Below are 56,485 nucleotides of genomic sequence, written 5' to 3' on the forward strand. Positions count from 1 at the left end.
GGTGGCGAAGCGCGGGTCGGTCGCCAGCTCGGGGCGGCCGCCGCTTTCCACGAACTTCTGGTACTGGCCGTCGTTACCGGCGGCGACGATCATGTGCCCGTCCGAACAGGCGAAGGTCTGGTAGGGAACGATGTTCGCGTGGGCATTGCCCCAGCGCTTGGGCGGCCTGCCGCTGTTGAGGTAATTGCTGCCGACATTGGCCAGCATCGCCACTTGCGTGTCCAGCAGGGCCATGTCGATGTACTGGCCGAGTCCCGTGCGGTCGCGGTGGGTCAGCGCGGCCAGCACGGCAATCGTCGCGTACATGCCGGTCATCAGGTCGGTCAACGCCACGCCGGCCTTTTGCGGGCCGCCGCCGGGCAGCTCGTCGCGTTCGCCGGTCACCGACATCAGCCCGCCCATGCCCTGGATGAGAAAATCGTAGCCGGCGCGATGCGCGTACGGCCCATCCTGGCCGAAACCCGTGATGGAGCAGTAGACCAGGTCCGGCTTGATGGCCTTGAGCGAGGCGTAATCCAGCCCATAGCGCTTCAGGTGCCCGACCTTGAAGTTTTCCAGCACCACATCCGACTGGCTCGCCAGTTCGCGGATCAGCGCCTGGCCCTCGGAGCTGGCGATATCGACCGTCACCGAACGCTTGCCGCGGTTGGCCGAGAGATAGTAGGCCGCCTCGCCGGTATCCTTGCCGGAAGCGTCCTTGGCGTACGGAGGGCCCCAGGCGCGTGTATCGTCGCCGCTGCCGGGACGCTCGATCTTGATGACGTCGGCGCCGAGGTCGGCGAGGTTTTGCGAGCACCAGGGGCCTGCCAGGACACGCGACAGGTCGAGGACGCGGATATGCCCGAGCGCCTTGCTGGCGCCGGGATTGGAACCGGATTGGGTCATTCTGATCTCTTTGGCAAGTCGAACGAAGCGCGATTATAGCTGGCCGCGCTCGACCGTCCTGACTGTGCGCGATGCGGGTTGCAGGCTCGCTTCGATCAGCGCGAGGGCCAGCTGCGGCTGGGCGGCGCCGCACATGAAGATGTCGGCGGCGGCGAAGCCGACTTCCGGCCACGTATGGATCGAAATATGCGATTCGGCCAGCAGCAGTACGCCCGTCACGCCCATGCCGGGGCCGAAGGTATGGAAGTGGCTGTGCAGGACGCGCGCGCCGGCCGCCAGCGCCGCTTCGCGCAGCAGGGCGTCGATACGGTCCGCGTCGACCAGCAGGCTTGGCGTAATGCCGTGCAGGTCGGCCAGCAGGTGCAGGCCAGCCGGACGGTGAAGGGCGGTCGCCGTCACTTGTGGCCGCCGCCGGAATAGGAACCGCCGCCCGAATACGAGCCGCTCGAATACGAGCCGCCGCGCGAGTACCAGCGGCCCCCGGAGCTGCTGCTGGCCCCGAACATCGACAGCCAGCTGAGGAGCGTGATCACCACGATGACGGCAACGGCGTAGAGCATGTAGTACTTTTTCATGGGTCAGTCGCTGCCTGGAGCAAGCATGGCCGGCAGCGCCAGCGCCAGGGCGCCGAGCAGCAGCAGGAAGAACACGCCGGAAAAATTGAAGAGCAGCGGGACGACGTTCAGCCCCAGCAGCCAAAGCAGGCAGCGGCCGACCTTGCCGAACATGTCGGGCGATGCGGAAGGCTGGGCCTGCGCCAGCTTGGGCGCACTCGTACCGAACCAGGCACGCAGCTGGTCGAGCGCCACCGGCGTCGAGCGCGTCCAGGTCAGTTCGTCCGTGTTCCATTCGGCGGCCAGGCGCGCCGTGCCGCGTTCGAATTCGCTTACGCGCACAGTGTCACCGCGCGCCACGCGCCAATCAAAGGCGCCCACCACATGCTCGACCCGTGCTTCGTAGTCGTAGAGTTTGCGGTAGGCGATGCCCTCGAGGCTGACCGAAAGGGACGCGGGTTCGGCCGGCACCGGCCATGCGTCGAGTACCTGGGCACGCGACCAGCCTTCGTTGGTCTCGACCAGCCAGAAAAACGCGCCGGTCGGGCTGAACATCAGGTACTCCGACCATTCGCTGCCTTCTTCGTCAACCCGCACCATGGCGCCGAGCACGCGGTAGCTCCCGTTGCCGATCTTCGCGACAGCGCCCAGCGGCAGCGACATGTTGCGGCGCTCGGCCCGTTCGCCCTGTTCCAGCACCTGTACCTGCGGCGTGGTCGCGTCCAGGCGTGCCGTGCACGACGGGCAGACGAGGTTGGTCGCCATGCCCGGCAGGTAGCCGATCGCGCTGCCGCAGGACGGGCAGAGCAGGGACTCGACGCGGCCGCGGTATTTGCCGGCGCTCGTCTTGATCTGTTCCTCGTCGCGCAGCAGCTGGGCTTTCAGCTCCGGCAGGGGTGACCGCGTAGCCCTTGTAGAGCAGGGGCGCCTCGCCATCGGAGTAGTCGAGGGTCAGGAAGTCGCGCTCGCGGCGGAAGTCGGCCACGCGCGCCTGCCAGCCGGCGCCGACGCGAAACGGCAGCTCGCCCTGGCCGCCGATGCAGTCGGCCTCGCGCACGTCGGAGGCGGTGACGCGGGCGTCGCCGACCAGGTAGTTCTGGCCGGGGCGGAGCTCCGCGAATGCGGGCCAGCGTGTCCAGCCGTTCGGCTGCGGGATCGTCAGCATGAACTGGCCGGACGCATCGCCCAGCCAGCCGGCCTGCCCATCGTCGAACAGCAGATACCACTCGTTCCAGATGCCGGCCCGGTAGCGCAGCTGGATGCGGCCGACGACGGTAAAGGCGCGGCCCGCATGGCTGCCGGCGGTGCCGACCTGGATTGGCGAATAGTCTTCCAGCACCTCGGACATCTTGCCGAGGTCGCGTACCGCATCGGCGTCTTTCACGACGCTCGCGCGGCAATATTCGCACACCGCCATGACGGAGGCGTGCGAACGGAATTGGACCGGGGCGCCGCAGGAAGGGCAGGCTACGTTCTGCATCGAGGCCGGCTTAGCCGATCAGCTTTTTCAGGAGTTCGGCCTTGGTGCTGTCGTAGTCGGCGGCGGAAATCAAACCCTTGTCGAGCAGGCCCTTCAGCTTGGCCAGGCGCGTCTCGATGGAGTCATCGGCCGCGGCGGGAACCGCCGGCGCGCCGGGAGCTGCCGTGCCCGGCTGGGCAAAGGCGCCGCCAAGTCCCTGCGCCATCGCCTGGCCGACCGCCATGCCGGCACCGACGCCGGCGCCGATGCCGGCCAGCCCGCCCTCGTTCTGGGCCGCCAGCGGGATGCTGCTGGCCACCCGGAACTGGGTGAAGCCGGCCATTTTCGCGCCCGACAATCCGCCCTTCATGCCGGCCGAGATGCGCTCGTCCAGCGCGGCCTGCAGTTCTTCCGGCAGGCTGACGCTGGCGACGTTGAATTCGTCCAGGCCGATGCCGTAGCGCGCGAACGCGGTGGCAAGGTCGCTGCGTACCTGCTGCGCCATCAGGGCCTGGTTGGCCGCCATGTCCAGGAAGGCGACGTTGGCGCTGCCGAGCGACGAAGCCATCGTCGCCATCAGGATGCCGCGCAGCTGGTCCTCGACCTCGTCGCGCGTATAGGCCGCGCGGGTGCCGCTGATCTCGGTGAAAAAGGCGCGCGGATCGCTGATGCGGTAGGAGTACATGCCGAAGGCGCGCACCCGGATCATGTCGAAGTCCTTATCGCGGATCGTGATCGGCTGCGGCGTGCCCCACTTGCGGCCGGTCTGCAGGCGCGTGCTGAAGAAGTAGACGTCCGACTTGAACGGCGAATCGAACAGTTTGTCCCAGTTCTTCAGGTTGGTCAGCAGGGGCAGGGTGCGCGTGGTGAGCGTATGTGTGCCCGGGCCGAACACGTCGGCGATGCGGCCCTCGTCGACGAACACGGCCATCTGCGACTCGCGCACGTTGAGCACGGCGCCGTTCTGGATTTCGAAGTCCTGCATTGGGAAGCGCCAGGCCAGCACGCCGTCCGTGTCTTCGTTCCACTGCAGGACGTCGATAAACTGCTTCTTGATGAATGAACCGAGGGACATGATGGACTCCGTGTGGCGAATGGGGAAAATCAGGAGATGCTGCCGGCGTTGATCAGGCCGATGGACAGCGAAATGGCGCCCAGCAGGCCGCCGAAGGCACTGTTGCCGGACTCGATCTGGTCCTTCGACATGCGCAGGAGGCGCGTCGCGACCAGGAAGACCAGCAGCTGCACCAGCATGCCGACCGCGCCCCAGCCGAGGAACTGATAGTAGTTGCCGGTATAGGTCAGCGCCGAGGCGAGGGTGACGGAAAAGCCGAGCAGGGTACCGCCCAGCGACAGGGCTGCCGCGCAATTGCCTTCGCGGATGAGGTGCACCTCGTCATAGGGCGTGACCCGGGTGTACACCACAAAAAATGCCATGACCATCGCGATTGCCGTCGCGAGATGCAGCAGATAGTTTAGGATGGCGGGCACAAATTTCTCCAGAGAAGTGTCTTTCTGTCTAGGCAGAGCGATCTTAAGGCAAAACTTGTTTCATGACCAAAAGAATTCTAATACTGTCGGTTTTCGTTGTCGCCTCCTGCGGACTGGCCTATGAACTCATTGCCGGTGCCCTGTCGAGCTACTTGCTGGGCGACTCGGTCCTCCAGTTTTCGACCATCATCGGCTGCTATCTGTTCGCCATGGGCGTCGGTGCCCACTTTTCGAAGTATGTGAAGGACGAGGACGTACTGGCGCGCTTCATCGACATCGAACTGGCGGTCGGCCTGATCGGAGGCGTCTCGGCGGCCCTGCTGTTCATGGCCTTCACCTGGATGGCGGCGCCATTTCGCACGCTGCTCTACACGCTGGTGTTCCTGATCGGGATGTTCGTCGGGATGGAGGTGCCGCTGGTGATGCGCGCGCTCAACGAGCGGCGCACCGAATTCGCCGAACTGGTGAGCCGGGTGCTGACCTTCGATTACCTCGGCGCGCTGGCCGTGTCGCTGCTGTTCCCGCTGGTACTGGCGCCGCACCTGGGGCTGGTGCGCACCGGCTTCCTGTTCGGCATGCTCAATGTCGGCGTGGCGCTGTGGACGCTGTATGCCTTCCGTCTCGAACTGACAGGCCTCGGCGGACGGGTGCTGCGCGCCTGCGCCGTGCTGCTGGCGCTGGCGCTCGGGTTCACGCTGTCTGACCGCATGGTCGGCTGGGGCGAGCGCGGCCTGTTCGGCGACGACATCGTGTATTCCACCACCACGCCCTACCAGCGCCTGGTGATCACACGCTGGAAGGACGACCTGCGCCTCTACATCAACGGCAACCTGCAGTTCTCCTCGCGCGACGAATACCGCTACCACGAGGCGCTGGTCCATCCGGCGCTGCAGCAGCTGCCCTGGGCGCGGCGCGTGCTGATCCTCGGCGGCGGCGACGGACTGGCGCTACGCGAAGTGCTGCGCTACAGGCACATCGAATCGGTAACCCTGGTCGACCTCGATCCGGCCATGACGGGAGCGTTTACGACCCGCCCCGAGCTGGTGAAGCTGAACCGGGGTGCCTTCGCCGACCCGCGCGTGAAAGTGGTGAACACCGATGCCGCGGTCTGGCTGCAGGAAAGCCGCGACATGTTCGACGCCGTCATCGTCGACTTCCCCGACCCGTCGAGCTTCTCGCTCGGTAAACTGTATTCGGTCCCTTTCTACGGCATCCTGAAAAAACACATGGCCGCGAACGGCCTGGTGGTGGTGCAGTCGACCTCGCCGTATTTCGCGCCGAACGCCTACTGGACAGTGGACGCCACGCTGCGCGAAGTAGGCATGCGCACCTGGCCGTACCACCTGTACGTGCCCTCGTTCGGCGAATGGGGCTTCATCATGGCGTCGCCCCAGGCCGATTTCGCGCCGCCGTCGCAGTACACGCTGCCGATGCGCTACCTGAATGGGGAGACCACGCGCGAGATGTTCGCCTTCCCGCCCGACATGGCGCGGCGTGCGATGCCGCCCAACCGGCTCAACACCCAGTCGCTGGTGCACGAGTTCGAAAACGACTGGCGCCAGGTGATCCGCTGATGGACCGCCGCTCCTTCCTGGCAGGTGCCGGCGCAGGTCTTGCGGCCCTGGGCAGCGCGGCCGGCTTCAGCCACTTCCAGGAAATCACGCCGAACGTGCATTATCCGGGCCGTGCCGAAGGCCACTTCCTGCGCGACCTGCGCCACCCGCCGCCGCCGGCATCGCGCATCGACACCGACGTGCTGGTGCTGGGCTCCGGCGTGGCCGGCTTGACGGCAGCCTGGAAGCTGGGGAAGGAGGGGGCGCGCGCGCGCTTGTCGTCGACGGCCCCCAGGCGTTCGGGAACGCGGCTGGCGCGCGCTACGGCGAGCTCGAAAGCCCGACGGGGCGCACTACCTGCCGCTGCCCTCGATGGAGTCGACGCATGTGCGTGCCATCCTTTCCGATCTCGGCGTCATCGAGCGTGACCCGTATGGAGCGCGTCCGACCTATGACGAGCGGCGCCTGGTGCATGCTCCCGAGGAGCGGCTGCTGGTGAACGGGCGCTGGCAGGAGGGGCTGCTGCCGACCGTCGGCGTGGGCCCGGCGGAGCTGGCCGAGCAGCGCCGCTTCTTCGCCCACATGGCACGCCTGCGCGGCGAGCACGGGCTGGATGGTCGGCGCATGTTCGTGTTCCCGTCGGCGCTGTCGTCGAACGACCCCGCACATGCGGCGCTCGACCGCATCAGCTTTGCCGACTGGCTGACGCACGAAGGCTACCGTGCGCCCAGCCTGCGCTGGTACCTGGACTACTGCTGCCGCGACGATTACGGCGCCACGCTCGACCGCGTCTCGGCCTGGGCGGGCCTGCATTATTTCGCCGGCAGGAGCGGCCAGGCCGCGAACGCCGAGGATGCGGCCGTGCTGACCTGGCCCGGCGGACTGGCGCCGCTGGTGGCCGGCATGGCGGACAGCGCTGCGCGCGCAGGCGTCGCGCGGCGGCCGGGTACAGCGGTCTCCCTTGCGGCGCGTTGGTGGCGGCGTCGAGGCGCTGTGCTTCCGCTTTGAAGCTGGCGTGCCGACCAGCTTCCTGGTGCGCGCGCGCCGGGCGATCTGCGCGATGCCGCTGTTCGTGGCGGCGCGCGTGGTCGAGGACATGGCGGCGCATGGGTTCGATGCGCGGCGCCACCTGCCGGAGTACGCGCCCTGGCTGGTGGCGAACTTCGTGCTGCGCGAGCCGCCGCGCGAGCGCGAGCAGGGTGGCGAGGCGGTTCCGCTCTCCGGGACAACGTGGTGCAGGGTGCGCAGGGTGCGCAGGGCGCGCACGGGCTGGGCTATGTGGTCTCGACCCACCAGGATATCCGCGTCACGCCCGCCGAGCGCAGCGTGTACACGGCCTATGTGGCGCTGGCGGACCGCAGGCCCCAGGACGCACGCACATGGATGCAGTCGGCGTCGAAGGAAGAGTTGATCGCGCTGGCGGCGGCCGACCTGAAGGCGGCCTATGGCTGGACGCTGGCGCCTTGCGTGGAGCGGGTCGACATCACGCTGCGGGCGCATGCGATGGCCATTCCGGGGCCGGGATTTCGCAGCAATGCGGGGCTGGCGGCGCTGCGCGAGGCGGACGGGCCGATCCTGTTCGCGCATGCGGATCTGTCGGGGTTTTCGGTGTTCGAGGAGGCGTCGTGGTGGGGTTGGAGGGCGGCGGAGCGGGCCTTGGGGTGATGGCGGCTCGTTACCGCCGCGGGAACGCGGCGGTTCCATACCGCGTGGGCTCAAGAGCCCACCCTACGGTGTGCTGCTGCCCGTAGGGTGGGCACCGTCACCGAGGCCCCCAGTACCGTAGGGTGGGCACTCCGTGCCCACGCTGTCGTGCCCATGCATGCCACAGTGCGTCACCTTGCGGTCGCCATCGAACGGGCTACGGCCGATGCGTCCCCACCTCTCGCAGTCCCGCATCGTCCAGCTGCGCCGCAAACAGATCCCGCTCGCGGTCGACGATGCCATCGACCGTACGTTCGTCCAGCCCCATCGCCTCCAGCACGAAGGCCGACAGCTGCAGGCTCGCTTCCAGCGTTTCCGGCACGATCACCGTCGCACCGGCGCGGCGCAGCGAGCGTGCATGCTTCTCGTCGCGCGAGCGCACGAACAGGGGTACCTGGGCGAATTCGCGGCGGATGCCGCGTACCGCCTGCAGTGCCGACGCCGGATGGTCCATCGTCAGCACGATGGCGGGCGCCTCGTCGGCGTTCACGAGGCGCAGCAGTTCGGGCCGCGCGGCATTGCCGAAGTAGACCGGCGCGCCTTCGGCGTGCAGCTTCGACACCAGGCGCGCATCGTTTTCGAAGGCGACGTAGGCGATGCCCCGGGCGTCGAGCAGCTTGGCCAGCTGCTGGCCGACGCGACCGAAGCCGGCGATGATGATCTTGCCGCGCGCACCGGCATAGCCCTGCGCCTGTTCCTGCACTGCGCGCTCGCGGTGGGCACGATCGTCGCGCTCGCCGATGGTCCTGCCGATGCGCGCCAGCAGCGGCGTGATGAACATCGACAAGCCGACCGCGAGCATCACGCGTGCGCCCAGCGCCGGGTCGAGCAGCTTGCTGTTGATGGCGTAACCGAGCACGATAAAGGCGAATTCGCCGCCCGGGCCAGCAGCAGGCCGCCCTCGAGCGCGCGGCTCCAGGGCAGGCGGCCGGCGCGAAACAGCAGCGTGACCACCAGCGCCTTGATCGCCACCAGGCCAAGGACGGCGCCGGCCAGCCACAGCGGCGCCTCGTCCAGCTGGCGCGTGTCCATGCCCATCCCCACGGTCATGAAGAACAGGCCCATGAGCAGGCCTTTGAAAGGCTCGACCATCAGTTCGACTTCGTGGCGGAACTCGGTCTCGGCCAGCAGCAAGCCAGCCACCAGGGCACCGAGCGCCATCGACAGCCCGGCGGCGGCGGACAAGCCGGCAATGCCGAAGGTCGAAAGCAGGATCAGCGCCATGAAGACGTCCGGCTGGCGATGGCGGGCAAACGCCTTGAACAGCGGCGGAATGATGCGCCGCCCGACCAGGTAGATGAGGGCGATGGCGCCGCCTGCTTTGAGCATCGTCATCATGGCCAGGGCCGCCGCGCCGTCGCCGCTGCCGCGCGCCAGTACGCCGAGCAGCACCGGGATCGGCACCACGGCCAGGTCCTGCAGCATCAGCACGGCAAACGCCGCCTGGCCGAGCGGGCTGCCGGTGGTTTGCTGCTCGCTCATGAGGGCCATCACGACGGCGGTGGAAGAGAGCGACAGCACCACGCCGAGGATCGCGGCCGTCGCCGGCGCCTGCCCCAGCATCCAGGCGGCGCCGCCGATCAGCAGCGCGCTGGCCAGCACCTGGACGGTGCCGGCCCCGAATACCCAGGCGCGCATCGCCCACAGGCGCGCGGCCGAGAGCTCGAGGCCGATCATGAACATCAGGAACAGCACGCCCAGCTCCGCCAGCATGGCCACGCCCTGGCCGCTGGGGAAGGTCAGCCAGCCGAGCCAGGGGATCTCGTGGGTCAGCAGGCCCAGGCCATAGGGACCGACCAATGTACCTACTGCCAGGAAACCGAGCACCTGGTTGATGCGCAGGCGCTGCAGGGTCGGAATCAGGACGCCGGCCAGGATCAGGAACAGGAGGATTTCGCGCAGAAAGGGGAAGGCGTGTTGCTCTTGCACGGGGCTAAGCCTTGGCGGTTGGGGAAGGGCATTGGCATTTTATAACGGCCGGGAGGAGAGGAAGCGGCCGCCATCTGCAGGGTGGGCACCCCGCGTCCACGCGGATGGGCCGGTTCGCGGACGCGGCGATTGCGCCCTCATTCCCCGTATTGTGGACGATTGATCGCCCATGAGCGAAGCGGGATTGCGCGTGGGGTCATTGAGGCCAATGGCCTCAATGACGGCTTCACCACGGGGCGCCCACCCTACAGGACGCGCCGCTTACTCAAAAACTCCCCGCCACCGCCTCCGCCGGCGTCTCTTCCTGCTGGCGATGGCCGCTCGCCACCGGCTGGCGCGATTCGGCGGTCTTGACCAGTTCTTCGTACTCCGGATCGTCGACGCCGCGCAGTTCGATGAAGCGCTCCAGCGCGTTTTCCAACCTTGGCAGCAGGATCGCGCGTTCGCTGTGCAGCACGCTGTAGGCCGGGCGTGCCGCGGCCATGCCAATTTCGCTCGCTGTCTGCGCCACCAGCTTGGCGGCATCGATGCCGGCCTTCTCGGCGGCCATGCGCGCCAGTTCGTACCAGGTGACCGAGCCCACGTTGTTCAGGTGCCAGACCCCGCATTCGCGGTCGATCGCGAGGTCCAGGCAGGTGTGCACCAGGTCGGGCACGTAGGTCGGCGACACCGTCATGTCGTTCGCGGCCGCAAACCGCTCGCCGCGTTCGAGCGCATCGAGCGCCAGCTTGACGAAGTTGTGGCGGTCCCAGGGACCGAAGAAGGCGCTGGTGCGCACGACCAGGGCGCCGGGGTGGGCGGCCAGCACCGCCGTTTCCGACTCGGCCTTGCTGCGCCCATACACGTTCAGCGGCGTGACCGGATCGCTCTCGACATACGGGCTGCCCTTGCTGCCGTCGAAGACCAGGTCGCTGGAGAACGTGGTGAGGTGCACGCCATGGCGCGCGCAGGCCTCGGCCAGGGGGTGGCGGCGCCCACGGTGTTGTCGCGCATGCAGCGCTCGACCTCGCCCTCGGCGTCGTCCACGCGCACATAGCCCGAGGTGTTGATCACGGCCCGGGGTTTGTGGTGGGCCAGCGCGCGCTCGACCGAGCGGGGTCGGCGATGTCCATCTCCATGCGCGAGAGCAGCTTGTAGTGCAGGCTGCGCTTCTGGCAGATGCGGGCAAAGGCCCGGCCCAGGGTGCCGGTAGCGCCCGTGATCAGGATGGGCGCGGCGCCCGTGCCGACCAGGCGGTGGCCGTCGGCCGAGATCGAGGTGATGGCGGCCGGCGTGGCGATCGGCGTGCACAGGAAGCGCCCCGGGCGTCGCCACCAGCCCCTGGCCGCGCAGCACCGGATGCGAAGGCGTGCGGCCGCTGCCGAGTTCGCGCATCATGGCGGCCAGCGCCGTCGGGCGCGGCATCTTTGATCTCACATCAAAGGGGCCAGGTTCGTAGTAGCCGCGGTTCTGCGTGACGAGGCTATTCCAGTCGAAGGAGCCGAGCAGGGACCAGACAGTGACGGCGCGCACGTCCACGCCCACCTGGCGTGCCGTTTGCGCCGCTTCCCAGATTTCCAGCAGCCAGCGCAGCTGGTCTTCGCGGTTGGCGTCGATATGCGCTTCGGTGACGGCGATCGGCAGGCGGTAGCGCTCCCACACCTCGCCCAGCAGCGGGCCGATGCCGGGCGTCGGCGTGGCCAGCGCGCGCGAGGCTTCGATGTCGGCGCAAGGCACGCCGTCGGCGACGCCGCGGTGGTGCTGCGGATAGCGTTCCGGGCGATGGTCGAGCCAGCGCTCGCTGGTGACGTAGTAATTGACGCCGATGACATCGGGTGGGCAGGGGTTGTCGCGGAACCAGAGGAACTCGGCGGCGTCGATGCCGGTGCCCAGCAAATACTTCCACAGCTTGTGCTCCGGGCCCATCATGCCGCACAGGAGGTCCCAGGCCAGCCAGCGGCGCTCGTTGTAGAACTCGGCCACATGGGCCAGCTCGGGCGTGCTGTAGGTCTTGCCGAGGTCGTCGGTTTGCACCAGCTTGGCGTTCGGGTTGACCTTGCGGATGGCGCGCATGCACAGCACGACGGCGCGGCACTGCACCAGCAGGGCCTGGATGAAGCTCCTGTCGTCGCGCGCATGCGGATACCAGACGCCGTACAGGCCGGCGAAGCGGGCGGTGGTGCAGGGTTCGTTGACGGGCGTGTAGTACTCGAGCCAGGGATAGCGGGCGGCCACCGCGCCGGCATACTCGGCCAGGCGTTCGGGGAAGGCGGGGTCCATCAGGCTGGTGTCGCGCGGGCCGCTACCGTGGTGAATGAGTCCGGCGATCGGGGTGACGCCGGCGTCGCGCAGGGCGGGCAGGCGCTCGTCCGGCCAGCTCCAGTCGGCCTTGTCGAGTCCGTCCGGAGCGGTGCGTTCCCAGAGCACGGGATAGCGGATGGCGCGGATGCCGAGCGAGGCGAAGCGGCCGATGTCGCAGGCGCGCAGTGCGTGGCCATTGCGGTCGAGCTGGCTGAAGTATTCGTCGCGCACGCGGTTGACGGTGCATTCGAGACCGCCCCACAGTTCGAGTGGGCGGTGTTGGCTGTTCGGGCTCGTGTTATGCATGATTTCACCACTTATTAAAATTGTGACAACAAAAAGCTTTTAGACGGCCGCCAGGAAATGAAGTTCGGTCGGACGCTCGTCTGGATGCTGCGTGGACCTTGACGTCCGTTATGTCGGCCAGCCGCCGGGCAGGTTTATCCCAGGACGACGGCGATACCGGGCCTGAAGACCCCTCCGGACCGCTCCCCCCGTCGCGGCCGGTCGTTTGCGGTTGACAGCGCGCCGCCAACCTGCAACCATGCCATCCATGAAATTTCTGAACCCACAATTCTCGTTCTGCACCTGGTGGCGCCGCTGACAGCGCGCGGCCTCCACGAGAAGATGTGACTCAATGAACGCCGCCTCGATTCAGGTGGCGTTTTCGTTGGCGCGGCAGGATCGGGGCACTACCAGGAAACACAAGGAAACCCGATGAGCTCCACCACCCCTGCACCCGTCATCCTCACCGGCGATCGTCCAACCGGCCCGCTGCACCTCGGCCACTTCGTGGGCAGCCTGCGCAACCGCGTTGCCTACCAGGACCAGTACCGCCAGTTCATCATGCTGGCCGACGCCCAGGCGCTGACCGACAACATGGATGACACCGGCAAGGTACACCGTAACGTTGTCGAGGTGGCGCTCGATTATCTGGCTGTCGGCATCGATCCGACACGCTCGACGATCTTCATCCAGTCCCAGGTGCCGGAACTGGCCGAGTTGACATTCTATTATCTTAATCTGGTGACTGTCGCCCGTTTGGAACGCAACCCGACGGTCAAGACGGAAATCGCCCTGCGCAATTTCGAGCGCGACATCCCGGCCGGCTTCCTGACTTACCCGGTCAGCCAGGCCTCGGACATCAGCGCCTTCAAGGCGACCCTGGTGCCGGTGGGCGAAGACCAGATCCCGATGATCGAGCAGTGCAACGAGATCGTGCGCCGCTTCAACCGCCTGGCGAACAAGGACATCCTGGTCGAATGCAAGGCGCTGGTGCCGGAAATCGGCCGCCTGCCCGGCATCGACGGCAAGGCCAAGATGAGCAAGTCGCTCGGCAACACGATCAACCTGGGCGACAGCCCGGACGCGATCCGCGCCGCCGTCAAGCAGGTCTATACCGATCCGCTGCACCTGAAGGTGTCGGACCCCGGCCACCTGGAAGGCAATGTCGCCTTCCTCTACCTGGACGCCTTCGACACGGACAAGGATGCCCTGGCGGAGATGAAGGCGCACTACACCCGTGGCGGCCTGGGCGACAGCGTGGTCAAGAAGCGCCTGGATGTCGTGCTGCAAGAGATGCTGGCGCCGATCCGCGAACGCCGCGAGCACTTTGCCCAGGACAAGGGGCAGGTGCTGGAGATGCTCAGGGAAGGGACGATGAAGGCGCGCGAAGTGGCGGCCAACACGGTCGACGAAGTGCGCCGCGCCCTGGGGTTGTCGTACTTCTGATTGGTTTGCCCATGGCGGCAGGTGGCGTGGCTGTGCGCCTGCCGCTTGAACGCGTGGGCGGCGCAAGCGTTGGCCTTGACGCATCGTTCACGGTGGAGCCGACCCCCCTACCTTGCGCAAGGCCTGTGAGGCTGTTCGCCTGCTGGCTGAACGCGCGGGCGGCGCGGACACTATCCTGAAGCGCCATCCGCGCTGGAGCCGACCACCCTGCAATCGTACGCAGGGTGGTCGGCTCCACCCTGACATCTGCATCCACGCGGCGCGTGCGCCGCCCACGCGTTCAACCCACGTTCGAATGACTGCGGCTGTTCTCCAGCTGGTTGAACGCGAAGCGGCGCGGGCTTTATCTTCACGCCCCATGCACGGCGGGGCCGTCCACCCCAGGTCCTGGCGCGCTGTCTGGCGGTACCCACGGTATCGATATTCGCGTCTCACGCTTCCACACTCGCGTCATGTTTTGCGCCATGTCAAGCTCCCCTTTGCGGCATCGCCGATTATCGGGAATTTTGTGACAGGAGGAAATATGAGCAAGGGATTGCGGCTGACCGAGAAGTGGTTGAACCGGGCACTGTGGCTGGTGGCGCTGGCCTTCGCCGGCTTCCTGATCGGCCTGGGAGGCAAGCTGGTCGAGAACCTGGCCGACGTCGAGGAAGCGCCGACCGTCGAGCAGTTCATGGATCCGGCCCGGCTGGCAGCGCTGCGTGCCGAGCAGAAGGAAGCCGAAGAGAAGCAGGGCGCCGCACGCGAGCGGCGCGACCAGGCCGTCCAGAAGCACGAGGTGGCCCGCTCGAATACGCAGTCGGCGCGCGCCACCTTCGATAACTGGCTGGCCACCCGCAAGGTAACGGCGCGGCCCGAGCAGGACCCCGAACTCATCAGCCGGACGCACGCGCTCGACGCGCTGGAAGCGGAGGAACGCAAGGCGCTGGCGGCGGTCGAGGCCCAGGACCAGGCCCTGCTCGACGCCGGCCAGCAGGCCGAGCGCACCCGGGCGCGATGGAACGCACTCGAGCAACCGGCGCTGATCGCCCATTCCGAGGCGGTGCGTGCGCTCGAGCTGCGCGTGTTCGGCTACCGGCTGGCACTGACCCTGCCGCTGCTGCTGGCGGCCGGCTGGCTGTTCAAGCACAAACGCAAGGGCCCGTCCTGGCCTTTCGCCTGGGGTTTCATCTTCTTCGCCCTGTTCGCCTTCTTCTTCGAACTGGTGCCTTACCTGCCCAGCTACGGCGGCTATGTGCGCTATGTGGTGGGCATCGTCGTGACCGTCGTGGCCGGGCGCTATGCCATCGCCTCGCTGCAGCGCTACCTGGCACGCCAGAAGGAAAGCGAAGCGCTGCCCGACGTCGAACGCCGCCAGACCCTGCGCTACGACGTCGCCCTGGCGCGCCTCGGCAAGGGCGTATGTCCGGGCTGCGAGCGCGCCGTCGACCTGAAGGACGGCGCCACCGACTTCTGCCCGCACTGCGGGATCGGCCTGTTCAACCGCTGCGGCGGCTGCACCACGCGCAAGAATGCGTTCGGACGCTTCTGTTTTTCCTGCGGTACCGCGGCCAATACCAGCCTGGCCGATTAGCGCGCTTGCCCGGGGCTGCCAGGCCTGCCGATCCCCACCGCGAGGTGCGGGGCGTGAGGGACGACGCTGCCCGCGTCACCGGGGCATCGCGGGCATCGTCGAAAAACAAGCCGGCGGGCGGCATGGCCGTCCTGGCGAATCAGTCCTGCAGGTCGGCCGGCACCTTGCCGCCGTTCTCGGCCAGCTTCTTCATCACCTGCTTGTGCAGCCAGATGTTCATCGTCGCCGAGTCGCTGGTGTCGCCGGTGTAGTGCAGTTCGGCGGCGAGTTCCTTGCGCGATTGCAGGCTGCTGTCGAGGTCGAGCAGCTTGAGCAGGTCGACGATCGAGGTACGCCAGTTCAGCTGCTGGCCCGATGCCTTCTGCTTGTTGGTCAGGATTTCTTCCACGTCCACCTGCTGGGCCAGCGTGGCGGCCGGTGCGGTGGCGGCGGGCGTCACCGGGTTGGCTGGCCGGCCTGCTGGGCTTGCGCGGTGGCTGGCGGCACCGGGATGTTTTGCTGTCCGCCCGGTGCGGCCGCCGGCGCTGCGCCTGGGGCCTGGGTGGCGGCCGGCTTGTCGCGGCCCGGGAAGATCTTGTGGAAGATATTGCTGAGGATACCCATGTGTTTCTCCTTGTTGTTGTCGATGAAGTCGGTCTGATCAGCGGCGCATGCCCTGCGCCATGTGGCCGAGCGCAATCGCAAGCGCGGCGCCGCCCAGGGCTTTCACCACGTTTGGATGCTCGGCGTAGAAGTCGCCCATGCGTTCGACGACGCCCGGATTTTCCTGTTCCGCCTTCTCGGCGATTTGTTGCACTTGCTCAGGCGAGAGCTGCGATGCCTGCTCCGGCGTGATCGGGTCGGGTCGGGCGCCGCCGCCGAGCACATTCCCCAGAAGACCACCCAGACCGCCGCCGGCGGCGCCGCCAGCAAGCGAGCCGAGCAGGGGAAGGACCGGCGGCCGCAAGCAGCTGGTTCAGCATGCCCGCACGCTGGTTCGGGTTGCTTTGGCCAAACATCTGCCCGACCATTTGCGGGAAGGGCGGCGTCTGGTCCGAACGCAGCGCCTGCGTGACCCCCTGCGCCACGTGCTCGCGCGGCACCTCCTGTGCCACGCGTTCGAAATCTTCGGTGGCACGGGTGTTGTCTGCGCCCGATGCGCCGTTCATGTATTGCTGCAACAGATTGCCCAAATCAAAAGCCATGATGTTCTCCTGCTTGGATGACAAGGTGAACGAGGAGGGTAGGACGCACGGTTCCCGCATTCGGTACGGTATCGAACGCATGCGGCAGAAAACCCCGGTATCCATTCCGGCTAGCAATTGGGCGGAGACCGCGCTAAGCTGACGCGATGCCCAAACCCTACCGATCCCTGTCGATGCAAGCGCCGGAGTCGCCATGAGCTGGCCTCATGCGCGGGTACTGGCCCACCGCGGCGGCGGCACGCTGGCGCCGGAAAACACGCTCGCTGGCCTGAAAGAGGGCATGCGGCGCGGCTTTCGTGCCATCGAATACGACATCATGCTGGCGCGCGACGGCGTGCCGGTGGTGATGCACGATCCCTACCTCGGGCGCACCGTGGCCGGTTCCGGCAACGTTTTCGACTACGACGCGGCCGAACTGGCGGCGCTGGACGCCGGCGGCTGGTTCGCGCGCGAGTACGAAGGCGAACCGGTGCCGCTTTTTGTTGAGTTCGCAGGATTCTGCAAGGCGCACGGGGTCTGGATGAACATGGAGATCAAGCCGGCGCCTGGCTATGACATCGAGACCGGTGGCACCGTGGCGCGCATCGCCGCGGCGCTGTTCGCCGACGAGATCGCGCGCGGCGAGATGGCGGCGGTGCCGCTCCTGTCGTCGTTCAGCCACCTGGCGCTCGAAGCGGCGCGCGAAGTAGCGCCCCGGGTGCCGCGTGCCTGCCTGATGAGCGAACTGCCGCCCGACTGGGAGCGCCGCGCGCAATCGGTCGAAGCGGTGGCCATCCACACCAACCACAAGCACCTGACGCCGCAACTGGCGCGCGAGGTGAGGGCGGCGGGGTATGGGTTGTTCTGTTACACGGTGAACGACCCGGAGCGGGCACGTGAACTACTTTCATGGGGCGTAGACGCGTTTTGTACAGACCGCATCGATTTGATCGGACCGGATTTCGCGTAGGGTAGGCGGCTCCACCCGCGAGGTGACGGACCACGCTGCCGCAATGCCGCCTACGCGTCCAGGCAGCTCCGGCATCCCGCGGTGCTGTTTCGGCCGGGGTTGAACGCGTAGGCGGCGCAGAAGTCGCGAACTTGCCGAGCAACGCGGGTATAGCCGCCTACCCTACGCTATAATCATTCTCTTTATATACGTACTGCTCTCTTTCCGCCCCGACCAACATGAAATCCTCCGAAATTCGCGAAAAGTTCCTCAAGTTCTTTGAGTCCAAGGGCCATACCATCGTACGGTCCAGCCCCCTCGTGCCGGGCAACGATCCGACCATGTTGTTGACCAACAGCGGAATGGTGCAGTTCAAGGACGTCTTCCTCGGCCTCGATTCGCGCCCGTACAAGCGCGCGACCTCCGTGCAGCGCTGTGTGCGCGCCGGCGGCAAGCACAACGACCTGGAAAACGTCGGCTACACCGCGCGCCACCACACCTTCTTCGAGATGCTGGGTAACTTCAGCTTCGGCGACTACTTCAAGCGCGACGCCATCAATTACTGCTGGGAGCTGCTGACCAAGGTCTACATGCTGCCCGCCGAGAAGCTGACCGTCACCGTCTACTTCGAAGACGACGAAGCCTACGACATCTGGGCCAACGAGATCGGCGTGCCGAAAGAGCGCATCATCCGCATCGGCGACAACAAGGGTGCGCGCTACGCCTCCGACAACTTCTGGCAGATGGCCGACACCGGCCCCTGCGGCCCGTGCACCGAAGTGTTCTACGACCACGGCGCCGACATCTGGGGCGGTCCTCCAGGCTCGGCCGAGGAAGACGGCGACCGCTTCATCGAGATCTGGAACCTCGTGTTCATGCAGTTCAACCGCGACGAATCCGGCGTGCTCACCCCGCTGCCGAAGCCGTCGATCGACACCGGCATGGGCATGGAGCGCCTGGCCGCCGTGCTGCAGCACGTGCACAGCAACTACGAGATCGACCTGTTCCAGAATCTGATCCGCGCCGCTGCACGTGAAACCGGCGCGACTGACCTGGAAAACAATTCGCTGAAGGTCATCGCCGACCACATCCGCGCGGCTTCCTTCATGATCGTCGACGGCATCATCCCGAGCAGCGAAGGCCATGGCTATGTCCTGCGCCGCATCATCCGCCGCGCGCTGCGCCACGGCCACAAGCTGGGCCAGACCCGTCCGTTCTTCTACAAGCTGGTCGACGACCTGAACCTTGAAATGGGCACGGCCTATCCGGAACTCGCGGACGCGAAAGACCGCGTGGCCCAGACCCTGAAGGCCGAGGAAGAGCGTTTCGGCGAGACGCTGGAAAACGGCATGAAGATCCTGGAAGCGCAGCTGGCCAAGGACGCGAAGAACCTCGACGGCGCCACCGCCTTCACCCTGTACGATACCTACGGCTTCCCGCTCGACCTGACCGCCGACATCTGCCGCGAACGCGGCGTGACGCTCGACGAAGCAGGCTTTGCCGAGGCGATGGAGCAGCAGAAGAAGACCGCGCGCGCCGCCGGCAAGTTCAAGATGGCGGCCAAGGTGGACTACGCGGGCGAGAAGACCAAGTTCGTCGGCTACGAGTCGCTGGTCCACAACACCCACGTGCTGGCGCTGTACTCGGAAGGCGTCTCCGTCCAGGAACTGAAAGCCGGCCAGGAAGGCATCGTCGTGCTCGACACCACGCCGTTCTACGCCGAATCCGGCGGCCAGGTCGGCGACCATGGCCTGCTGAAAACCGGCAGCGGCGAGTTTGAAGTCGAAGACACGCTCAAGATTCAGGCGGACGTGTTCGGCCACCACGGCGTGCTGCGTTCCGGCGCGCTGAAGGTCGGCGACACCGTGGACGCGCAGGTCGACCAGGCCAAGCGCGCGCGCACCATCCGCAACCACTCGGCAACCCACCTGATGCACAAGGCGCTGAAGGAAGTCCTCGGTAGCCACGTCCAGCAGAAAGGCTCGCTGGTCGATCCGGACAAGACCCGTTTCGACTTCAGCCACAATGCACCGGTGACCCAGGAGCAGATCGCCCAGGTCGAACTGATCGTGAACCGCGAGATCCTGGAAAACCACGCGACCCAGGCGCAGAACATGTCCTTCGACGACGCGGTGAAGCATGGCGCAATGGCCCTCTTTGGCGAAAAATACGGCGACGAAGTGCGCGTGCTCGACATCGGCTCCTCGAAAGAGCTGTGCGGCGGCGTGCACGTGACCCGCACCGGCGATATCGGCCTGTTCAAGATCGTGTCGGAAGGCGGCGTCGCTGCCGGCATCCGCCGTATCGAGGCGGTGACGGGCGAGGGTGCGCTGGCATGGGTGCAGGCGACCAATGCACGCCTGCTGGCTGCGGCCGCTGCGCTGAAAACCGGTCCGGACGAACTGCCGAACCGCATCGGCCAGGTGCAGGAGCAGGTGAAGTCGCTGGAAAAGGAAGTGGCGGCATTGAAGTCCAAGCTGGCCGCCGGCCAGGGCGACGAGTTGCTGAGCCAGGCGGTCGACGTGAACGGCATCAAGGTGCTGGCCGCGACGATGGAAGGCGCCGACGTGACGGCCCTGCGCGAGACCATGGACAAGCTGAAGGACAAGCTGGGCACCGCGGCCATCGTGCTGGCGAGCGTGCTCGAGGGTAAGGTCAGCCTGATCGCGGGCGTCACCAAGGACGCCACCGGTAAAGTGAAAGCCGGCGAGCTCGTCAATTTCGTTGCCCAGCAGGTGGGTGGCAAGGGCGGCGGCCGTCCGGACATGGCGCAAGCCGGCGGTACCGATCCGGCGGGCCTGCCTGGCGCGCTGGCCGGCGTGGCTGGCTGGGTGGGCGAGCGCGCCTGACCGTTTCAAGGCTTGTACGAGAAGCCGCCTGCGGGCGGCTTTTTTTCGTCCTTGCCGCGCGCACGATTGGCTTATGCACACGGGTTAGGCGTTGCGTCGTTGCAAATATGTACATAGAATGCCGCTGTTCAATCGATAACCCAAGGACGGACATGCGTATTCATCGACTTGCAGCACTGCTTCTCTGTATCGCAACGGCTTTGCCGGCCTGGGCTGCCATGCCGGCTGCCGATACCGTCAAGGGAGGCAAGGATCACCCCCTGCTGTCGCGCTTCGAGGGCGCGCGGATGATTGGCTACGAAGCCACCGAATTCGAAGAGGTCACGCTGCCGGCAGGCAAACGCTACTTCACCAAGGAGCGCAAACCGGCATTCGAGAAAACCCTGCAGCTCTCCGGCAGGTACACCCGCATCGCCTACCTGAACCCGCGCGAGCGTTCGTCGCTCGAAGTCATGCGCAATTACCAGAGCGCACTGGAAAAGGCCGGCCTGAAGATCGTGTTTGCCTGCGCCAAGGAAGCTTGCGGCGAGCGGATCAACGATTACTGGCACGACAAGCGCCTGGGTAACGGCTACCTGAAGGAGGTCGGCGCGGCGGGCACCTTCATCCACGCCAGCGAGCAGCGCTACATGGCGGCGGCAGGCACGCGCCCGGACGGCACGGCCGTGAACGTCGCGGTATGGGTGACGGGGCCGGTATTGAGCTACAACGGCGGCGCCTATGTCGAGATCGTCGAAGGCAAGGCCATGGAAAACGGCAAGGTTGCGGCCAACCTGAACGCGGCCGAGATGGCCAAGGGCATCGCCGACGAGGGCAAGGTTGCTATCTACGGGGTCTATTTCGACACCGGCAAGGCCGAGGTCAAGCCCGATTCGGCACCCGCGCTGGGCGAGATGGCCAAGATGCTGCAGCAGGACCCGAAGCTGAAGGTCTATATCGTCGGCCATACCGACAACCAGGGCGATGCCAACATGAACCTGGCACTGTCGCAGAAGCGCGCCGAGGCGGTGGTGAAGGCGCTTGCCGATGGCTACAAGATCGAGCCGCGGCGCCTGAGCGCGAAAGGGGCGGCCTCGTATGCGCCGGTGGCGTCGAACCGCAGCGACGCGGGGCGCCAGAAGAACCGGCGCGTCGAGCTGGTCGAGATGTAAGAACGGGCGGTGGCAGGCGCTGCCTGTCCCGCACCGCCTTTGCACCACCCGCGTGCAGCGATGCGCCGCCAACGGGCGCATTCGCTGCGACTCAGCAATATCTCTCCGAACTTTTCCTATTTTTTGGTTGCAAAATTGCAACAGGATATGACTATTTTGGTGCGCCGCGTCATAATCCGCAAATAGGAGTAGTATGCATCCAGAATCACCCACCTTAGCAGGCATGCGATGAGCGACACCATTCTCGAAACCGATACGATTCACTTCCAGAAGGACCTGGACGCGCGCGGCCTGAACTGCCCGCTGCCCATCCTGAAGGCCAAGAAGGCACTTGCTGAAATGGCTACCGGAGAAGTGCTGCGCATCACGGCCACCGACACCGGTTCCGTGCGCGACTTCCAGGCTTTTGCCAAGCAGACCGGCAATGCGCTGTTGTCGCACACGCAGAACAATGGCGAATTCGTCTTCCTGATGCGCCGCAAGTAAGGCTGGCAAGGCGGTAGCCTGCGCTGGCACCGTGGACCGGTCGCTGGAGCGGGCAAGCTAAGGTAGTGACGAGCACGTCTCGAAAGGTCGGCGGCAGGTACGGCCGCAAGTGCAGCGCGCGAGCCCATCTTTGGCAGGGACACTTTCCTGCAACCCCTTTATTCAATACACGTGCGATTTGGAAGCATCCCTCTAACCAAAAATCGCACGATCGTGCTTTAATTCAGCCTTGAAGCTGTTATCTCTTATAATCTGGCCTTTTAAGCCACAGTCTACCTCTTCAATTTTTCAAAGGCACACCTATGAAAGTCCTGGTACCCGTCAAACGCGTGGTCGACTATAACGTCAAGGTCCGCGTCAAGTCCGACGGCAGCGGCGTGGATATCGCCAACGTCAAGATGTCGATGAACCCGTTCGACGAAATCGCGCTCGAAGAAGCGACCCGTTTGAAGGAAGCCGGCAAGGTCACCGAGGTGGTGGCGGTGTCCATCGGCGTGCCGCAGTGCCAGGAAACCCTGCGCACCGGCATGGCGATCGGTGCCGACCGCGGCATCCTGGTCGAGACCACGGTCGAGACCGAGCCGCTGGCCGTGGCCAAGATCATGAAGGCGCTGGCCGACAAGGAACAGCCGCAGCTGATCATCCTCGGCAAGCAGGCGATCGACGACGATTCGAACCAGACCGGCCAGATGCTGGCTGCCCTGCTGGGCTGGCCACAGGCTACCTTCGCCTCGAAAGTCGTGCTGGAAGACGGTAAAGTGACCGTGACCCGTGAAGTCGACGGCGGCCTGGAAACCGTTGCCTTGAGCCTGCCGGCCATCGTCACCACCGACCTGCGCCTGAATGAGCCGCGCTACGTCACGCTGCCGAACATCATGAAGGCGAAGAAGAAGCCGCTCGAAACGATCAAGCCGGAAGACCTGGGCGTCGACGTTTCGCCGCGCCTGAAGACCCTGAAGGTCGTCGAGCCGGCCAAGCGCTCGGCCGGCATCAAGGTGCCGGACGTCGCCACGCTGGTGCAGAAGCTGCGCACCGAAGCCAAAGTCATCTGATCGCGGCCTCGCCGTCATCTCAAAAATATAGGAAACATCATGGTCGCATTAGTCATCGCTGAACACGACAATGGCTCCCTCAAGGGCGCAACCCACCACACCGTGACCGCGGCCGCCCAGTGCGGCGGCGAGGTCCACGTGCTGGTCGCCGGCTCGAATTGCGGCGCCGCCGCCGAAGCCGCCGCCCAGATCGCCGGCGTCTCGAAGGTGCTGGTCGCCGACGCGCCTTACTTCGCCGACGGCCTGGCCGAAAACGTGGCCGAGCAGATCCTGGCCGTTGCCGGTTCGTACTCGCACATCCTGGCTCCGGCGACCGCCTTCGGCAAGAACATCCTGCCGCGCGTGGCCGCCAGGCTGGACGTGGCCCAGATCTCGGAAATCACCAAGGTCGATTCGCCCGACACCTTCGAGCGTCCGATCTACGCCGGCAACGCGATTGCTACCGTGCAGTCGACGGATTCGGTCAAAGTCATCACCGTGCGCGGCACGGGTTTTGACGCCGCCCCGGCAAGCGGCGGTTCGGCTGCTGTCGAAAACGTCGCCGCCGCCGCGGACTTCGGCAAGTCGGCTTTCGTCGGCCGCGAGCTGGCCAAGTCGGACCGTCCGGAACTGACGGCAGCAAAAATCATCGTCTCCGGTGGTCGCGGCATGGGCTCGGGCGACAACTTCAAGCTGCTCGAACCGCTGGCCGACAAGCTGGGCGCCGCCATGGGCGCTTCGCGCGCGGCAGTGGACGCCGGCTACGTGCCGAACGACTGGCAGGTCGGCCAGACCGGCAAGATCGTCGCACCGTCGCTGTACATCGCCGTCGGCATCTCGGGCGCGATCCAGCACTTGGCCGGCATGAAGGACTCGAAGACCATCGTCGCCATCAACAAGGATCCGGAAGCGCCGATTTTCTCGGTGGCCGACTACGGCCTGGTGGGTGACCTGTTCGAAGTCATCCCGCAACTGGTGCAGGAACTGGGCTAAGGGGGGAACCCCGATAAACCTGCTGCGCGTCGAATTGGCGTCCTGCGATGCTCCGCACCGGCGGGCCGGCTGTACTTCCGTGCAGCTGCGCTTCTCGAACGCCACTCCTTGCGCTCGCTACGGTTTCTCGGGGGCCCTTTAAGTAACGTAGGGTGGGCTCTCGAGCCCACGCTGTTTATCCGTCGCGACCGAATGCCGGTACGATGATTGATCCGCACGTAGACCGCGTGGGCATCAATGCCCACCCTACCAAAGACACACAGGCCACGCTGGTCCGGCATTCGCCTGGCTACCGTGGCCTGTTTCACATCCAATACTGAGGAGAGACTCGTGAGCTACCAAGCCCCGATCAAAGACATGCTGTTCGTGCTGAACGAACTGGCGAACCTGGAACAGGTCAGCCAGCTGCCAGGCTGCGAAGACGCGACCCGCGACACCGTCGAAGCCGTGCTGGAAGAGAACGCGAAATTCTGCGGCGAAGTCGTTGCGCCCCTGAACGGCCCGAGCGACAAGGAACCGAGCTTCTGGCACGACGGCCAGGTCACGACGTCCGCCGGCTTCAAGGTGGCCTTCCAGGCCTTCGGCGAATCCGGCTGGCAGGGTATCCAGCATCCGCAACAGTTCGGCGGCCAGGGCTTGCCGAAACTGGTCGGCACCCCATGCACCGAGATGCTCAATGCGGCATCGATCTCGTTCGCGCTGGTGGCCCTGCTGACCGACGGCGCCATCGAGGCGTTGCTCACAGCTGGTTCCGACGAGCAGAAGGCACGCTTCCTCGAGCCGCTCATCTCCGGCAAGTGGACCGGCACCATGAACCTGACCGAGCCGCAGGCCGGTTCCGACCTGGCTGCCGTGCGCACCCGCGCCGTGCCGCAGGGCGATGGCACCTACAAGATCTTCGGCACCAAGATCTACATCACCTACGGCGAACACGACATGGCCGAGAACATCATCCACCTGGTGCTGGCCCGTACGCCGGACGCGCCGGCTGGCGTGAAGGGGATCTCGCTGTTCATCGTGCCGAAGTTCATGATCAACGAAGACGGTTCGCTGGGCGAGCGCAACGACGCCCACTGCGTCTCGATCGAACACAAGCTGGGCATCAAGGCCAGCCCGACCGCCGTGCTGCAGTTCGGCGACAACGGCGGCGCCATCGGCACCCTGGTCGGCGAAGAAAACCGCGGCCTGGAATACATGTTCATCATGATGAACGCGGCCCGCTTCGGCGTCGGCATGCAGGGCATTGGCCTGGCCGAGCGTGCCTACCAGCAGGCGGTCGCGTTCGCGAAAGAGCGCATCCAGTCGCGCGACCTCGCTGGCTCCGCCGGCCCGGTGGCCATCATCAACCATCCGGACGTGCGCCGCATGCTGATGTCGATGCGCGCCCAGACGGAAGCGGCGCGCGCGCTGGCGTATGTCGGCGCCGGCATCTCGGACGTGGCCCACTACCACGCCGACGAAGCCACCCGCAAGGCCAACCTGGCCGTCTACGAATACCTGGTCCCGGTCATCAAGGGCTGGTCCACCGAGATGAGCGAGAACGTCACCCGTGACGGCGTGCAGGTTCACGGCGGCATGGGCTTCATCGAGGAAACCGGCGCGGCCCAGCACTACCGCGATGCCAAGATCCTGACCATCTACGAAGGCACGACCGCGATCCAGGCGAATGACCTGGTCGGCCGCAAGACCGTGCGCGACGGCGGCGCAACCGCCAAATCGATCATCGGTCAGGTGCGCGAGACGCAGGCGGCACTGGCCGAGCAGCAGGGCGCGGATTTCGCCGCCATCGGCCGCCAGCTGGCGCTCGGCAGCACGGCCCCGGAAGAGGTGGTCGACTTCGTCGTCGCCAACGTCAAGTCGGACATCAAGGGCGTGTTCGCCGGTTCCGTGCTGTACCTGAAGCTGGCCGGCATCGTGCTGGGCGGCTGGCAGATGGCGCGCGCGGCCCTGGTCGCGCAGAAGAAACTCGATGCGGGAGAGGGCGATGCCGGCTTCCTGCGCGCGAAGATTGCCACCGCGCGCTTCTTCGCCGACCACATCCTGTCCGGCGCGAGCGGCCTGCGTTCGGCCATCGTCGAAGGCAGCGCCGGCGTGCTGGCGCTGGACGTCGAGCAGTTCTGAGCGGGCAGAGGCTGCGGCCTCTTTGCCTGACCAGCGGCCTGCGGGCCGCTTTTTTTGCGCCCGCCATCCGGATTTTTACGGTTTGCTGAGCTTGATTTCGGATAAACGAAGCATTACGGCCGCGTTCGTAGACTGGCTCCACCATTTACTTCCGGAGCCCTACATGCCATTCCTGACAGCGCGCACCCTGCGTGTCCCGGCCCTGGCCATCTCGTCCCTGCTGTTGCTCGCCTCCTGTGGCGGCGGCGACGATGCTGGCCCGGGACAGGTTGCCACCGATCCGCAACCACCCAAGCCCGATCCCAATCCGCCGCCGACCAATCCGCCACCGACGAATCCGCCACCGACCAATCCACCACCGACGAATCCACCACCGGCCGATCCGCCGCCGACCTTGCCGCCGGCAGATCCGCCGCCGGTCAATCCGCCGCCACCACCACCGCCACCGCCGCCGCCGCCCACAGTGGTGCTGGCCGACAGCTATACCGACCTGGTCGCCGGCACCATCGGCAGCCAGCCGAACTGGCCTGCATGGGTGGGAACGGGGCGTCCGGTCGGGGGCGTCGGCTGCCTGATCAACGAGGATTACCACCTGCATTCGCTGGTGTCGATCTACCGCAATGGCCTGCGTCTCGGCTTGCCTGACAACATCGGGCGCAGCGGCTGTGCCTACGAGCTGCATACCCACGACGTGACGGGGGTGGTGCACATCGAAACCGACGTGCCCAAGAAATTCACGCTGGGGCAGTTCTTCGGGCTATGGAACCAGACGCTCGGTGCCAACGGCGCCGCCGGCTTGCCCGGGCCGATTCGCTACTACCTGATCGAGAACGAGAAGCTGACGCCGTTTACCGGCGACCCGGCCGGGCTGGAACTGATGGCGCACCGCGAGATCGTCATCATCAGCGGCACGCCGCCGTCGGTGTTGCCGAAGTATCGCTGGCCGAGCGGCCTGTGAGGGAGGGAAGGGGGACGCCGTGCCGCTGGTCAGCCGTAGGCGCCGCCCGTGTACATCAGGTCGAAGGTGCGCGCGATCGTGGCAATCAACACGGTCGCGCCCACCATCAGGGTCGCCACCAGCAGCAGCGCCAGGATCCAGTTCGAGCGCGAATGGCTGCCGCCGGCGGCATTGAAGCGCGCGTCCCACTTGTCGTCCGGGGTCAGGCCGATGGCCAGGGCGGCAATGCAGCCGGCAATGCAGGACACCAGCAAGGGCAGCAGCGCATAGAAGGGATGGGCGCCATCGACGTTGCTGAAGATGAGTCCGCTAATGGGAATGCTGCTCACGTGCAGCAGGCCAAGGCGGTCGACGCCCCCGTGCAGGTAAAAGCGGTGCGCGCCGACCGTGCCCAGGAGCAGTGCCAATGCGGTCGCGAACGTCTTGTTCTTGTGTGCCATGCAGTAATTTAGTGACGGAATGTGTTACGTGAAACCGCAAGTATCGTTCAAGAAGGTAACAAAAGCATCACTTTTTATGTAAATGCAATGTATCAACATGCAGCACTCGGCAGGGCGCGCCGCCGCGGGTAGCGGTAGCGCCGAAAATCAGGGATAATGCGCAATTCCGCCGGGACTGCGCGCCTGTCGTTACCTCGTTATCATTAACGCTTGCTGCTGCGCGGCATTGCGCGCTATAATCGTCGGCTTTCTCCGTCCAGTACAACTTTTTGGAATTATTATGGTCGTTATCCGTTTGGCTCGTGGCGGCGCAAAAAAGCGCCCGTTCTTCAACATCGTTGCAACCGATTCGCGTAACCGTCGCGATGGCCGTTTCATCGAGCGCATCGGCTTCTACAACCCGATGGCTTCCGGCGCCGAAGTCGGCCTGAAGATCACCGCGGACCGTCTGGCCTACTGGCAAGGCGTTGGCGCACAACTGTCGCCAACCGTCGCTCGCCTGGTTGCTCAGCAGACCCCGGCTGCCTAAGTAAGGTTTTCCTGGTTTGTCCGATTCAGCAGTTGCACAAGGGGCGCAGGCCCCCGACGACCTGACCCAGGTCGGGTATGTGTCCGGTGCCTATGGCATTACCGGCGGTATCCGCGTCACGCCGTTTTCGACGGATGCGGATGCGCTGCTGAGCGTGAAGACCTGGTGGCTCGACAAGCCGAGCCTGCGCTGCGTCACCGTACGCACCGCGAAGATGCATGGCGGCGACGTGGTCGCCACCCTGGTCGGGATGAGTGACCGCAACCTGGCGGAGGCGCTGAAAGGCGCCGCCGTCCATGTGTCGCGCCGCGAGTTTCCCTCGCTTGAAGAAGACGAGTACTACTGGTCCGACCTGATTGGCCTCGATGCGGTCAACCTCGAGGGTGAAGCCCTCGGCAAGGTAACCGACATGATGAGCAATGGCGCGCAATCCATCCTGCGCATCGAGCCCGTCGCCGATCCGGAAAGCAGCGAAAAGGCGCCCGAGCGCCTCGTGCCGTTTGTGGATCAGTTCGTGAAGACCGTCGATCTCAAGCAGAAAAGAATTACCCTGGACTGGGGCCTGGATTATTAACCCGTCCACCCTGAAGCGAGGTCCCGATGCAGTTTGACGTCGTGAGCTTGTTTCCCGAGATGTTTGCCGCGTTGACGCAGTCGGGTGTGACCCGCCGCGCCTTCGAGCAGGAGCGCTGGGGCCTGACCCTGTGGAATCCACGCGATTTCACCCAGGATCGCCACCGCACCGTGGATGACCGCCCGTATGGCGGTGGCCCCGGGATGGTGATGCTGGCCCGCCCGCTCGAAGCGACGATCAACGCCGCCAAGGCACGCCAGGTTGAACTCGGCCTGCCGGCGCCGCGCGTGGTGTTCATGTCGCCGCAAGGCAAGCCGCTGACGCACGAACGTGTCATGGCGCTGAAAGACGAGCCCGGCCTGGTCGTCCTGTGCGGCCGCTACGAAGCGGTCGACCAGCGCTTGCTGGACCGCCTAGTCGATGAGGAAATTTCCCTTGGCGACTTCGTGCTTTCCGGCGGCGAGTTGCCGGCGATGGCCTTGATGGATGCCGTAGTGCGGCAATTGCCTGGTGTGCTGGGCGACGACGCCTCGGCGGTCGAAGACAGTTTCGTCAACGGCTTGCTCGATTCGCCGCATTACACCCGCCCGGAAGTGTACGAGGGCGTCGCGGTACCGCCGGTTCTACTGGGCGGCAACCACGCGGAAATTATCAAATGGCGCCGCCAGCGCATGCTGGAAGCGACATCGAAGAAGCGGCCCGAGCTGCTGGACAAGGCGCGTGCCGCCGGCCAGCTGAGCCCGGCCGATGAACAGTTTTTGGCCACGCTCCCTCCGGGGTAGCAGGCCGGAAAAATGCACCGTCAAGGTGCAAGACATGCGGGCATGTTGCCCTTGTGTTCAACCCCATCCTCTACTGGGCAACAAGTACAGCGCCAGCAAGATGGTTTTTGGAGTCATAAGAATGAATCTGATTCAACAACTCGAGCAGGAAGAAATCGCGCGCCTCGGCCGCAGCATTCCTGATTTCGCACCTGGCGACACCGTGATCGTCAATGTCAACGTCGTCGAAGGCAACCGCAAGCGCGCCCAGGCATACGAAGGCGTCGTCATCTCGCGTCGTAACCGTGGTCTGAACTCGAACTTCATCGTTCGCAAGATCTCGTCGGGCGAAGGCGTGGAACGTACGTTCCAGCTGTACTCCCCACTGATCGCTTCGATCGAAGTCAAGCGTCGCGGTGATGTCCGCCGTGCGAAGCTGTACTATCTGCGTGAGCGTTCGGGCAAATCGGCGCGTATCAAAGAAAAGCTGCCGCAGCGTCGCGTCGCGGCCGCTCCAGCCGCTGAGTAATAGCGTCTGCGGCAATAAAAAGGCATCCCTCGGGATGCCTTTTTTCGTTTTGAGTCATCATTTACGCTGGAGAAATGCTTGTGGCCAAGGTGAATTTCGACCCCTCGCACCTGCCGATCGATGCCGTTGCCGGCGAGCCGGCCATCGACGCAGACCTGCTTACCCCGAGCCGCTTGCGCGTCCGCTTTGCCAACGCGCGCCGCGCCTGGGAACCGGAAACAGGCGAGGAAACGCCATTCCAGCCTGGCCTGAAGCTGCGCCGCGCCGCGGTGCTGGTGCCGCTGGTGGCGCGTCCGGAAGGGCTCACCGTGCTGCTGACCCAGCGCACCGAACACCTGAGCAGCCATGGCGGCCAGATCAGCTTCCCGGGCGGCCGCGCCGAGGAGCTCGACTCCTCGCCAATCGAGACCGCCCTGCGCGAAACCGAGGAGGAAATCGGCCTGCACCGCCGCCACATCGAGATCCTCGGCGTGCTGCCCGAATACATTACGGCCAGTGCCTACCGCATCCGTCCGGTCGTCGCCCTGGTCATGCCGCCGTTTGATCTGCTCGCCGATCCGAACGAGGTCGCCGAGATCTTCGAGGTGCCGCTGGCCTTCCTGATGAGCGGTGCGCATCACCAGCGCATGTCCTTCGAATTGCCCGAGGGGGCAGGGCGGCGCAGCTTCTACGCCATGCCTTATGAAAAATTTTTCATCTGGGGGGCGACGGCCGGCATGCTACGCAACCTCTTCCATTTCTTGCGCGCCGGACACATCTAAGTACTCACCCAAAAATAAATGTGTTTTTGGCTTCCAGAACCGGCGCGTTGCTGCGTCGGTTCGCGCTTGCAGTGCTCGCACTGCGGCGCGCTCGCCGCCTTGCACCGCATCCAGTTCTGTTTGCCAAAATTCCCATTTATTTTCGGTCGAGTACTTACTTACGGGCCCGGATTTGATTATGGCGGGAAGCTGCGCTATCGTAGCGGGGCAGCTGGTATTGCCATAACAAAAGAAGGAATTGCATGACATTTTTATCGATTCTGTGCGCCCTGCTCATCGAGCAGTTGAAACCGCTGCGCGCAGATAACCAGGTCTACAGCGGCATCAAGACCCTGGCGATGCGCATCGAGGGCTGGTTCAATGCCGGCGAAGCGAAAAACGGCCGCATGGGCTGGTTCCTGATGATGGCATTGCTGGTGCTGCCCGTCGCCATCGTCCACTGGACCCTGGCCCGCTACCAGGTATTCCTCGTGTTTGCCCTGAACGTCGCCATCGTCTACCTGACGCTGGGCTTTCGCCACTACAGCCATTACTTCACGTCCATCCAGTTGGCCCTCAACAACGGCGACGAAGCCACCGCCCGTACCCTGCTGGCGGAATGGACCCGGCTCGACACGGTCGGCATGGACGCCGGCGAAATTGCCCGCATCGCCGTGGAAAAGTCGCTGATCACGACCCACCGTAGCGTGTTCGGCGTGTTCTTCTGGTTCCTCGTGGGCGGCCCGGCCTGCGCCGTGCTCTACCGCGTGTCCGAATACCTGGCCCGTGCCTGGAACGAGCCCGAGCATATGCGTAACGAAGCCTTCGGCCAGTTCGCCGCGAAAGCTTTCTACTGGATCGACTGGGTGCCGGTGCGCCTGACGGCGATTGCCTTTGCCGTGGTAGGCAATTTCGAGGATGCGATTTACGCCTGGCGCAATTTCGCCGACCGCTGGTCGGAAGAGTCGCGCGGCATCATCCTCGCTGCCGGCGGCGGCGCCATGGGTGTGCGCCTGGGCACCCCGTACGAGAATGCCCCGCAACTGCTGCCGGCCGACGCCGCCCTGGTCGACATGACCGATGCCGAAGCCGAGGTGCTGCCGGGCGAGGAGCCGAACCTGCGCGCCCTGCAAAGCACGGTGGGACTTGTCTGGCGTGCCCTGATATTATGGATGATCCTGTTGCTCCTCCTGTCGAGCGTGATGTGGCTCGGCTGAGCATGTCCGGACAGGCTTCGTCCCCAAGTCTTCTATAAGATATAATAGTGGGGTTGTCCTTCTCCACGTAGCATTCTTGTATCAGCAAGCAGCACTATGGCCGAGTTACCGCACACCGGGACCGAAACCGCCGCCGGCGAGTTCTTCATCCTGGGCCTCACGAATGCAGGCAGGCAGTTCCGTCCCAGCGACTGGGCGGAGCGCCTGTGCGGGGTCATGTCCTGCTTCCGGCCCGAAGGCAGCGGCGGGCGCAATGCCCACCTGCAGTTTTCTCCCTACGTACACCCGACCATGGTGAACGGCGTCAAGGCCGTTGTCGTCGACAAGACCCTGCAAAAAGCCGAACCGCTGGCCTACCACTTCGTCATCAATTTCGCCAAGGACAACGACCTGCAGTTGGTCGATGCCTGCTTTGTCGAGCTGCCGGGCGATAGCAAGGCGTAAGCGCTCCAAGTTCCCCACGCTGTTTGAGTCAGATTAAACTGCCTTGAAGTTCATGCACTAGCTTGGACTTGAGAGGGCGGAACGCTGTCGTCCCGCCCGCCAACCGTGCGCTGCGTTGCGCATCCAGGGGAAGGCATCATGAACATCGGCGACATCTGCACCGTCCAGACGATCAGCTGCACGCGCGACGAAACCGTGCAGGGCGTGGCGCTCCTGATGCGCAAGCACCATGTCGGTGACCTCGTCGTCGTCGACGGCAGCGACGGCGAAGCCACGCCGGTCGGCATCGTCACCGACCGCGACATCGTCGTCTCCGTCATCGCGCTCGGTCTCGACCCGGCCAGCCTGCTCGTCGGCGACATCATGAGCGACGACCTGCTCACCTGCCGCGAGGACGACGACGTCTACCAGACCATCGAACACATGCGCCTGCGCGGCATCCGCCGGGTGCCGGTCGTGAAGCGCAACGGCGGCCTGGCCGGCATCGTCAGCGCCGACGACCTGCTCGAGTTCCTCGCCGAAGAGATGGGCGACCTGTCGCGCATCAGCGGCAACCAGCAGGCGCACGAACGGCGCGCGCGTCACTGAACCGCGGCATACGCTCCAGGCAGGACCCACCTCGCGGCAACTTGCCTGGCAGCATCTGGCCGCGGGGTGCAGCGGCGGCGCAGGCACGTATGCCCGCTGCATCGATGCCTCTGTCGCAGCATCATCTTGAACAGCCATCTGTTACCATCGCGCTCTTGCAGCCTCTCGCGCCGCCCCCGGACCACGCGCGTCGGACCGACGCCCCACCTGACGGAATGACATGAATTTGACGAGTTTCAAGCAGCGCCTGCCCGCGCAACTGACCGCCGGCGCCCTGATCTTCCTCCTTGCCGGCGCCGCCGCGTCCGCGCCCCTGCCCAAGGGCGTGCAGCTCGGCGCCTCGGTCGAAGGGATCACCGAATACCGCCTGGCCAACGGCCTGAAGGTCCTGCTGTTTCCCGACAACTCGCGTCCGACCGTCACCGTGAACGTCACTTACCTGGTCGGCTCGCGCCACGAGAACTACGGCGAAACCGGCATGGCGCACCTGCTCGAGCACCTGCTGTTCAAGGGCGCGAAGAAGAACCCGGACATCACGCGCCAGTTCGCCGACCGCGGCATGGACTTCAACGGCACCACCTCGCTCGACCGCACCAACTACTACGAGGTGTTCCAGGCCGCGCCCGGCAACCTCGATTGGGCGCTGCAGATGGAAGCGGACCGCATGACCGGTTCCTTCATTGCCCAGAAAGACCTCGATTCCGAGATGACGGTCGTGCGCAACGAATTCGAGAGCGGCGAGAATTCGCCCACCGGCGTGCTGGCCAAGCGCATGCAGAGCGTGGCCTACGACTGGCACAGCTATGGCCGTTCGACCATCGGCAACCGCAGCGACATCGAGAACGTGCGCATCGCCAACCTGCAGGCCTTCTACCGCACCTATTACCAGCCGGACAACGCCGTGCTGCTGGTGGCCGGCAAGTTCGAGCCGAACGCGACCCTCGCGAAGATCAACCGCCTGTTCGGCGCGATTCCGAAGCCGAAGCGCCAGTTGCCGCAATTCTGGACGGTCGAGCCCACCCAGGACGGCGAGCGCAGCTTCGCGGTGCGGCGCCAGGGCGACGTCCAGATCGTCATGCTGGGTTACAAGGTGCCGTCCAGCCTGCACGACGACAGCGACGTGATGGCCTTCGCCTCCGCCATCCTGGGCGACGTGCCGACCGGGCGCCTGCACAAGAGCCTGGTCGAGACCGGCAAGGCGAGCCAGGTGTTCACGTTCGGCGAGACCGGCTACGCGCCCGGCCTGCAGTATGTCGGCGCCGTCGTGAAGAAGGGCGAGCCGCTCGAACCGGTGCGCGCCGCGCTGATCGAGGCCGTCGAGCACTTCGGCGACACGCCGCCGACGGAAGAGGAAATGGCGCGCATCCGCCGCACCTACGAAAACCAGCTCGACCGCAGCCTGAACGACCCGCAGCGGGTTGGCGTGGCGCTGTCCGAAACGATCGCGCTGGGCGACTGGCGCCTGTTCTTCACCGGCCGCGAACGCATCAAGACCATCAGCGCGCTCGAAGTGGCCGGCGTCGCCAAGCGCTACTTCCGGCGCGACAACCGCGTCACCGGCGTGTTCATCCCCGAGGACAGCCCGCTGCGCGCCGTGATCCCGCCGGCGCCGAGCGTGGAGAGCATCCTGAAGGACTTCAAGCCGCGCGAGTCCAAACTGGTGTCCGAGGATTTCGAGCCGACCCAGGCGAATATCCTGAAGCGCACCCAGCTGGCGACTGCCGGCGGCGTCAAGCTGGCGCTGCTGCCCAAGAAGAACCGTGGCGAGACCGTCACCGTCGACCTGCGCCAGCACATGGGCGACGAGAAGAACCTGTTCGGCAAGGGCGCCGTGCCCGAGCTGACCGCGGCGATGCTCGTGCGCGGCACCAGCCGCTACACGCGCGAACAGCTGGCCGACGAGTTCGAGCGCCTGCGCATTTCCGGCGGCCTGACCCATTTCCAGACCACGCGCGAACACCTGCCCGAGGCACTGCGCCTGGTGGCCCACGTGCTCAAGGAACCGGGCTTCCCGCAAGCCGAGTTCGAGCAGCTGCAGCGCCAGTCGCAGGTCGCGCTCGAGGCCAGCCGGGGCGAACCGCAATCGGTTGCCGCGCGCGCCCTGAACCGCCACTTCGACATCTACCCGAAGGGCGACGTGCGCCACGCGAACAGCATCGACGAAGACCTGGCCGAACTGCAGGCCGCGCGCCTGGACGAGCTGCGCGCCTACCACCGCGAATTCTACGGCAGCGTGCCGGCCGAGATGGCGGTGGTCGGCGACTTCGACCCGGCAGTGGTCACGCCGCTGGTCGAGGAGCTGTTCGGCAGCTGGAAGGCGGCCGCCAACGTGGCGCCGGTGCTGCGCGGCCATGCCGAGATCGCGCCGCTGGCGACCATGCTCGATACCCCGGACAAGGAGAACGGCTTCTACGCCGCGCGCCTGAACCTCGACCTGAACATCGACGACCCGGACTATCCGGCCCTGACCCCGGCGAACTACATCTTCGGCGAAGGCGGCCTGCGCTCGCGCCTGATGGACCGCATCCGCCAGAAGGATGGCCTGTCCTACGGCGGCGGTTCGCAGCTCGACGCCGGCGACCTGGACCGGGCAGGGGGCTTCGAGATCAGCGCCATCGCTGCACCGCAAAACCTGCGGCGCCTGGACGCGGCCGTGCGCGAGGAACTGGCGCGCGCCGTCACGGGCGGCTTCACCGCGGCCGAACTGGCGGGCGCCAAGTCGGGCCTGATGCAGCAACGCCAGCAGACCCGCGCCGACGACGCCGCCCTGGCCTCGGGCTGGACCTCTTACCTGTACCGCAACCGCACCTATGAATGGTCGCGCCAGTTCGAGGACAAGCTGATGGCGGTGACCCTGCCCCAGCTGAACGCGGCATGGCGCCGCGCCATCGACCCGAAGAAGCTGTCGGTCGTGATGGCCGGCGACGAGAAAAAGGCCAGGCCGGCGCCGTAAGCTGCACCCTGGAAGGCCGCAGCGGACCAAAAGCGCAACACTCCCGCGCTAGCAGCCCCGCCTGGATTGATGAAACCCCGGCTTCCCGGTAGAATGTTGCCTTTGGGCATCATTGTGGCAAGACCGCGGGAGCAGCAGGGATGAAGGGCAGGATCAAGCAGGAACCGAAGCAGGAAGCGAAAGAGGGCGGCTTGCCGTTTGCCGGCAAGGTGGCGATCGTCACCGGCGGGGCTGCGGGCATCGGCCGTGCCACGGCGCTGGCCTTCGGGCGTGCCGGCGCATGTGTCGTGGTGGCCGACGTGTCGGTCGACGGCGGCCATGCCACGGCCGCGATGATCGTCGAGAACGGCGGCAAGGCCTTGTTCGTGCAGGCGAACGTGACGCGCGCGGCCGATGTCGAAGCGCTGGTCGACAAGGCGGTGCACCATTACGGCCGCGTCGACTGCGCGGTGAATTCGGCGGCGCTGGAGGACGAGGGCGTGCCGCTGGCCGACATCGACGAAGCCGGGTTCGACCGCATCATGGACGTCAACGTCAAGGGCGTCTGGCTGTCGATGAAGTACCAGCTGCGCCAGATGAAAAAGCAGGGCGCCGGCACCATCGTCAACATGTCCTCGGCGCTGGGCCTGGTCGGTGCGCCGGGCATGGCCGCCTACGCGGCCAGCAAGCATGCGGTGGCGGGCCTGACCAAGAGCGCCGCGGCGGAATATGCCGGGGACGGCATCCGCGTCAATGCGCTGTGCCCGGGTGCGGTGCGTACGCCGATGCTGGCACGCGCCCTGAAGGCGGAGGCGGCAGCCGAGAAGAAGCTGCGCGAAGCGCACCCGATGGGCCGCTTTGCCGAGCCGGCCGAAATCGCCAACGCGGTGCTGTGGCTGTGCTCGGAACAATCCTCGTTCGTGACCGGCCACCAGCTGGCAGTCGATGGCGGCCTGACCGCGATCTGAGCTCGAGCGAATAAAAAGCGGGCGGCGCCGGTGGCGCTCGCCCGCTTGTCGTTTGCGGCGCGGTTACTGCGTCGAAGCGGTAGCGGCCGCCGGCGCGGCTGCCGGTGCTGCGCCTGCAGCCGGCTGGCGCAGCAGCAGGATATGCATGCGTGCGATGTCGGACAGGCCGCCGCGTGCCTTGACGCTCTCGAAGGTCTTGATCGCGTCTTCCTTGTGGCCGGCCTTGGCCTGGGCCTGGCCGAGACGCAGCTTGGCCTCGTCAGGCTGCTTCAGGCCGCCCTTGGCGATACCCTGCTGGATCAAGCCGATGCCCTTGTCGGCCTGGCCCATGGTGGTGTAGGCCCAGCCCAGGTTGACCAGGCCGGCGCCGGTCTTGGCCTTGCTGGCCGAGGCTTCGCCGCTGGCGATGTTTTTCGCGTCGTCGGCCGCACCCTTGTTGGCGCGGCTGCGCAGGGCGTCGTGGGCCTTGGCGTTGGCACCCTTGCCCAGCACGCCGGCGGCATAGCCCGCGTCCAGCACGTTCTTCGCTTCGGTGGCGAACGTGTCGCGCAGGGCCAGCTCGGCCAGGTCCATGTACTCGCTCTCGTCCAGGGTCTTGATTGCTGCAAACTGCAGGCGGCGCAGGGGCAACGGGTTGTTCTGGTCGAAGCCCGGCTTGGACGTCACGCCCAGGCGGATCAGTTCGTCCCACCATTCATCGGCCGGGTAATAGGTGACCAGTTTCTGGGCCACGATTTCACGGGCAGCATTGTCCTTGGTCTCGCTGGCGGCGCTGCGCAGCAGTTTCAGGTCTTCCATGGTCGGCGTCTTGCCGGCCTTTTCGGTCTCTTCGATCACCTGCAGCAGCAGCGGTTTGGCGGCCGCGTAGTCCTTGTTCAGGTAGTAGGCGCGCGAGAGCATCAGGCGTGCCGTCGTCATGTCGGCGCCCATCGACTCGTAGCGCTTCAGGCTCTGGATGGCGCCCGCGTAGTTGGCCGCCTTGAACTGCATGTCGGCGAGGGTCAGCACCAGTTTCGGCTGCATTTCCTTCGGCTCGAAACCGGACTGGATGACCTGTTCGGACGTGGTTGCGAAGGCAGCGGTGTCGTTGGCAATCGAGGCCGAGACCATCTTCATGCGCGTGATGACATAGGTCTCGTAAGGCGTCTTGTTCGGCAGCGCATCGGCCTGGCCGAGGCGGGCGTTCAGCTCAGCCGTGTTCTTGGCGCTGATCAAAGGCTGCAATTGTGCCGGATCGAGCAGCTTGGCCAGCTCCGGACGCACGCTGTTCTTGGCAGCGGCAGCCGGCGCGTCGTTCTTTTGCGCATGCGCGCTCGTCATCAGGGCAGGCGCGCTGTTCAGGCCGACGGCAGCCAGCAGCAGGCAGAGGCGAGCGAGACGGAAATGGGACATGAAAGATCCTTCTAAAAAAATGAGCGGTGGATCCGCGGCAAAATGGCGAATTTGCCAATCTTGTGCAAACGCGCATTGTCCCATAAACCGGCGGGACCCTGCGCCGCAATTGTGCCGCAGGGACTACCGGGGCGGGCGTGGCGTTACATTGCGTTACCTGCCTTGACGGCAGGTAACTTGTCGTGGGCGCGCGGCCTCAGAAACCGGGAACCGGGCAACGTCCCTCGGCCTCAATCTCGCCCGCCAGCCAGGCGTTGACGGCGGCTAGCGCCGGTGCCGCGAAGCCATAGGTCATCAGGGCCGGCGCGTCGAAGTCGAGTGCCTGGTAGGGGTTCCACAGGGCCAGGTGCAGGTCAGGGCGCCAGGTCGCTTTCGCGTGCGGGCCGTAGCGGCGGCGCGAGGTCGAGGCCAGCACCGTGAAGCGGCCGTCTGGGGCAGGGCGGCCCAGTCGAAGCTTTCCGCATCGGCAAACGTCACCAGCTCGACGTCGTAGAGCTGGCCGAGGGACGCGGCGATCTGCGCAGCAGGCACGCCGGCTTCCGAGACGCCGTCGCTGACCACGTCCTGGCGCGCCACCGGGCGCAGCCTGCTGCCCGCCGGCGGACGCACGACTTGCCCGCGTGCGCTCAGGGCGCGGCGCCATGCCCGCGCCATCAGGGCGCGGTCGGCGGCATCGGTGCTGTAGACCGGGGCCTCGTCGGCGCCGGGCGGCGCATCGGGCTCGGCCGCAAGGGCGCCCGTGCCGGCAGCGACGCCGGCGCTCGTGCCCGTGGTTGCACCTGCAGGATGGGCCGCCGCGAGCGCGCCCAGGCGTGCCAGCTTCTGCTGGACCTGCGCCATCGGCAGTTCGCCAGAGGCGATCGCGGCGGCAATCGCCGCGACCGTCTCTTCCTGCGTCTCGCGCGAGCCGATCGCCATCACCATGTCGGCGCCGACCACCAGCGCGCGCACGGCGGCCTGGCCGGCGCCGTAGCGGTGCGCGATCGCATGCATGTCCATGCCGTCGGTGATGATCACGCCCTCGTAGCCCCAGCCGTCCCGCAGGATGCCGGTGAGGATGGGCTGCGACATCGTCGCCGGGTACTCGGCGTCGAGCGCCGGGTAGACGATGTGGGCGGTCATCATTGCCGGCGCCGGTTTTCGCGCTGCGCGGCCATGCGGAAGGGGGCGAATTCGAAGCGTTCGAGTTCTTCGAGCGGCTTGTCGACGGTGGGCAGCGCGCGGTGCGAGTCGATGTGGGTGTCGCCGTGGCCGGGGAAGTGCTTGACGCAGCAGGCCACGCCCTCGGCCTCGCTGCCGTCCATCCAGGCCAGCGCGATGCGGGTCGCGGTTTCCGCGTCGGCACCGAAGGAGCGCTCGGCGATCACCGGGTTGTGCGGGTTGTTGTTCAGGTCCAGCACCGGCGCGAAGTTCCAGTTGAAGCCGAGCGAGCGCACCGCGCGCGCCACCGCCGCGCCGACTTCGCGCGCGAGGTCCGGGTCGTTGGCGGCCCCAAGCGCCATCGCCGAGGGCGGCGCCGGCACCCAGGTCGAACGCACGACGGCGCCGCCTTCCTGGTCGAGCGCAATCAGGGCTTGCGGTCCCATCACGGCGCGCAGGGCGCCGGTGAAACGGGTCAGCTGGCTGGTATCGACCATGTTCTGGCGGAACAGGCAGGCGCCGCGCACCCGGTTTTGCGCCATGAAGGCGGCGGTGTCCTCGTCCAGTTCGGTGCCGAACAGGCGCACCATGATCAGCTGGCCGGCGAGTTGGTTCAGTTCTTCCATGCGCGTCTTCAGTTCAATTGGTCTTGGTGACTTTGCTCAGGTGACGCGGCCGGTCCGGATCGAGCCCGCGCGCTTTCGACAGCTGCGCCGCCATCACATAAAAGGCCTGGATCGCGACGATCGGGTCGAGGTCGGGCGTGGCGGCCACCGGCAGGGTCAGGTCGCGCTCAGGCACGTCGTCCGGCGCGGCCAGCAGCACGCGCGCGCCGCGTCCGCGCATCTCGGCAGCGAGGGTCAGCAGACCCGCCTGGGCCGGGCCGCGAGTGGCGAAGATCAGCAGCGGATAGCCTTCCTCGATCAGCGCCATCGGGCCGTGCTTGATCTCGGCGCCGGAAAACGCTTCCGCCTGCAGGGCCGAGGTTTCCTTGAATTTCAGGGCCGCCTCCAGGGCGATGGGGAAGCTGATGCCGCGACCCACCACCATGATGTTGCGCGCTGGCGCCAGCACGTCGATGGCCGCCGACCAGTCGGCCTGGCTCGCCGCGCGCAAGGCCTCGGGCAGGGCGGCAACGCCGGCTTTCAGTTCCGCGTCGTCCTGCCACTCGGCCACCAGGCGCGCACCGGCGACGAGACTCGTGATGAAACTCTTGGTGGCGGCCACGCTCTGCTCCTTCCCGGCATGCAGCGGCATGGTCCAGGCGGCGCTCTGCGCCAGCGGCGAGCTGTCGTCGTTCACCAGGGCCACCGTGGTGGCGCCGCCGGCGCGGAAGTACTGGATCGGTTCCACCACGTCCGGGCTCTGGCCCGACTGCGAAATGGCAATCGCCAGCGTGTCGCGCGTGACCAGGGGCGATTTGTACAGCGTGACGAGCGACATCGGCAGCGAGGTGACGAGGCGTCCGAGGCGCGACATGATCAGGTAGGCGACATAGCTTGACGCATGGTCCGAGCTGCCGCGCGCCACCGTCACCGCGCTGTGGAAATTCGTCGACCTGAGCGTGCGCCCGAGTTCGGCGTAGCGTTCGGTGTCCTGGCTCAGTTGCAGCGCGACGCAGTCGCCGGCGGACATGGCCTCCTGCAGCATCAGCGAGGTGGCGGGTGCGCTGTCGGTCGCGCTTTTGCTGGAATTCATACGGCTGCTCCTTCGATATGGACGGCTTTGATGTTCAGGTCGCGGCCGAGCACCACGAAGTCGGCATGGCAGCCCGGCGCCAGGCGTCCGCGCAGCGGTTCGCCCGGTAATCGGCGGCATTGGTCGACACGCGCCGCGACGCTTCCGCCAGCGGCAGGCCGATCTTCACCAGGTTGCGCAGGGCGCCGTCCATCGTGAGCGTGGAGCCGACCAGCGTGCCGTCAGCCAGGCGCACGCCACCCATGCACTTGTGGACGACCTGGCGCCCCAGCATGTATTCGCCATCGGGCATGCCGGAAGCGGCCGTCGAATCGGTCACGCAGAACAGGTGCGGAATCGCGCGCAGCGCCACCTTGATTGCGCCCGGATGGACGTGCAGCAGGTCGGGGATGATCTCCGCGTACTGCGCGTGTGCCAGCGCCGCACCCACCATGCCCGGCTCGCGGTGGTGCAGGCCCGGCATCGCGTTGAACAGGTGGGTAAAGCCGGCCGCGCCGTGTTCGAGCGCGGCGACGCCGTCTTCATACGAGCCGCTGGTATGGCCGATCTGCACGCGCATGCCCTTGTCGGCAAGCAGGCGCACGAGCTCGAGGTGGCCGTGGATCTCGGGCGCCACCGTGATCACGCAGCGGCGCGCGACGGGCGTAGTCTTCCACCTCGCGCAGGGTCGCTTCCTTTGCAAACGGCGGCTGGGCGCCCAGTTTGGCGGCATTGATGTAGGGGCCTTCCAGGTGCACGCCGAGGATGCGCGCTTCGCCCTTGCCACGCTCTTCGATGGCCGCGCCGATCGCATCCAGCGCGCGTTCGATGTCTTCCGGCGGCGCCGTCATCGTCGTGGCCAGCAGGCTGGTGGTACCGTGTTTCGCGTGCAGGGCGGCGATGACGTGCGGCGCGTCGCCGCCTTCCATCATGTCGCGTCCGCCGCCGCCGTGCACGTGGACGTCGATGAAGCCGGGCAGGATGTAGTCGTCGTTATTCCCGTCAGGGTCGGCCGGGCTGCCGGCGATGGCCTCGATGATGGCGCCGTAGCGCAGTTCGCCGTGGATCCAGCCGTCCGGCGTGAGGATGTTGCCTTTCATGGTGCGGCCTTCTTCAGGTGACGTTCGATCATGCGCAGCGCGCCTTGCGCCGAGTCGCCCTGCGGCGCTAGGCAGCGTGCACGGGTCTCTGGCGGCAGCCAGGCCAGCAGCACTTCGCCCAGGCCGCCGCACGGGGCCAGCGGCAGGCGCGCGGACGGGTCGAGCGCATGGGCGATGCTGGCCACTTCGCGGCCCGCGTGTTCGAGGATGGCACGGGCCACCGGATCGGTGTCGCCATGCAGGATCACGAAGCGCGCCAGGCTCGCATAGGCCGTCTGGTTGGCGCGCGCCCGAGCCAGACCTGGACGGCATCGCGGCTGCCGCCGCAGGCTTCGATGACCTCGCGCGCAAACGCGCCGCCTGCGACGCGGCCATCGATCACCTGTTCGATATGGTTCAGCGCGCGCAGCCCCATCCATGCGCCGCTGGCTTCGTCCCCGGCCGGGAAACCCCAGCCGCCGACTTCCACCTTGCTGCCGTCTTCCAGCATCGCTTCGCCGACGCTGCCCGTGCCGATCGCGACGATCGCGCCTGGTTCTCCGCCATGGGCGCCCATCAGGGTGCTGAAGCCGTCGGTGCCCAGCACCAGGGCGGCGAAACCGGGATCGCTTGCCACGAACTGCGCGGCCCATTCCTTGTTGTGCACCCCGGCCAGGCCCAGGCCAATCGCCATCGAGGACAGGGGAGGGGAACCGATATCGGCCACCGCGCAGGCTTCGCCGATGGCTTGCATGATGGTGGTCCAGGCGTTCTGGATGCCGTGCGAGAGACCGGAAGGGCCGGCACTGGCCTGCGCCAGTTCGACGCCGTTGGCGCTGGCGAGACGTACGCGGGTGCCGGTGCCGCCGCCATCGACGCCGATGAGGTATTCGATCATGGTTGAGGGGCGCCTGGAGAGGCTGCCGCAAGCTGGAAAAGGGGTCAGGGCACTATAGGCAGGCTGCCTGGGTCTGTCAACAGGTATTTAAGTGGTATTGTTTTTGGGTAGAAGTGGTATGGTTTCGTGCCGCTGCCGATTCGCCTTGGCTAGCTCAATGAGCAGCTTCATTTATGTGAATCGGGCAGGGATGTTGCTTTTTGCTGAACGAAGTCGTGTGCCGGTTCGCCGTCATGCAGTACGAGAGGCAAAACCATTCGTGCCTTGATGCTGCGCAATGTCCTGTTTGAACTATTTCATTAATTTTCGTTAAGAACCCATCGGTTTTGTGAAACCTCATGAAATGAGACCAGGTGCCTTGCACGAACTTAACTAAATGAAACCATTCCCCATTCCTGAGTCCCGTAGCGGGTTGTTGCCAAAAGAGCTGGTTAGCCTGTTTGGTGGATTGAGCGAAGCGAATCGTGCCATTCGACTGCGCATGTCAGGTCGCCAGGGCATTGTTGATGACGTTTTGCTAGTGAAGCAGGTCAGCGGACAGGAAACCATGTGCGGCGGACTGGAATACCGTTTGTACTGTGTATCGCTGGATCCTGCCTTGCCACTCAAGGACTTCATCGCGGTTCCGGTCGAAGTGCAGTTCGTTACCGACCGAGGAGAGATGCGTTCTGTTTGCGGCATTGTCGCGGAAGCGATGGCGGGGCAGGCCGACGGTGGACTTGCGACCTACCAGCTGTTCGTGCGCGATGCGTTGGCCCTGATGGAGCAGCGCGTGAATACCAGAGTATTCCGTAACCTGAATGAAGTCGACCTGTCAGCAGCCATGCTTCGCGAATGGAAAAACACGAATCCCATCCTGGCAAAAGCTTTCGACATTGATATGTCCGGCGTACGCGACACGTACCCCACGCGTGAATTCACGATGCAGCACAACGAATCGGACGCTGCATTCCTGCGCCGGCTCTGGAAGCGGCGGGGTATTTCGTGGTTCATCAGGCCTGGACAGGCCAGCAACGATGGCAGTAGCAGCACACCTGCTCATACGCTCGTCCTGTTCGATTCGTCGTATTCGCTTGTCCAGAATGCAGCTGGTGCCGTACGTTTCAATAACGACCGGGCTACCCAGGCAGCGGACGCAATCTACAACTGGAGTGCGCTGCGGACGCTCCGGAGTGGCAGTGCCACGCGGCAGAGCTGGGATTATCGCAGCGGTGGCATGATGTCGGTTCATCTACCCACCGTCATGCAGCAAGGTGAGGCCGGAACCCAGTTTGCTTTCAGTCTTGATGACTATGTGGTCGATCCGCCGCATGCAGGACACGACGCCGCCGATTATCAGCGCTTGGGCGAACTGCGCATCAGGCGGCACGAATACGCGTCGAAGTGCTTTCGCGGCGAAGGCGGGGTGCGAGACCTCTGCGTTGGCCAGTGGTTCCGGCTCGATGGACATCCGGAAATCGACATGCATAACGACGACCAGCGTGAATTCGTCCTGACCCAGTTGTGGGTGAGCGCAGAGAATAATCTGCCGAAGACGGTGGACGAGCGCGTTCAGCGCCTGTTTTCCGTGAATGGCTGGCAGGGAGATGGTATAGCGGCGGAACTTCATGCTGCAAGCGTAGAGCGCGATATGCGTTACACGAATCGCTTTGCCTGTGTGCGGCGCGGCATTCCAATTGTCCCAGCCTTCGACCCCCGCACTGACCTTCCTCGTGTGACATTACAAACTGCCATTGTCGTCGGCCCACCCGGAGAAGAAGTGTATTGCGACGCACTGGGCCGGGTGAAGCTGCGCTTTCCAGGAACCCGCGAACAGGATCACGCATCGGGACCCGGCGCATCGAACACCGATACCGACTCTGCATGGATACGCGTAGCCAGTTTCTGGGCCAGCGACAAGTGGGGCAGCATGCATCTGCCACGGGTTGGCAATGAGGTGCTGGTCGACTTCCTCGGCGGCGATCCAGATAAACCTGTCGTCGTCGGTAGTCTGTATGGAAAACCTTTGCCGCCGGCATTCAGTCACACAGGCGAACTGCCCGGCAACCGCTTCCTGGCAGGTATCAAGAGCAAGGAAGTAAAAGGCATACGCTACAACCAGCTCCAGTTCGACGATACCCCGGGCCAGATCAGCACCCAGCTTGCAAGCGAACATGGCCACAGCCAGCTCAATCTGGGGTGGCTGACACGGCCGCGCCAGAACGGGCAGGGCGGCGCCCGCGGGGAAGGCGCCGAACTACGCTCGGACGGCGCAGTGTCGGTGCGCGGAAAATCCGGCGTGTTCATCAGTGCGGAGGCCCAGCGCGGGGCGCAAGGGGCGTTGTTGCAGCGGGAATCCTTGCTTGGATTGGCCGAGGTACTGCAAAGCGTTCAGCAGCAGCTATCGGAGCTGGCACAGACTCACCACGCCGATTCGACACCGGCTGCACAATTGGGGGACCTGGTCAAGCGGCTCAAGGCGTGGGAAAACGGAACGAACGTGAGTCCCGATGCCAGTGAAGGACAGGCTGCGGTCGTTGCCGTTAGCGCACCGGCAGGGGTAGCGATCGGCAGCCAGGACAATGTTCTGCTCGGCGCCCAAACCCAGATCGACCTTATCAGTGTGGGTACAACCCATGTCAGCGCCGGCAAAACCTTCCTCGTTCGCGCAGCCGAGAGTATCAGCCTGTTCGCGCACAAGCTTGGCCTGAAACTGATCGCGGCGTCCGGCAAGCTGGAACTGCAGACCCATAAGGACGATATGGAACTGACGTCCGCCAAGCGCATCGTGCTGAGCGCGGCAGACGAAATCGTGCTGCAAGCGCCGAAGCTGCGCTTCATTGCACAAGGGGCGCAAGTCGATATCGGTGGCAATGAGATCGTGCAGCAGTGCAGCGGCAATCACACCATCAAGTCTGCCAAGTTTGCCCACCTCACCGGTGGGGGCGGAAATGTGGCCTCCTTAAATCTCCCAGCCAGCGACATCAAGACCGACGAACGCATCATCTTGTTCGACCAGCAATCGGGCCTGCCTGTCAAGGATCGGGCTTACCGTGCAATTCTTGATGATGGCCAGGAAATCACCGGGAAAACCGATGCGGAAGGACGTACAGAACTGATGCATTCCGTAGCGATGGGAGAGGTGCGGATCATTATCGACCCGCATTCCGACAATGCCTGACAACTTCTTAAGCGGACGCCATGGCTGAACCGATCCGACGACTCCCTGATCCCATTGTCAACGCCGACGGCAAACTGGAGGGCAAAAGCATCCTCACACCGCAGTCTGTGAAAACACGCGGTGCGATTGCGATTCCTTCTAACAAAGTCATTCCAGTGATTCTCGTGCCAGGAATTATGGGGAGTAATTTGCGGGCAACAACAAACAAAAAACAAGCCCAAAACACTGAATTGTCGGTCGGGAATCCGGCTTGGCGCCCTCCAAACGGAGTCCGCGAAGGTTTGCGCGAAGCGAAAATGTGGGATGGGCGTGGCCCGGCCGTTCGTCAACAGATACTCGATGGTGACACACTTGAAGTCGACAATACGGGACTGATTGAGCCATCTGGTGAGATGGAAGGCATGACCGTCGAACAGCTGCGCAACAGATGGTGGGGAGAAGTTCACTGGTCCAGCTATGGACCATTGCTGTGCGAGCTGCAAAGCAAACTGAACAGCACGTTCGAAGCGTCTTTGATTTTGAGAAACCGGCAACCCAACTCGCACTGGGAGTCGATCATGGAATACGACCATGAAAAATGGAATGCTGCTGACATGTCCAAACTCACCGTAGGGAATCTGGAAAAATTCGCGCAGTACCAATACCCTGTCTATGCCTGTGGCTATAACTGGACGCAGTCAAATGAACTGTCGGGCATACGCCTGAAAACCCGTGTGCTGGAAATTATCGACCTTTGGATCAAGCGTAAATTCGACTGTAAGCAGGTCATTCTGGTGACGCATTCAATGGGCGGACTGGTAGCTCGGGCATGCGCCAAGCAAATCCCTGACAGGATTGTTGGGATATCGCACGGCGTCATGCCTGCACTGGGTGCTCCCTTGGCCTACCGGCGTATGGCATGCGGCACCGAAAAGAGCTCTCCATCGGCGACGATCAAAGGTAACTTCGAAATGGAGAAATTTTCTCAGATTGCCGGTGATACTACCGAAAAAACGACTCCCACAATGGCCATGGCCTGTGGTGCGCTGGAACTTCTCCCCAATCACCTTTACCCGCAACCGTGGTTGATGGCTTCAGTGAGAAAGAGGGATGGCAGTATCGAGGACGTTTGCCCGCTTTTCTATCAAAATGTTTACGACCTATATCGTGAGTTCTCAACGTGGTACCGCGTAATCGATCTGGATCTAGTTGATCCTGCTCGTAAATATGATCCAAAGACCGGCGAAGCGAAACGTGCTGTAATACGCGCGGTCGGCCAGGCCGAAAAGTTTCATACCCAGGTGCTTGATAGCTATTATCATCCAAATTCGTATGCCTATTACGGTGCCGACCCGGAGCAGCTTTCGTTCGGCGTATTTCGCTGGATAACAGACGATCAGGGTGCATTGAACCAGCAAGTACGTTCGCTGCTCATCGTCGGGCAGGGCCGGGGAACCAATTTCAACGGTGGAAAAACCATGATTATGCCCGAGAATTTCGTTGGCGCGGGAAGCAGCTATTTCTTCATGCCAGGAGCGCAAGACGCCCCGGGCGACGGTACTGTATCGCATCAATCAGGCGACGGACCGCGCGGCAGGGTCAAGCGCGTGTTCCGCACAACGGGCTTTTCTCATCAGGGTAGCTATAAGGACGAACACATGATAAGTCTTACTTTCAACCTGATAGCTCGAATAGTGCAGGAGGCAAAATAATTGAAAAGCTCAAAAAAATACGCGATAACGGCTGCGACTGCAGTCGCCGTCGCGATAGCGGTGATTGATCGAGCTTGTGACCACTTACCTGGGCCGGAGATTGGAGGAAGAAGCGTGGCGCAAAATATGACACATAAAATGAAGTCAGTATGCGTAGGCAGGTTTATCATCGATTTGCCAGAGGAATCCATTGTGAAATTTGCGCCTGCGCGAATAGCTGGGGTAAACATCAATGTGGAACCTGGATATACCGATGCAAAAATGAAGAGCGAGATCGAGCTGCGCGAGCAGGAGCTGAGCCTGCAAAAGAATGAGTATGACCAGCCAAGTTTGGAAAAAAAGAACAATGTCGATGCCCTGAACTTCAAGGCGGTAATTATGCATTACGCACGAGAAAAGCCCGTGACTTGGTTTGAGTTAGGGAAGAGGATTTCTGGTGCGGAGGAGGGGATTTCCCTCGAAGCATTCGGCCTATATGACAATCTTTTGTTTTATTACAGAGCGGAGCATCTGGCATCGCCGAAGAACGAGAATAATGTACTGAACTTAGTACGAAAAACTGAGGCGCGCAATTCCGATTCGATTCCACCGCAGCCCGGGTTTTGCATGGAGAATGGTCTGATTCACGACCCCATTTCGCCAGACGATAATGAATCGATCGCGATGTTCGCGTCCTTGAAGGGCCACCCCGACATTGCAATAAGACTCCACATGTTAGTCAATGACGACCGGGTCGAGGAATCGTTGCTGGCGCGTGACGCGAGAAGCCGTATCAAGAGACTATATCCGAACCGAATCAAGAACTTGCGGCGGCAACACCGTGCTCTCAATGGCATCGAAGGTGATGAAACGGCCAACAAGTACAAGGAGGACAATGGGACGAGTGCGCACGCGCTCATGTGGTTTTCACCGGGAAAAGCGCGGGATGTACTGGCACCTCAGTTGTCGCTGGAGCTTGAAACAGGCATAGGCCGGCCGGGTGAACCAGTCAATTCCAGTCTCTCAGACGAGGCAGTGCTTGAACTGTGGGACAACATTACGAAAAGCATCCGGCTGCGGCCAACGTCAGCTACGGGCCAGGCCGGCACTGTGACCGTAAAACATCAGGTAGCGCTGGGAGAACTTGCTGCGACGGGCCGTCGTTGTCCGCAAACAGGATATTGGCAATGCGATGCATCCGGCCAGATCGAGGACGACCAGCGCCAATTCCTCAACCAAGGTGACCTGATGCCCAAGGCCATCGTGCGCGGCACGCCGAATCTGTGGCAGAAGCTCAGCGGCGATTTGCCTCTGCATCGCGTTTCGACGGTCTGGAAGCTGGTCGCCTACGATGCGGCTGCAGTCGGGAAGTCGGCGACCGATGGCAGTGGGCTGCCCCGCCAGGCGCCAACGGCATCGGATTCCGACGATGCAGCCACCTGAGCAAAGCTGACACGCTCGTGCCCGTGACGCTAGCGCGGCCACGGCCCGACTACTTAGAGCAAGGGATCAAACTCACCATGCCCAATGTTATCCGCCTTGGCGACACGACCAGCCATGGAGGCAAGGTCGTCAAGGTCGCAGCCAGGCACTATACGATCGGCGGCATCCCTGTTGCTTGCGTAGGCGACGTATGTACATGTCCAATGAAAGGACATGACGGGTGCACAATTGCTGAAGGAAATCCCACCCACCTCGTCGAGGGCGTCCAAGTGGCTTACGATGGGCACAAGACAAGTTGCGGAGCATCTCTCATAGCCAGCCAAACCGTCTTCACGGCTGGGTAAGAATTTGCGCGAAGCGACAGTCCAGGTCCTGTTACGCGGTTGTGTAGGCAGTGCGGGCCTGCACTCAGGCTTTGGATGTTGATGAAATCGCAGCTATTTCAACTTGACCCTGCATTCATAAAAAGCGGACGACGGGTGCCCCTTACCGCCCGCGGCAGACAAACCCGTATTCCGTCACGCTGCACCCCTGCTTGATACACTGCGCCGCGTGATAGCCATGTTCCCGGCACGCCTTCAGCGTTGCCGTCATCGAGGTATCGGGCGCCGTCGGTTTTTCCGCGCGAACCGCGGATGCACGTGCGACCTGACGGACGGGACGGGCCGGCTCCTTTTTCGTCACAGGCTTGCTGGCGCTGGCAGACTGCTTGCGCACGGTCCGGCTCGGCGGCTTCGATACAGGCGCGGAGGGCGCGCGTTCCACGACGGGCTCGGGCGCGGGCGAGGCTTGCGGCCTCCCTTCAGCCGCTTCGGATGCCGGGCGTTCCACCGCCTCGGCAGCGGCAGGCGGATCCGCTTCCAGCATGACGAGGGGCGGTACCCCGGATACAGGACGGGTCTCGGTCTCCGCAGGCGGCACAGGCGCGTCGCCGGCAGCAGCTGGCTTGACCGGCTTCGCTTGACTCGCGCCTTGCGTGCCGGCTTGAACCGCCGGTCGCTCTGCTTTTGCTGCGGTGGCGACAAGCGCGAGCGCGCCCGCATCGTGTTGCTCCGGTATAGCCAGCGACCACCCGGGCAATGGCTGCCACGGCGAGCACGCATGCGCCCCACAGCACGTAGCGCGGCTTGAACCACGCGGGCCCGCTTCGGGGGCGCGTGAACGGTTCAGTAGCCTGTGGCGCCGGCGGTGGCGGGGTGAAGTCGAACAGGGGGTCTTGCGGCGCGGCCGCCTGCTGCGTCGGGGGAGGAGCCAGCGCCGGCTCGAACAATGAATCCTGCGGCGCGGCCGCCTGCTGCGTCGCATACTGCGCAAGCGTTGGCCCGGCTGGGGCAGTCCTCGGCTGCTGAAGGGGTTCCTCCGGGGAAGTGGACAGGTCGTGCTCAGGCGCGAGAAGCGGGAGGTGCGCGGCCGGCACCGTGGGCTCGACGGGCGCAGCGACAGGCGCGGGGGGCAAACCAGGTTGCACGTACTGCGCCTCGAGGGCAGCAATTTCCTCGAAGACGCTTTCCAAGGCCAGAGGATCCGGCTGAGAATCTGGTAGTTCCGCCACGGCAATGGGCGGGTCGGCTGCGGCGCGCTCCCGCCATACGCCATGCGTAGAACGGGGCTCGGCGGACGCCGCTTTCCTCGGCAGCGGCACCTTCGCCACCTCTGCCTTCCGTTTCGCATTGCCCGCTGTGTTCGTCGGCGGGAGGGGGAGTGCTGCGCTTTGGCCTATGTCTTCAAGCAATTGCGTTTTCATGATGTGCTACGACTTCCAATTGCGGTGGAAGGTAGAGCTTAGCGCCTTTTCAATATTGGGTTAGCGCGGTTTGTAAGCAGTTGTGAGCAGGCATGGCGGACCTGCCCTCAAAGACGGGCCCGGCGGCGGCTGTCGGGCACCCGCCGGACTCGTCGCCACGCAGCGCGCTTCAGTTACTTTACTCCACCAGTAAGCGCCCGCTGCGCTCGACCGCCACCACTTCCGCCCGCCCGCTCTCCTTGCGCACCGGGTTGACCCTGGCGCTGCCCGGTCCGCGCACGTTGACGTCGCTCTGGCGCACCGTCAGGCGGCGCGCTTCCAGGCTGCCCGAGCCGCTCAGGTCGGCGCTGATGCGCTCGACCTGGCCTTCCGAGCGAACCTTGCCGGGGCCGCTCATCTTCAGCGCGACGCGCTTGCCTTCGACGGCAGCCGACAGGTCGCCCGAGCCGTGCAGCGAGGCTTCCGGGGTGTCCTGCACCTTGTCAAGCGTGACGTCACCGGGACCGCTGCTGTCGATGAAGGCATTGCGCACCGTCAGGTGGTCGGCTTCCAGTTCGCCCGAGCCGTCGAGGTCGGCGCGCAGCTCGTCGACTTTGCCGCTCAGCTTGGCGTTGCCGGGGCCGCCCATGCGCAGGGTGGCGCGCGCCGCCGCCAGGCCGCGTGCTTCCAGGTCGCCGGAGCCGTTCACGTCCGCTTCGAACGCAGTAATGTTGCCGCTCACGCAGGCGTTGCCGGGACCCTGCTGGCGGCTCGTGACTTTTTCCACCTGCAGGCTGCAACCGTCGAAGTCGCCGGAGCCGGTGAGCTCGACCCGCAGTTCGCGCGCGCTGCCGCGCAGGTGCACGCCGCCGGGGCCGCTGACCGGGCGACGGCGCGCACTACGCGCACGTCGTCCGCTTCGAGGTCGCCCGAGCCGCTCACACGCGCATTCAGGTCGTTGCCGACACTGCCCAGGCGCACGTCGCCGGGGCCGGACATGGTCAGCGCCACATTGGCCGCCTGCACGCCGCGCAGGTCGAGCTCGCCACTGCCGCTGCCGTTCACTTCCAGCACGCGCACGGCGCCCCGGGCGCGCACATCGCCAGGACCTTGCGCGGCGAGGACGAAGCGCTCGCCCTTGATTGCGTCGACTTCGACGTCGCCGCTGCCGTTGTTGACCAGTTTCTTGAGCCCCGATGCGGCAATGCGCACGACGACTTCCGGCCGGTTGTCCTTGCCGAAGTGGATACCCCAGCGCGAACGCTGGCGCACGACCAGGGTGCCGCCGCGGACTTCGCTTTCGATCTCGGCCAGTTGCTTGGCGTCCCCAAGCAGGTCCAGGCGCGGCGCGCCTTCGCTGACGACGACGCGGAAGGGGCCGGAGACTTCGATGGCGTCGAAGGCGGCAACCGGGCGTTGTTGGGTAGTGACGGCAGGGCGCCGTTCCTCGGCGGTGACGCTGTGCATGCCGGCAAATCCGGCGCAGAGCAGGAAGGCGGCGACGGCGATGTGCTTGTGTTGGGTAGTCACGGGGTGTCCTCGTTGTTTTTGTGGTGTCGGTAGCGTCGACATTAAGGGAAACATGGCCGCTACGCGCAGCCCAACCGATAGACGTGCAAAATAGCGGTATCAACCGTCGAAGAGGGCGATGAACGGCGCGGGTTCTCCGCCCATGCCCCGGTGCACGAAGGAGCTGCCATGCTTGATTTAACTGTCCGCAAGATCGACGTCGACCTGTCGCAGGGCTTCGGCCGCCACTGGAATGGAGGCGATGCCTACCGCACCCAGCTGTTCAATGCGCTGTCGATGACCTTTCCCCTGGGGGAACAATTGTTCATCGATGCGGTGCGCGACGTGCCCGAGGCATGCCTGCGCGATCCGGTGCTGCGCGCCCAGGTGAAGGATTTCGTCGGCCAGGAAGCGACTCACCGCCATCAGCACGTGCAGTACAACCGCGAGCTCGAACGCCAGGGCCTGCCCTATACGCGCGAAGAAAAGCTCAAGAAACGCATGCGCCGTGTGGATAAGCTGGGAGTGCTGAACAGGCTGGCCATTACCTGCGCGCTCGAGCACTACACGGCGATGCTGGCCGACGGCGCGCTGCGCTACCCCGAGTGGCTGCAGGGGGCCGAGCCGCAGATGCGCACGGTCTGGTCCTGGCATGCGGTGGAGGAGCTCGAGCACAAGGGCGTCGCGTTCGACGCCTATGTCGCGGCGGGCGGCGGCTACCGGCGCCGGGTGTTGTGGTACCTGCATGCGAGCGCGATCTTCGCGATCGACGCCTTCATGCAGACGCTGCACAACCTGCGCAACGATGGCCACCTGTTCAAGGCCCGTACCTGGACGGGGCGCTGCGCTTCTGGTTCGGGCGCAACGGGCTGGCGCGGCACATCGTGCGGCCGGCGCTGGCCTACCTGTCGCCGCGCTTCCACCCCTGGCAGCACGACAACAGGGACTTGATCGCGGCGTGGCTCGAGCACAACAGCAAGGCCTGGCAGCCCGTCCGGACGCGCGCTTCCTGAGCAGAGACGCACTGTGGCGGGAGCCAGCGCTGCCATGGGGCGCCGGGAACTGTCATAATGCGCACTCGCGCAAGGAGAACAGAGTGATTCGTTACATGGGCACGCGCAGGAACAGCGAAGGTGCCATCGTCTATGTATTTATCGTGAACGGCCTCGAGAAGGAGGTACGCGAGCACGCGCTCAAGCAGCATCCCGGCTGCTACGAGGCGCTGCCTGCTTCCACGAAGGCGAAGATCGCCGCCAATCGCGACTGGCTGTCCAAGTTGTGACCTGCCTTGCCGCCGGTGCATTCAGCCGGGCAATGCGCCCGCGGCTTGCGGCCGGCATCGTGCTGGCGCTGGCCTGCTCGAGCGCGGCGGCGGCGCCCTCTACCTTCGGCACCGTCATCGGCAGCGCCTTGCTGTGCCGCAGCCATCTCGAGAATGCCTATTTCCATCAGTACCTGACCACCGCCTTCGGCCCGGCCTACAAGCACGAGGGCGGCGCCTTCTGGTTCAAGCTTGATGCCAGCCTGTGGGGCAAGCCGGTCCTGGAGGTGATGGTCAGCGACGATACCAGCGCCATGGTGTTTGTCGGCGCCGTCGTCGATGCCAGGCCGGAAGAGCTGGAAGAAGCGATCCGGGTCAGTGCCGGACTGCATCACAAGGCCCGGGACGGTTCGGCCGCGCCCTTGAGGATTTCCAATCCGGGCAGCGTCATCGCTTATCAGAACGGCAAATCCAAAATATACTGCGCGAGGTATAAACCTCTGCCGCCAGGCCGCTAGTTCGTCGACTCCTCATGTACACCCATTACTTCAGCCTGAAGCAGGCTCCGTTCTCGATCGCGCCCGACCCGCGCTACCTGTTCATGAGCGAGCGCCACCGCGAGGCGCTGGCCCACTTGCTGTACGGCATAGGTAGTGGCGGCGGGTTCGTGCTGCTGACGGGCGAGATCGGCGCCGGCAAGACGACGGTCTGCCGCTGCTTCATCGAGCAGATTCCCGACAATTGCCGGCTTGCCTATATCTTCAACCCGAAGCTCACCGTCGCCGAACTGCTGCAGTCGGTCTGCGAGGAGTTCCGCATCGCGGCACCTGGTGGGCAGGGCGGGGTCAAGGGCTATGTCGACGCCATCAACCTGTACCTGCTCGAAGCGCACGCCCAGGGCCGCAACAACGTACTCGTTATCGACGAGGCGCAGAACCTGGCGCCGGACGTGCTCGAACAATTGCGCCTGCTGACGAACCTGGAAACGAGCGAGCGCAAGCTGCTGCAGATCATCCTGATCGGCCAGCCGGAACTGCGCACGATGCTGGCGCGTCCCGAGTTGGAACAATTGGCCCAGCGCGTCATCGCCCGCTACCACCTGGGGCCGCTGTCCGAGCCCGAAACCGGTGCCTATATCGCGCACCGCATGGCGGTGGCCGGTTTCGTCGGCGCCCCGGTGTTTCCGCCGGCGAGCGTGGCACTGGTGCACCGCATTAGCCACGGCGTGCCGCGCCGCATCAACCTGCTGTGCGATCGCGCGCTGCTGGGCGCCTATGTGGAAAACAGCCGCGAGGTGACGCGCAAGATCGTGCTCACGGCTGCCGCCGAAGTGTTCGCGGGCGAGGGGGCGGCACCGCCGCCACGCAGGGCGCGCTGGCCGCTGGTGGCGGGCGGGCTGCTGGCTGGCGCCGCACTGAGCGCGGCCGCGGCCTGGCAGGTGTTGCCGCACGCGGCGGCACCCGTGTCGCCGGCCGCGTCCGCGACCGGCAAGGTCACCCGGCGCCGGCGGCGACGGTGCTGCCGGCCGGACAGCTTGATGAAGCGGCTGCGCTACGCGCGCTGGCCCGGCTGTGGGGCGCACCGCTGCCGGCGGGCGAACCCTGCCAGGTGGCCTACCGTCTCGACCTGCGCTGCCATGGGGGGGCGCGGCGGCATCTATGAACTGCGCCAGCTCGACCGCCCGGCCGTGATCACGCTGCGCGAGGGCGCGGCCACGCGCTACGCCGTGCTGGTGGGCATGGACGAGCGCAGCGCCACGCTGGAAGCCGGCGGCAAGCGCCAGCGCGTCGACCTGGCCGCGCTGGTCGCGCGTTTCAGCGGCGAATACACCACCTTCTGGACAATGCCGCGCGCCTTCCGCGACCACGGGGCAGGGCGACGAAGGACCGGATGTCGACTGGCTGGCGTCGCGCCTGGCCCAGCTCGGCCGGGTGGCGGCGCCAGATGCCGGCCGGCCACTGGACGCGCGCACCCGCGAGTGGCTGCGCGCCTTCCAGTCGCAACAGAACCTGAAAGCGGACGGCGTGGCCGGTCCGCGCACCTATATGCGCCTGAACCAGATGACCGGCGTGAACGAGCCGCGCCTCCTGGCCGGCGCGGGGACGGGACACTAAATGTCGTACATTCTCGAAGCACTCAAGAAGGCGCAAGCCGAACGCCAGCTGGGCAACGCCCCGGACATCCACACCCCGGCACCGCTGCAGGTGGCCACGCCGGCGCCAGGGCCAAACCGCAAGCCCTTACTGCTGGGGCTGGGAGCGGGCGTGCTGGTGGCGGGCGTGGTCGGCGTGTTGGCCTGGCGCGCGCAGGCACCCGGTGATGCTCAGCCGGCCGTGCTGGCACAGGCCCCGGCCGCAGCGACTGCGCAGCCGGTGCCGGCCCCTGCACCGGCTGTCGCACACGCGCCGGCTGCCCCACAGGCGCCATTGATCTTGCCGGATGTGCCCGCCGACACGGCCCCGCCGGTGCCTGCCAGGCCGATGCCGGCGGCACCCGCGCCGACGCCTCCCGCTCCGGCGCCCGCGCCCCGCCGCGCGCCCGGGCAGCCCGCTGCCGCATCGGCGCCTGCGCCGCGCGACGCCGTGCCGGAAGCCGTGTATTTGCCGGCCCCGGCGCGCGTAGCCGAGACGCCGGCGCCGCGTCCGCCCGAGCCGCCGCTCGAGGAGAACCTGCGTACCTTGCAGCAGCTGCCGGACGCGATCCAGCGTGAGGTGCCGAAGGTCAGCTTCGGCGGCTACATCTATTCGCCGAACCCGGCCGATCGGCTGCTGCTGGTCGACAAGATGCTGCGCCGCGAGGGCGAGGAGGTGGCGCCCGGCCTGGTGCTGGAACGCCTGCTGCCGAAGTATGCCGTGATGAACTACCGCGGCACCCGCTACCGTGTCGGCTACTGATTCCCCTGCGGCCGCGAAAGCGGTGTGTGGCAAGGTGCTGGCCGTGGTCGGCTGGTC

Annotated in this window: 53 protein-coding genes and 4 pseudogenes (2 of these 57 only partly in view); 32 read left to right on the forward strand and 25 right to left on the reverse strand. The window is 65.1% G+C overall.

Annotated features, from left to right (window positions below):
• The 7 genes in view from G4G31_RS10735 to G4G31_RS10760 are tightly spaced (at most 33 nt apart) and all read right to left on the reverse strand, a layout consistent with a single transcriptional unit that may run on beyond the window.
• A protein-coding gene (locus G4G31_RS10735) for a CaiB/BaiF CoA-transferase family protein (protein ID WP_182991411.1) crosses the window boundary here: on the reverse strand, positions 1-885 show its 5' portion. Its footprint begins 366 nt before the window's first position; the window shows 885 of its 1,251 coding nt (coding positions 1-885); it begins with the start codon at positions 883-885; its stop codon lies off the left edge, out of view.
• Positions 886-918: 33 nt separating this feature from the next.
• The gene (gene speD / locus G4G31_RS10740; protein WP_182991412.1) at positions 919-1,284 is read right to left on the reverse strand and encodes an adenosylmethionine decarboxylase; all 366 of its coding nucleotides are present in this window, start codon (positions 1,282-1,284) and stop codon (positions 919-921) included.
• Positions 1,281-1,460 (reverse strand): hypothetical protein, encoded by a 180-nt coding sequence (locus tag G4G31_RS10745; protein ID WP_182991413.1) that lies wholly within the window; start codon positions 1,458-1,460, stop codon positions 1,281-1,283. The genes speD and G4G31_RS10745 overlap by 4 nt, the downstream gene beginning before the upstream one ends.
• A gap of 3 nt (positions 1,461-1,463) precedes the next feature.
• Positions 1,464-2,102 carry a DUF4178 domain-containing protein gene (locus tag G4G31_RS25725; protein WP_229425507.1) on the reverse strand — a complete coding sequence of 213 codons (639 nt, stop codon included), beginning with the start codon at positions 2,100-2,102 and terminating at the stop codon, positions 1,464-1,466.
• A complete protein-coding gene (locus G4G31_RS25730; protein ID WP_229425508.1) occupies positions 2,026-2,919 on the reverse strand; it encodes a DUF4178 domain-containing protein in 894 nt (297 codons plus the stop codon). The genes G4G31_RS25725 and G4G31_RS25730 overlap by 77 nt, the downstream gene beginning before the upstream one ends.
• A 10-nt stretch (positions 2,920-2,929) precedes the next feature.
• Positions 2,930-3,973, reverse strand: coding sequence for an SPFH domain-containing protein (locus G4G31_RS10755; RefSeq protein ID WP_182991414.1), 1,044 nt, complete (start codon positions 3,971-3,973; stop codon positions 2,930-2,932).
• A gap of 29 nt (positions 3,974-4,002) precedes the next feature.
• A complete protein-coding gene (locus G4G31_RS10760; RefSeq protein WP_229425509.1) occupies positions 4,003-4,389 on the reverse strand; it encodes a DUF350 domain-containing protein in 387 nt (128 codons plus the stop codon).
• Between the two features lie 62 nt (positions 4,390-4,451).
• Between G4G31_RS10760 and G4G31_RS10765 the strand changes: the two genes are divergently transcribed.
• Both G4G31_RS10765 and G4G31_RS10770 read left to right on the forward strand, forming a co-directional pair.
• Positions 4,452-5,963 carry a polyamine aminopropyltransferase gene (locus G4G31_RS10765; RefSeq protein ID WP_182991415.1) on the forward strand — a complete coding sequence of 504 codons (1,512 nt, stop codon included), beginning with the start codon at positions 4,452-4,454 and terminating at the stop codon, positions 5,961-5,963.
• Positions 5,963-7,607, forward strand: a pseudogene (locus G4G31_RS10770) (NAD(P)-binding protein). The gene G4G31_RS10765 and the pseudogene G4G31_RS10770 overlap by 1 nt, the downstream one beginning before the upstream one ends.
• Before the next feature lie 196 nt (positions 7,608-7,803).
• Here G4G31_RS10770 and G4G31_RS25735 read toward each other — a convergent pair.
• From G4G31_RS25735 to G4G31_RS10780, 4 genes are all read right to left on the reverse strand, one after another.
• On the reverse strand, positions 7,804-8,505 hold the full coding sequence (locus tag G4G31_RS25735; RefSeq protein WP_229425510.1) for an NAD-binding protein: 702 nt from the start codon (positions 8,503-8,505) through the stop codon (positions 7,804-7,806).
• On the reverse strand, positions 8,448-9,575 hold the full coding sequence (locus tag G4G31_RS25740; protein ID WP_229425511.1) for a cation:proton antiporter: 1,128 nt from the start codon (positions 9,573-9,575) through the stop codon (positions 8,448-8,450). Before G4G31_RS25740 ends, G4G31_RS25735 begins: the two co-directional genes overlap by 58 nt.
• Before the next feature lie 265 nt (positions 9,576-9,840).
• Entirely contained in the window at positions 9,841-10,509 is a 669-nt protein-coding gene (locus G4G31_RS28220) for a sugar nucleotide-binding protein (protein WP_308622153.1), read from the reverse strand.
• Positions 10,422-12,161: a family 1 glycosylhydrolase gene (locus G4G31_RS10780; protein ID WP_308622154.1), complete on the reverse strand. Its 1,740-nt coding sequence runs from the start codon at positions 12,159-12,161 to the stop codon at positions 10,422-10,424. Before G4G31_RS10780 ends, G4G31_RS28220 begins: the two co-directional genes overlap by 88 nt.
• A 411-nt stretch (positions 12,162-12,572) precedes the next feature.
• Here G4G31_RS10780 and trpS point away from each other — a divergent pair, with 411 nt between their 5' ends.
• Positions 12,573-13,586 (forward strand): tryptophan--tRNA ligase, encoded by a 1,014-nt coding sequence (trpS, locus tag G4G31_RS10785; protein ID WP_182991416.1) that lies wholly within the window; start codon positions 12,573-12,575, stop codon positions 13,584-13,586.
• Between the two features lie 523 nt (positions 13,587-14,109).
• On the forward strand, positions 14,110-15,159 hold the full coding sequence (locus tag G4G31_RS10790) for a zinc ribbon domain-containing protein (protein ID WP_182991417.1): 1,050 nt from the start codon (positions 14,110-14,112) through the stop codon (positions 15,157-15,159).
• Positions 15,160-15,298: 139 nt separating this feature from the next.
• On the opposite strand, the gene G4G31_RS28225 is transcribed toward G4G31_RS10790, so the two are convergent.
• From G4G31_RS28225 to G4G31_RS25750, 4 genes are read right to left on the reverse strand one after another with little or no spacing between them, the layout of a single operon-like run.
• Positions 15,299-15,598: a DUF3597 domain-containing protein gene (locus G4G31_RS28225; protein WP_229507924.1), complete on the reverse strand. Its 300-nt coding sequence runs from the start codon at positions 15,596-15,598 to the stop codon at positions 15,299-15,301.
• Positions 15,595-15,762, reverse strand: a complete 168-nt coding sequence (locus G4G31_RS28230) for a hypothetical protein (RefSeq protein WP_308622155.1) — start codon at positions 15,760-15,762, stop codon at positions 15,595-15,597. Before G4G31_RS28230 ends, G4G31_RS28225 begins: the two co-directional genes overlap by 4 nt.
• Positions 15,763-15,799: 37 nt before the next feature.
• Complete coding sequence (locus tag G4G31_RS25745) at positions 15,800-15,955, reverse strand: hypothetical protein (RefSeq protein WP_229425512.1); 156 nt, start codon at positions 15,953-15,955, stop codon at positions 15,800-15,802.
• A 4-nt stretch (positions 15,956-15,959) separates the two neighbouring features.
• Complete coding sequence (locus tag G4G31_RS25750; protein WP_229425513.1) at positions 15,960-16,367, reverse strand: hypothetical protein; 408 nt, start codon at positions 16,365-16,367, stop codon at positions 15,960-15,962.
• A gap of 169 nt (positions 16,368-16,536) precedes the next feature.
• Between G4G31_RS25750 and ugpQ the strand changes: the two genes are divergently transcribed.
• From ugpQ to G4G31_RS10840, 8 genes are all read left to right on the forward strand, one after another.
• A complete protein-coding gene (ugpQ, locus tag G4G31_RS10805) occupies positions 16,537-17,292 on the forward strand; it encodes a glycerophosphodiester phosphodiesterase (RefSeq protein ID WP_182991418.1) in 756 nt (251 codons plus the stop codon).
• 218 nt (positions 17,293-17,510) lie between these two features.
• Positions 17,511-20,120: an alanine--tRNA ligase gene (gene alaS / locus G4G31_RS10810; protein ID WP_182991419.1), complete on the forward strand. Its 2,610-nt coding sequence runs from the start codon at positions 17,511-17,513 to the stop codon at positions 20,118-20,120.
• Positions 20,121-20,338: 218 nt separating this feature from the next.
• Positions 20,339-21,271 (forward strand): OmpA family protein, encoded by a 933-nt coding sequence (locus tag G4G31_RS10815; protein ID WP_229425514.1) that lies wholly within the window; start codon positions 20,339-20,341, stop codon positions 21,269-21,271.
• A 228-nt stretch (positions 21,272-21,499) separates the two neighbouring features.
• On the forward strand, positions 21,500-21,757 hold the full coding sequence (locus G4G31_RS10820) for a sulfurtransferase TusA family protein (protein WP_182991421.1): 258 nt from the start codon (positions 21,500-21,502) through the stop codon (positions 21,755-21,757).
• Between the two features lie 302 nt (positions 21,758-22,059).
• Positions 22,060-22,809 (forward strand): electron transfer flavoprotein subunit beta/FixA family protein, encoded by a 750-nt coding sequence (locus G4G31_RS10825; protein WP_182991422.1) that lies wholly within the window; start codon positions 22,060-22,062, stop codon positions 22,807-22,809.
• A 39-nt stretch (positions 22,810-22,848) separates the two neighbouring features.
• Complete coding sequence (locus tag G4G31_RS10830) at positions 22,849-23,781, forward strand: electron transfer flavoprotein subunit alpha/FixB family protein (protein ID WP_182991423.1); 933 nt, start codon at positions 22,849-22,851, stop codon at positions 23,779-23,781.
• Positions 23,782-24,111: 330 nt separating this feature from the next.
• Entirely contained in the window at positions 24,112-25,902 is a 1,791-nt protein-coding gene (locus G4G31_RS10835) for an acyl-CoA dehydrogenase (RefSeq protein WP_182991424.1), read from the forward strand.
• A 163-nt stretch (positions 25,903-26,065) separates the two neighbouring features.
• Entirely contained in the window at positions 26,066-26,860 is a 795-nt protein-coding gene (locus G4G31_RS10840; RefSeq protein WP_182991425.1) for a hypothetical protein, read from the forward strand.
• A 29-nt stretch (positions 26,861-26,889) separates the two neighbouring features.
• Here the strand turns inward: G4G31_RS10840 and G4G31_RS10845 are convergent, their stop codons facing one another.
• The gene (locus G4G31_RS10845) at positions 26,890-27,300 is read right to left on the reverse strand and encodes an NINE protein (protein ID WP_182991426.1); all 411 of its coding nucleotides are present in this window, start codon (positions 27,298-27,300) and stop codon (positions 26,890-26,892) included.
• A 280-nt stretch (positions 27,301-27,580) separates the two neighbouring features.
• On the opposite strand from G4G31_RS10845, the gene rpsP reads away from it, so the two are divergent.
• The 10 genes from rpsP (at position 27,581) to G4G31_RS10895 (ending at position 36,582) form a co-directional block, all read left to right on the forward strand.
• Positions 27,581-27,829, forward strand: coding sequence for a 30S ribosomal protein S16 (gene rpsP / locus G4G31_RS10850; protein WP_182991427.1), 249 nt, complete (start codon positions 27,581-27,583; stop codon positions 27,827-27,829).
• A gap of 16 nt (positions 27,830-27,845) precedes the next feature.
• Positions 27,846-28,403, forward strand: a complete 558-nt coding sequence (gene rimM, locus G4G31_RS10855; RefSeq protein ID WP_182991428.1) for a ribosome maturation factor RimM — start codon at positions 27,846-27,848, stop codon at positions 28,401-28,403.
• A 26-nt stretch (positions 28,404-28,429) separates the two neighbouring features.
• Positions 28,430-29,185: a tRNA (guanosine(37)-N1)-methyltransferase TrmD gene (gene trmD, locus G4G31_RS10860; protein WP_182991429.1), complete on the forward strand. Its 756-nt coding sequence runs from the start codon at positions 28,430-28,432 to the stop codon at positions 29,183-29,185.
• 121 nt (positions 29,186-29,306) lie between these two features.
• Positions 29,307-29,693 (forward strand): 50S ribosomal protein L19, encoded by a 387-nt coding sequence (rplS, locus tag G4G31_RS10865; RefSeq protein ID WP_182991430.1) that lies wholly within the window; start codon positions 29,307-29,309, stop codon positions 29,691-29,693.
• Positions 29,694-29,767: 74 nt separating this feature from the next.
• Positions 29,768-30,454 (forward strand): CoA pyrophosphatase, encoded by a 687-nt coding sequence (locus G4G31_RS10870; RefSeq protein ID WP_182991431.1) that lies wholly within the window; start codon positions 29,768-29,770, stop codon positions 30,452-30,454.
• 242 nt (positions 30,455-30,696) lie between these two features.
• Positions 30,697-31,650, forward strand: coding sequence for a CobD/CbiB family protein (locus tag G4G31_RS10875; protein WP_182991432.1), 954 nt, complete (start codon positions 30,697-30,699; stop codon positions 31,648-31,650).
• Positions 31,651-31,746: 96 nt separating this feature from the next.
• Positions 31,747-32,094 carry a DUF3579 domain-containing protein gene (locus tag G4G31_RS10880; RefSeq protein ID WP_182991433.1) on the forward strand — a complete coding sequence of 116 codons (348 nt, stop codon included), beginning with the start codon at positions 31,747-31,749 and terminating at the stop codon, positions 32,092-32,094.
• A 138-nt stretch (positions 32,095-32,232) separates the two neighbouring features.
• On the forward strand, positions 32,233-32,682 hold the full coding sequence (locus G4G31_RS10885; RefSeq protein ID WP_182991434.1) for a CBS domain-containing protein: 450 nt from the start codon (positions 32,233-32,235) through the stop codon (positions 32,680-32,682).
• Between the two features lie 220 nt (positions 32,683-32,902).
• Entirely contained in the window at positions 32,903-35,635 is a 2,733-nt protein-coding gene (locus G4G31_RS10890; RefSeq protein WP_182991435.1) for a pitrilysin family protein, read from the forward strand.
• Between the two features lie 140 nt (positions 35,636-35,775).
• Positions 35,776-36,582 carry an SDR family oxidoreductase gene (locus G4G31_RS10895; RefSeq protein ID WP_182991436.1) on the forward strand — a complete coding sequence of 269 codons (807 nt, stop codon included), beginning with the start codon at positions 35,776-35,778 and terminating at the stop codon, positions 36,580-36,582.
• 63 nt (positions 36,583-36,645) lie between these two features.
• Here the strand turns inward: G4G31_RS10895 and G4G31_RS10900 are convergent, their stop codons facing one another.
• From G4G31_RS10900 to G4G31_RS10920, 6 genes and pseudogenes are all read right to left on the reverse strand, one after another.
• Complete coding sequence (locus G4G31_RS10900) at positions 36,646-37,974, reverse strand: tetratricopeptide repeat protein (protein WP_182991437.1); 1,329 nt, start codon at positions 37,972-37,974, stop codon at positions 36,646-36,648.
• 196 nt (positions 37,975-38,170) lie between these two features.
• Positions 38,171-39,740, reverse strand: a pseudogene (locus G4G31_RS29045) (glycoside hydrolase family 3 N-terminal domain-containing protein).
• Positions 39,741-39,753: 13 nt separating this feature from the next.
• A complete protein-coding gene (locus tag G4G31_RS10910) occupies positions 39,754-40,812 on the reverse strand; it encodes an SIS domain-containing protein (RefSeq protein WP_229425515.1) in 1,059 nt (352 codons plus the stop codon).
• Positions 40,809-41,891: pseudogene (gene nagA / locus G4G31_RS10915) on the reverse strand (N-acetylglucosamine-6-phosphate deacetylase). The gene G4G31_RS10910 and the pseudogene nagA overlap by 4 nt, the downstream one beginning before the upstream one ends.
• Positions 41,888-42,139: a hypothetical protein gene (locus G4G31_RS29050; RefSeq protein ID WP_374011292.1), complete on the reverse strand. Its 252-nt coding sequence runs from the start codon at positions 42,137-42,139 to the stop codon at positions 41,888-41,890. Before G4G31_RS29050 ends, nagA begins: the two are co-directional and overlap by 4 nt.
• On the reverse strand, positions 42,136-42,768 hold the full coding sequence (locus G4G31_RS10920; protein ID WP_374011293.1) for a BadF/BadG/BcrA/BcrD ATPase family protein: 633 nt from the start codon (positions 42,766-42,768) through the stop codon (positions 42,136-42,138). Before G4G31_RS10920 ends, G4G31_RS29050 begins: the two co-directional genes overlap by 4 nt.
• A gap of 376 nt (positions 42,769-43,144) precedes the next feature.
• Between G4G31_RS10920 and G4G31_RS10925 the strand changes: the two genes are divergently transcribed.
• The 4 genes from G4G31_RS10925 (at position 43,145) to G4G31_RS10940 (ending at position 49,385) form a co-directional block, all read left to right on the forward strand.
• Positions 43,145-45,928, forward strand: a complete 2,784-nt coding sequence (locus G4G31_RS10925) for a type VI secretion system Vgr family protein (protein ID WP_182991438.1) — start codon at positions 43,145-43,147, stop codon at positions 45,926-45,928.
• Between the two features lie 20 nt (positions 45,929-45,948).
• Positions 45,949-47,619 (forward strand): triacylglycerol lipase, encoded by a 1,671-nt coding sequence (locus G4G31_RS10930; protein ID WP_182991439.1) that lies wholly within the window; start codon positions 45,949-45,951, stop codon positions 47,617-47,619.
• Between the two features lie 114 nt (positions 47,620-47,733).
• Positions 47,734-49,041: a T6SS immunity protein Tli4 family protein gene (locus G4G31_RS10935; protein ID WP_182991440.1), complete on the forward strand. Its 1,308-nt coding sequence runs from the start codon at positions 47,734-47,736 to the stop codon at positions 49,039-49,041.
• Between the two features lie 77 nt (positions 49,042-49,118).
• On the forward strand, positions 49,119-49,385 hold the full coding sequence (locus G4G31_RS10940; protein WP_182991441.1) for a PAAR domain-containing protein: 267 nt from the start codon (positions 49,119-49,121) through the stop codon (positions 49,383-49,385).
• Between the two features lie 142 nt (positions 49,386-49,527).
• Here G4G31_RS10940 and G4G31_RS10945 read toward each other — a convergent pair whose 3' ends face one another.
• The 3 genes from G4G31_RS10945 to G4G31_RS10955 all read right to left on the reverse strand — a co-directional run bounded on the left by G4G31_RS10945 (position 49,528) and on the right by G4G31_RS10955 (position 52,294).
• On the reverse strand, positions 49,528-49,908 hold the full coding sequence (locus G4G31_RS10945; RefSeq protein ID WP_182991442.1) for a hypothetical protein: 381 nt from the start codon (positions 49,906-49,908) through the stop codon (positions 49,528-49,530).
• A gap of 1,055 nt (positions 49,909-50,963) precedes the next feature.
• A complete protein-coding gene (locus tag G4G31_RS10950) occupies positions 50,964-51,506 on the reverse strand; it encodes a GIN domain-containing protein (protein WP_182991443.1) in 543 nt (180 codons plus the stop codon).
• Positions 51,503-52,294: a GIN domain-containing protein gene (locus tag G4G31_RS10955; RefSeq protein ID WP_182991444.1), complete on the reverse strand. Its 792-nt coding sequence runs from the start codon at positions 52,292-52,294 to the stop codon at positions 51,503-51,505. Before G4G31_RS10955 ends, G4G31_RS10950 begins: the two co-directional genes overlap by 4 nt.
• 168 nt (positions 52,295-52,462) lie before the next feature.
• On the opposite strand from G4G31_RS10955, the gene G4G31_RS10960 reads away from it, so the two are divergent.
• From G4G31_RS10960 to mobB, 6 genes and pseudogenes are all read left to right on the forward strand, one after another.
• Entirely contained in the window at positions 52,463-53,224 is a 762-nt protein-coding gene (locus G4G31_RS10960) for a metal-dependent hydrolase (protein WP_229425516.1), read from the forward strand.
• A 145-nt stretch (positions 53,225-53,369) separates the two neighbouring features.
• Positions 53,370-53,555: a hypothetical protein gene (locus G4G31_RS10965; protein WP_182991445.1), complete on the forward strand. Its 186-nt coding sequence runs from the start codon at positions 53,370-53,372 to the stop codon at positions 53,553-53,555.
• A gap of 59 nt (positions 53,556-53,614) precedes the next feature.
• The gene (locus tag G4G31_RS10970) at positions 53,615-54,052 is read left to right on the forward strand and encodes a hypothetical protein (protein WP_229425517.1); all 438 of its coding nucleotides are present in this window, start codon (positions 53,615-53,617) and stop codon (positions 54,050-54,052) included.
• Between the two features lie 14 nt (positions 54,053-54,066).
• Positions 54,067-55,648: pseudogene (locus tag G4G31_RS10975) on the forward strand (AAA family ATPase).
• 327 nt (positions 55,649-55,975) lie between these two features.
• Positions 55,976-56,428: a general secretion pathway protein GspB gene (locus tag G4G31_RS25755; protein ID WP_229425589.1), complete on the forward strand. Its 453-nt coding sequence runs from the start codon at positions 55,976-55,978 to the stop codon at positions 56,426-56,428.
• Positions 56,415-56,485 carry the 5' end (the start) of a molybdopterin-guanine dinucleotide biosynthesis protein B gene (mobB, locus tag G4G31_RS10985; protein WP_229425518.1) on the forward strand. It continues 514 nt past the right edge of the window, so only the first 71 of its 585 coding nucleotides appear in the window; its start codon is at positions 56,415-56,417; its stop codon lies beyond the right edge, outside the window. Before G4G31_RS25755 ends, mobB begins: the two co-directional genes overlap by 14 nt.

The organism is Massilia sp. Se16.2.3 (assembly GCF_014171595.1).
In the GTDB taxonomy this organism is placed as follows: domain Bacteria; phylum Pseudomonadota; class Gammaproteobacteria; order Burkholderiales; family Burkholderiaceae_D; genus Telluria.

Excerpts from the sequence above, each read along its gene's own strand:
- G4G31_RS10930 (WP_182991439.1), top strand. The coding sequence starts at position 45,949 with ATGGCTGAACCGATCCGACGACTCCCTGATCCCATTGTCAACGCCGAC.
- G4G31_RS10870 (WP_182991431.1), top strand. The coding sequence starts at position 29,768 with ATGCTTGTGGCCAAGGTGAATTTCGACCCCTCGCACCTGCCGATCGAT.
- trmD (WP_182991429.1), top strand. The coding sequence starts at position 28,430 with ATGCAGTTTGACGTCGTGAGCTTGTTTCCCGAGATGTTTGCCGCGTTG.
- G4G31_RS10890 (WP_182991435.1), top strand. The coding sequence starts at position 32,903 with ATGAATTTGACGAGTTTCAAGCAGCGCCTGCCCGCGCAACTGACCGCC.
- G4G31_RS25730 (WP_229425508.1), bottom strand. The coding sequence starts at position 2,919 with ATGCAGAACGTAGCCTGCCCTTCCTGCGGCGCCCCGGTCCAATTCCGT.
- G4G31_RS10875 (WP_182991432.1), top strand. The coding sequence starts at position 30,697 with ATGACATTTTTATCGATTCTGTGCGCCCTGCTCATCGAGCAGTTGAAA.
- G4G31_RS10960 (WP_229425516.1), top strand. The coding sequence starts at position 52,463 with ATGCTTGATTTAACTGTCCGCAAGATCGACGTCGACCTGTCGCAGGGC.
- G4G31_RS10925 (WP_182991438.1), top strand. The coding sequence starts at position 43,145 with ATGAAACCATTCCCCATTCCTGAGTCCCGTAGCGGGTTGTTGCCAAAA.
- G4G31_RS10845 (WP_182991426.1), bottom strand. The coding sequence starts at position 27,300 with ATGGCACACAAGAACAAGACGTTCGCGACCGCATTGGCACTGCTCCTG.
- G4G31_RS10820 (WP_182991421.1), top strand. The coding sequence starts at position 21,500 with ATGAGCGACACCATTCTCGAAACCGATACGATTCACTTCCAGAAGGAC.
- G4G31_RS10825 (WP_182991422.1), top strand. The coding sequence starts at position 22,060 with ATGAAAGTCCTGGTACCCGTCAAACGCGTGGTCGACTATAACGTCAAG.
- alaS (WP_182991419.1), top strand. The coding sequence starts at position 17,511 with ATGAAATCCTCCGAAATTCGCGAAAAGTTCCTCAAGTTCTTTGAGTCC.
- G4G31_RS10745 (WP_182991413.1), bottom strand. The coding sequence starts at position 1,460 with ATGAAAAAGTACTACATGCTCTACGCCGTTGCCGTCATCGTGGTGATC.
- G4G31_RS10840 (WP_182991425.1), top strand. The coding sequence starts at position 26,066 with ATGCCATTCCTGACAGCGCGCACCCTGCGTGTCCCGGCCCTGGCCATC.
- G4G31_RS10940 (WP_182991441.1), top strand. The coding sequence starts at position 49,119 with ATGCCCAATGTTATCCGCCTTGGCGACACGACCAGCCATGGAGGCAAG.
- G4G31_RS10920 (WP_374011293.1), bottom strand. The coding sequence starts at position 42,768 with ATGATCGAATACCTCATCGGCGTCGATGGCGGCGGCACCGGCACCCGC.
- G4G31_RS10885 (WP_182991434.1), top strand. The coding sequence starts at position 32,233 with ATGAACATCGGCGACATCTGCACCGTCCAGACGATCAGCTGCACGCGC.
- G4G31_RS10895 (WP_182991436.1), top strand. The coding sequence starts at position 35,776 with ATGAAGGGCAGGATCAAGCAGGAACCGAAGCAGGAAGCGAAAGAGGGC.
- G4G31_RS10830 (WP_182991423.1), top strand. The coding sequence starts at position 22,849 with ATGGTCGCATTAGTCATCGCTGAACACGACAATGGCTCCCTCAAGGGC.
- G4G31_RS10910 (WP_229425515.1), bottom strand. The coding sequence starts at position 40,812 with ATGAATTCCAGCAAAAGCGCGACCGACAGCGCACCCGCCACCTCGCTG.
- G4G31_RS10880 (WP_182991433.1), top strand. The coding sequence starts at position 31,747 with ATGGCCGAGTTACCGCACACCGGGACCGAAACCGCCGCCGGCGAGTTC.
- G4G31_RS10900 (WP_182991437.1), bottom strand. The coding sequence starts at position 37,974 with ATGTCCCATTTCCGTCTCGCTCGCCTCTGCCTGCTGCTGGCTGCCGTC.
- rpsP (WP_182991427.1), top strand. The coding sequence starts at position 27,581 with ATGGTCGTTATCCGTTTGGCTCGTGGCGGCGCAAAAAAGCGCCCGTTC.
- G4G31_RS10780 (WP_308622154.1), bottom strand. The coding sequence starts at position 12,161 with ATGCATAACACGAGCCCGAACAGCCAACACCGCCCACTCGAACTGTGG.
- G4G31_RS10790 (WP_182991417.1), top strand. The coding sequence starts at position 14,110 with ATGAGCAAGGGATTGCGGCTGACCGAGAAGTGGTTGAACCGGGCACTG.
- trpS (WP_182991416.1), top strand. The coding sequence starts at position 12,573 with ATGAGCTCCACCACCCCTGCACCCGTCATCCTCACCGGCGATCGTCCA.
- G4G31_RS10765 (WP_182991415.1), top strand. The coding sequence starts at position 4,452 with ATGACCAAAAGAATTCTAATACTGTCGGTTTTCGTTGTCGCCTCCTGC.
- rplS (WP_182991430.1), top strand. The coding sequence starts at position 29,307 with ATGAATCTGATTCAACAACTCGAGCAGGAAGAAATCGCGCGCCTCGGC.
- G4G31_RS28230 (WP_308622155.1), bottom strand. The coding sequence starts at position 15,762 with ATGGGTATCCTCAGCAATATCTTCCACAAGATCTTCCCGGGCCGCGAC.
- G4G31_RS10755 (WP_182991414.1), bottom strand. The coding sequence starts at position 3,973 with ATGTCCCTCGGTTCATTCATCAAGAAGCAGTTTATCGACGTCCTGCAG.
- ugpQ (WP_182991418.1), top strand. The coding sequence starts at position 16,537 with ATGAGCTGGCCTCATGCGCGGGTACTGGCCCACCGCGGCGGCGGCACG.
- G4G31_RS10945 (WP_182991442.1), bottom strand. The coding sequence starts at position 49,908 with ATGCTGGAAGCGGATCCGCCTGCCGCTGCCGAGGCGGTGGAACGCCCG.
- G4G31_RS25725 (WP_229425507.1), bottom strand. The coding sequence starts at position 2,102 with ATGTCGCTGCCGCTGGGCGCTGTCGCGAAGATCGGCAACGGGAGCTAC.
- G4G31_RS10815 (WP_229425514.1), top strand. The coding sequence starts at position 20,339 with ATGCCGGCTGCCGATACCGTCAAGGGAGGCAAGGATCACCCCCTGCTG.